51 protein-coding genes (2 of these 51 cut by a window edge) are annotated in these 57,671 nt (G+C 63.8%); 9 read left to right on the top strand and 42 right to left on the bottom strand.

Features of this window, described 5'->3' with window-relative positions; all coding sequences use genetic code 11:
- The 21 genes from OJJ21_RS20050 to OJJ21_RS19950 all read right to left on the bottom strand — a co-directional run.
- Positions 1–673 carry the 5' portion of an FAD-dependent oxidoreductase gene (locus OJJ21_RS20050; protein ID WP_297689184.1) on the bottom strand. It extends 632 nt beyond the left edge of the window, so 673 of the gene's 1,305 nt are visible here — the first part of the coding sequence; its start codon is at positions 671–673; its stop codon lies off the left edge, out of view.
- 10 nt (positions 674–683) lie between these two features.
- The gene (locus OJJ21_RS20045) at positions 684–1,478 is read right to left on the bottom strand and encodes an ABC transporter permease (protein ID WP_297689182.1); all 795 of its coding nucleotides are present in this window, start codon (positions 1,476–1,478) and stop codon (positions 684–686) included.
- Positions 1,471–2,244: an ABC transporter ATP-binding protein gene (locus tag OJJ21_RS20040; RefSeq protein ID WP_297689180.1), complete on the bottom strand. Its 774-nt coding sequence runs from the start codon at positions 2,242–2,244 to the stop codon at positions 1,471–1,473. Before OJJ21_RS20040 ends, OJJ21_RS20045 begins: the two co-directional genes overlap by 8 nt.
- A 24-nt stretch (positions 2,245–2,268) precedes the next feature.
- Positions 2,269–3,300 (bottom strand): ABC transporter substrate-binding protein, encoded by a 1,032-nt coding sequence (locus OJJ21_RS20035; RefSeq protein ID WP_297689178.1) that lies wholly within the window; start codon positions 3,298–3,300, stop codon positions 2,269–2,271.
- Between the two features lie 98 nt (positions 3,301–3,398).
- Positions 3,399–3,689 carry a hypothetical protein gene (locus OJJ21_RS20030; RefSeq protein WP_297689176.1) on the bottom strand — a complete coding sequence of 97 codons (291 nt, stop codon included), beginning with the start codon at positions 3,687–3,689 and terminating at the stop codon, positions 3,399–3,401.
- A 125-nt stretch (positions 3,690–3,814) separates the two neighbouring features.
- The gene (gene ccmI / locus OJJ21_RS20025; RefSeq protein ID WP_297689174.1) at positions 3,815–5,212 is read right to left on the bottom strand and encodes a c-type cytochrome biogenesis protein CcmI; all 1,398 of its coding nucleotides are present in this window, start codon (positions 5,210–5,212) and stop codon (positions 3,815–3,817) included.
- On the bottom strand, positions 5,209–5,700 hold the full coding sequence (locus tag OJJ21_RS20020) for a cytochrome c-type biogenesis protein (protein ID WP_297689172.1): 492 nt from the start codon (positions 5,698–5,700) through the stop codon (positions 5,209–5,211). Before OJJ21_RS20020 ends, ccmI begins: the two co-directional genes overlap by 4 nt.
- Positions 5,694–6,248 (bottom strand): DsbE family thiol:disulfide interchange protein, encoded by a 555-nt coding sequence (locus OJJ21_RS20015; protein ID WP_297689171.1) that lies wholly within the window; start codon positions 6,246–6,248, stop codon positions 5,694–5,696. The genes OJJ21_RS20020 and OJJ21_RS20015 overlap by 7 nt, the downstream gene beginning before the upstream one ends.
- A 5-nt stretch (positions 6,249–6,253) precedes the next feature.
- Positions 6,254–8,236 (bottom strand): heme lyase CcmF/NrfE family subunit, encoded by a 1,983-nt coding sequence (locus OJJ21_RS20010; RefSeq protein ID WP_297689169.1) that lies wholly within the window; start codon positions 8,234–8,236, stop codon positions 6,254–6,256.
- Positions 8,233–8,700: a cytochrome c maturation protein CcmE gene (gene ccmE / locus OJJ21_RS20005; RefSeq protein ID WP_297689167.1), complete on the bottom strand. Its 468-nt coding sequence runs from the start codon at positions 8,698–8,700 to the stop codon at positions 8,233–8,235. Before ccmE ends, OJJ21_RS20010 begins: the two co-directional genes overlap by 4 nt.
- A complete protein-coding gene (gene ccmD / locus OJJ21_RS20000; RefSeq protein ID WP_297689164.1) occupies positions 8,697–8,897 on the bottom strand; it encodes a heme exporter protein CcmD in 201 nt (66 codons plus the stop codon). The genes ccmE and ccmD overlap by 4 nt, the downstream gene beginning before the upstream one ends.
- A gap of 72 nt (positions 8,898–8,969) precedes the next feature.
- Positions 8,970–9,704, bottom strand: a complete 735-nt coding sequence (locus OJJ21_RS19995) for a heme ABC transporter permease (RefSeq protein WP_297689163.1) — start codon at positions 9,702–9,704, stop codon at positions 8,970–8,972.
- A gap of 23 nt (positions 9,705–9,727) precedes the next feature.
- The gene (gene ccmB, locus OJJ21_RS19990) at positions 9,728–10,393 is read right to left on the bottom strand and encodes a heme exporter protein CcmB (protein ID WP_297689161.1); all 666 of its coding nucleotides are present in this window, start codon (positions 10,391–10,393) and stop codon (positions 9,728–9,730) included.
- Entirely contained in the window at positions 10,390–11,022 is a 633-nt protein-coding gene (gene ccmA / locus OJJ21_RS19985; protein WP_297689159.1) for a heme ABC exporter ATP-binding protein CcmA, read from the bottom strand. The genes ccmB and ccmA overlap by 4 nt, the downstream gene beginning before the upstream one ends.
- 30 nt (positions 11,023–11,052) lie before the next feature.
- Positions 11,053–12,378, bottom strand: coding sequence for an AMP-binding protein (locus OJJ21_RS19980; protein ID WP_366093423.1), 1,326 nt, complete (start codon positions 12,376–12,378; stop codon positions 11,053–11,055).
- Positions 12,379–12,399: 21 nt separating this feature from the next.
- Positions 12,400–13,263, bottom strand: a complete 864-nt coding sequence (locus tag OJJ21_RS19975; RefSeq protein ID WP_297689157.1) for an ABC transporter ATP-binding protein — start codon at positions 13,261–13,263, stop codon at positions 12,400–12,402.
- A gap of 63 nt (positions 13,264–13,326) precedes the next feature.
- Positions 13,327–14,637 (bottom strand): ABC transporter substrate-binding protein, encoded by a 1,311-nt coding sequence (locus tag OJJ21_RS19970; RefSeq protein ID WP_297689154.1) that lies wholly within the window; start codon positions 14,635–14,637, stop codon positions 13,327–13,329.
- A gap of 127 nt (positions 14,638–14,764) precedes the next feature.
- On the bottom strand, positions 14,765–15,829 hold the full coding sequence (locus tag OJJ21_RS19965) for a branched-chain amino acid ABC transporter permease (RefSeq protein ID WP_297689152.1): 1,065 nt from the start codon (positions 15,827–15,829) through the stop codon (positions 14,765–14,767).
- 22 nt (positions 15,830–15,851) lie between these two features.
- The gene (locus OJJ21_RS19960) at positions 15,852–16,736 is read right to left on the bottom strand and encodes a branched-chain amino acid ABC transporter permease (RefSeq protein ID WP_297689150.1); all 885 of its coding nucleotides are present in this window, start codon (positions 16,734–16,736) and stop codon (positions 15,852–15,854) included.
- A gap of 13 nt (positions 16,737–16,749) precedes the next feature.
- Entirely contained in the window at positions 16,750–17,541 is a 792-nt protein-coding gene (locus OJJ21_RS19955; protein WP_297689148.1) for an ABC transporter ATP-binding protein, read from the bottom strand.
- A 5-nt stretch (positions 17,542–17,546) separates the two neighbouring features.
- On the bottom strand, positions 17,547–19,526 hold the full coding sequence (locus tag OJJ21_RS19950) for an AMP-binding protein (protein ID WP_297689146.1): 1,980 nt from the start codon (positions 19,524–19,526) through the stop codon (positions 17,547–17,549).
- Between the two features lie 643 nt (positions 19,527–20,169).
- On the opposite strand from OJJ21_RS19950, the gene acnA reads away from it, so the two are divergent.
- Positions 20,170–22,866, top strand: a complete 2,697-nt coding sequence (acnA, locus tag OJJ21_RS19945; protein WP_297689211.1) for an aconitate hydratase AcnA — start codon at positions 20,170–20,172, stop codon at positions 22,864–22,866.
- Positions 22,867–22,954: 88 nt separating this feature from the next.
- On the opposite strand, the gene OJJ21_RS19940 is transcribed toward acnA, so the two are convergent.
- From OJJ21_RS19940 to OJJ21_RS19920, 5 genes are all read right to left on the bottom strand, one after another.
- Complete coding sequence (locus OJJ21_RS19940) at positions 22,955–23,398, bottom strand: FKBP-type peptidyl-prolyl cis-trans isomerase (RefSeq protein WP_297689144.1); 444 nt, start codon at positions 23,396–23,398, stop codon at positions 22,955–22,957.
- Between the two features lie 113 nt (positions 23,399–23,511).
- The gene (locus tag OJJ21_RS19935) at positions 23,512–23,925 is read right to left on the bottom strand and encodes an FKBP-type peptidyl-prolyl cis-trans isomerase (RefSeq protein WP_297689143.1); all 414 of its coding nucleotides are present in this window, start codon (positions 23,923–23,925) and stop codon (positions 23,512–23,514) included.
- A 130-nt stretch (positions 23,926–24,055) separates the two neighbouring features.
- Positions 24,056–24,901: a UDP-2,3-diacylglucosamine diphosphatase gene (locus OJJ21_RS19930; RefSeq protein ID WP_297689141.1), complete on the bottom strand. Its 846-nt coding sequence runs from the start codon at positions 24,899–24,901 to the stop codon at positions 24,056–24,058.
- A gap of 202 nt (positions 24,902–25,103) precedes the next feature.
- Positions 25,104–25,409: an HU family DNA-binding protein gene (locus tag OJJ21_RS19925; RefSeq protein WP_297689139.1), complete on the bottom strand. Its 306-nt coding sequence runs from the start codon at positions 25,407–25,409 to the stop codon at positions 25,104–25,106.
- A 208-nt stretch (positions 25,410–25,617) separates the two neighbouring features.
- Complete coding sequence (locus tag OJJ21_RS19920) at positions 25,618–26,820, bottom strand: multidrug effflux MFS transporter (protein ID WP_297689138.1); 1,203 nt, start codon at positions 26,818–26,820, stop codon at positions 25,618–25,620.
- A 162-nt stretch (positions 26,821–26,982) separates the two neighbouring features.
- Here OJJ21_RS19920 and OJJ21_RS19915 point away from each other — a divergent pair, with 162 nt between their 5' ends.
- Positions 26,983–27,759 (top strand): FkbM family methyltransferase, encoded by a 777-nt coding sequence (locus OJJ21_RS19915; protein ID WP_297689136.1) that lies wholly within the window; start codon positions 26,983–26,985, stop codon positions 27,757–27,759.
- A 10-nt stretch (positions 27,760–27,769) separates the two neighbouring features.
- Here OJJ21_RS19915 and OJJ21_RS19910 read toward each other — a convergent pair whose 3' ends face one another.
- On the bottom strand, positions 27,770–28,993 hold the full coding sequence (locus OJJ21_RS19910; protein WP_297689135.1) for a hypothetical protein: 1,224 nt from the start codon (positions 28,991–28,993) through the stop codon (positions 27,770–27,772).
- 253 nt (positions 28,994–29,246) lie between these two features.
- Between OJJ21_RS19910 and OJJ21_RS19905 the strand changes: the two genes are divergently transcribed.
- From OJJ21_RS19905 to OJJ21_RS19890, 4 genes are read left to right on the top strand one after another with little or no spacing between them, the layout of a single operon-like run.
- Positions 29,247–30,413, top strand: coding sequence for a glycosyltransferase family 4 protein (locus tag OJJ21_RS19905; protein WP_297689133.1), 1,167 nt, complete (start codon positions 29,247–29,249; stop codon positions 30,411–30,413).
- A gap of 44 nt (positions 30,414–30,457) precedes the next feature.
- Positions 30,458–31,534 carry a GDP-mannose 4,6-dehydratase gene (gmd, locus tag OJJ21_RS19900; protein WP_297689132.1) on the top strand — a complete coding sequence of 359 codons (1,077 nt, stop codon included), beginning with the start codon at positions 30,458–30,460 and terminating at the stop codon, positions 31,532–31,534.
- The gene (locus tag OJJ21_RS19895; protein WP_297689130.1) at positions 31,527–32,495 is read left to right on the top strand and encodes a GDP-L-fucose synthase; all 969 of its coding nucleotides are present in this window, start codon (positions 31,527–31,529) and stop codon (positions 32,493–32,495) included. The genes gmd and OJJ21_RS19895 overlap by 8 nt, the downstream gene beginning before the upstream one ends.
- Positions 32,492–34,027: a lipopolysaccharide biosynthesis protein gene (locus tag OJJ21_RS19890; protein ID WP_297689128.1), complete on the top strand. Its 1,536-nt coding sequence runs from the start codon at positions 32,492–32,494 to the stop codon at positions 34,025–34,027. The genes OJJ21_RS19895 and OJJ21_RS19890 overlap by 4 nt, the downstream gene beginning before the upstream one ends.
- 3 nt (positions 34,028–34,030) lie before the next feature.
- On the opposite strand, the gene OJJ21_RS19885 is transcribed toward OJJ21_RS19890, so the two are convergent.
- The 13 genes from OJJ21_RS19885 to OJJ21_RS19825 all read right to left on the bottom strand — a co-directional run bounded on the left by OJJ21_RS19885 (position 34,031) and on the right by OJJ21_RS19825 (position 51,817).
- Positions 34,031–35,284 (bottom strand): glycosyl hydrolase family 28-related protein, encoded by a 1,254-nt coding sequence (locus OJJ21_RS19885; protein ID WP_297689126.1) that lies wholly within the window; start codon positions 35,282–35,284, stop codon positions 34,031–34,033.
- A 2-nt stretch (positions 35,285–35,286) separates the two neighbouring features.
- Positions 35,287–36,627 carry a hypothetical protein gene (locus OJJ21_RS19880; RefSeq protein WP_297689124.1) on the bottom strand — a complete coding sequence of 447 codons (1,341 nt, stop codon included), beginning with the start codon at positions 36,625–36,627 and terminating at the stop codon, positions 35,287–35,289.
- Positions 36,628–36,638: 11 nt separating this feature from the next.
- A complete protein-coding gene (locus tag OJJ21_RS19875) occupies positions 36,639–37,832 on the bottom strand; it encodes a glycosyltransferase (protein WP_297689122.1) in 1,194 nt (397 codons plus the stop codon).
- Between the two features lie 19 nt (positions 37,833–37,851).
- Positions 37,852–39,333 (bottom strand): undecaprenyl-phosphate glucose phosphotransferase, encoded by a 1,482-nt coding sequence (locus OJJ21_RS19870; RefSeq protein WP_297689120.1) that lies wholly within the window; start codon positions 39,331–39,333, stop codon positions 37,852–37,854.
- Positions 39,334–39,570: 237 nt separating this feature from the next.
- Positions 39,571–42,027, bottom strand: coding sequence for a glycosyltransferase (locus tag OJJ21_RS19865; protein WP_297689118.1), 2,457 nt, complete (start codon positions 42,025–42,027; stop codon positions 39,571–39,573).
- A 5-nt stretch (positions 42,028–42,032) separates the two neighbouring features.
- Positions 42,033–44,315, bottom strand: a complete 2,283-nt coding sequence (locus tag OJJ21_RS19860; RefSeq protein WP_297689117.1) for a polysaccharide biosynthesis tyrosine autokinase — start codon at positions 44,313–44,315, stop codon at positions 42,033–42,035.
- The gene (locus OJJ21_RS19855) at positions 44,315–44,986 is read right to left on the bottom strand and encodes a polysaccharide biosynthesis/export family protein (protein WP_297689115.1); all 672 of its coding nucleotides are present in this window, start codon (positions 44,984–44,986) and stop codon (positions 44,315–44,317) included. The genes OJJ21_RS19860 and OJJ21_RS19855 overlap by 1 nt, the downstream gene beginning before the upstream one ends.
- A 143-nt stretch (positions 44,987–45,129) precedes the next feature.
- Positions 45,130–46,425: an outer membrane beta-barrel protein gene (locus tag OJJ21_RS19850; RefSeq protein WP_297689113.1), complete on the bottom strand. Its 1,296-nt coding sequence runs from the start codon at positions 46,423–46,425 to the stop codon at positions 45,130–45,132.
- Between the two features lie 38 nt (positions 46,426–46,463).
- Positions 46,464–47,474: a UDP-glucose 4-epimerase GalE gene (gene galE / locus OJJ21_RS19845; protein WP_297689111.1), complete on the bottom strand. Its 1,011-nt coding sequence runs from the start codon at positions 47,472–47,474 to the stop codon at positions 46,464–46,466.
- Positions 47,461–48,924, bottom strand: a complete 1,464-nt coding sequence (locus OJJ21_RS19840) for a mannose-1-phosphate guanylyltransferase/mannose-6-phosphate isomerase (protein WP_297689109.1) — start codon at positions 48,922–48,924, stop codon at positions 47,461–47,463. Before OJJ21_RS19840 ends, galE begins: the two co-directional genes overlap by 14 nt.
- 101 nt (positions 48,925–49,025) lie before the next feature.
- Positions 49,026–50,462 (bottom strand): HAMP domain-containing sensor histidine kinase, encoded by a 1,437-nt coding sequence (locus tag OJJ21_RS19835; protein ID WP_297689107.1) that lies wholly within the window; start codon positions 50,460–50,462, stop codon positions 49,026–49,028.
- A gap of 76 nt (positions 50,463–50,538) precedes the next feature.
- Positions 50,539–51,351, bottom strand: coding sequence for a response regulator transcription factor (locus tag OJJ21_RS19830; RefSeq protein WP_297689105.1), 813 nt, complete (start codon positions 51,349–51,351; stop codon positions 50,539–50,541).
- Positions 51,284–51,817: a hypothetical protein gene (locus OJJ21_RS19825; RefSeq protein WP_297689103.1), complete on the bottom strand. Its 534-nt coding sequence runs from the start codon at positions 51,815–51,817 to the stop codon at positions 51,284–51,286. Before OJJ21_RS19825 ends, OJJ21_RS19830 begins: the two co-directional genes overlap by 68 nt.
- Positions 51,818–52,290: 473 nt before the next feature.
- Here OJJ21_RS19825 and pgmG point away from each other — a divergent pair, with 473 nt between their 5' ends.
- On the top strand, positions 52,291–53,703 hold the full coding sequence (gene pgmG / locus OJJ21_RS19820; RefSeq protein WP_297689101.1) for a phosphoglucomutase/phosphomannomutase PgmG: 1,413 nt from the start codon (positions 52,291–52,293) through the stop codon (positions 53,701–53,703).
- Here the strand turns inward: pgmG and OJJ21_RS19815 are convergent, their stop codons facing one another.
- Entirely contained in the window at positions 53,704–54,600 is an 897-nt protein-coding gene (locus tag OJJ21_RS19815) for a LysR family transcriptional regulator (protein ID WP_297689099.1), read from the bottom strand.
- 181 nt (positions 54,601–54,781) lie between these two features.
- On the opposite strand from OJJ21_RS19815, the gene OJJ21_RS19810 reads away from it, so the two are divergent.
- On the top strand, positions 54,782–55,954 hold the full coding sequence (locus OJJ21_RS19810) for a fumarylacetoacetate hydrolase family protein (protein WP_297689097.1): 1,173 nt from the start codon (positions 54,782–54,784) through the stop codon (positions 55,952–55,954).
- Positions 55,955–55,982: 28 nt separating this feature from the next.
- Positions 55,983–57,515, top strand: a complete 1,533-nt coding sequence (locus tag OJJ21_RS19805; protein ID WP_297689095.1) for an altronate dehydratase family protein — start codon at positions 55,983–55,985, stop codon at positions 57,513–57,515.
- 6 nt (positions 57,516–57,521) lie between these two features.
- Here the strand turns inward: OJJ21_RS19805 and OJJ21_RS19800 are convergent, their stop codons facing one another.
- Positions 57,522–57,671: the final stretch of a hypothetical protein gene (locus OJJ21_RS19800; RefSeq protein ID WP_297689094.1), read on the bottom strand. 549 nt of this gene lie beyond the right edge of the window; only the last 150 of its 699 coding nucleotides appear in the window; its start codon lies beyond the right edge, outside the window; it ends in the stop codon at positions 57,522–57,524.

The raw sequence follows: 57,671 nt of genomic DNA, 5'->3' as shown, positions 1-57,671 counted from the left end.
CGGTTTCCGCGAGACGCTTCTGCACCGCCCAGCGGTCGAGCTGCAGGGCGGCGGCTTCGTCGAAACCCTCCAGGGTGAACATCAGCGTGCCCATGATCGGGCTGACCGGTTCGCGGCAGTCGAAGCCGGCGAGATAGCTCAGAGCCGCGTCCCCCGAGGCATCGACGAAGCCCTCGGCATGCACCTCCACCGGGCCGAAACGGGTGGCAATATCGAGCGCCACGATCCGGCCGCCGTCGCGACGAGCCTGCAGCAGGGTGGCGCCGAGCAGAACCTGAATGCCGGCCGCATGCACCGCCTGTTCGATCCAGCGCACCAGCGCCTGTTCCTGATAGAGCGGGATGTAACTGTTGCGGCCGCGCCGCAGATGGAAGGCATCGGCCTTCTTCAGATGGGCGAACATCGCGTCGACAATGCCGTAAACGACGCGATAAGGCTCCGGTCCGTTGGAATAGAAGCCGCAGAAGGTGCCGAGCATCGAACCGGTCGACTGACCGCCAAGCTGCTGGCCGGCATCGATCAGCGCAACGCGGCGACCGAGTCTGGCCGCCTCCAGCGCCGCCGAAATGCCGCTGATACCGGCGCCGACCACGGCGATATCCACCTCGATGATCTGCGCCCGGGAGGGCTGGTGGCGCACGGTACGGGTGGGTGGAACCGGGTAATCGCTCATCGGGGGACCCTCACCGCCAGCGCAGGACAATCTTCTCGGTCACGCTGAGCAGCGCACTGACCGTAAGGCCGAGCAGCGACAGCAGCACGACGCCGGCGATCAGCTGGTCGATCTGCATCAGGTTGCCGGCCGCCAGCACGAAGGCGCCGATGCCGGTATCGGCGCCGATCATTTCGGCCGCCACCACCAGGATCAGCGCGATCGAGGTGGAAATACGGAAACCGGCCAGGATGCCCGGCATGGCGCCGGGCAGGATGACTTTGAACACGATCATGCGCGTGCTGAGACCGAAACTCTGCGCCATGCGGATCAGGTTGCGCGGCACGTTGTCGACCGCCGAGAAGGCACTGACCACGGTGGGGAAGAACACGCCAAGCGCGATGGTGGCGACCTTCGACGGCTCGCCGATACCGAACCACAGGATGAACAGCGGCAGCAGCGCGATCTTCGGAATCGGGAACAGTGCCGAAACCACCGGCAGGCCGACCGACCGCGCCAGCACGAAAATCCCCATCAGGAAGCCGAGGGTGACGCCGGCGATGCTGCCCAGAATCCAGCCTGAAACAATCCGTTTCAGCGAAGCGCCGATATGCACCAGCAGCTTGCCGTCGACCAGCAATGCATGCAGCGCGTTCATCACCTCGCTCGGTGCCGGCATGAACAGCGAAGGCAGCCAGCCGAGCCGCGATGCCGATTCCCAGCAGGCGATGATCAGGGCAAATGCCAGCCAGGGCGCCCAGCGTCGGGTGCCAGGCACGAAACCGGCGCCGCGGAAGCTCACCGGAGTTTTTGCCGGATCAGACATGCTGCATCTCGCGATCGGCGACCTGCGCCTCGGCCTTGATCAGGCTCCAGAGTTCATCGTGAAGCTGTTGCAGCAGGCCGATATGCTCGGGCTTCTGCCGCTCATTCACTGGCACCGGCACGGAGACGATCCGTTTGATCCGGCCGGGCCGGCGCGACAGCACCACCACCTTGTCGGCCAGCCGGACCGCTTCGCTCAGGTTATGCGTCACATACAGCGTGGTGGTGCGTTCGCGCGCCCAGATGGCGATCAGGTCTTCCATCAGCAGTTCGCGGGTCTGCGCATCCAGCGCCGAAAGCGGCTCGTCCATCAGCATGACGGCGGGTTTGACGGCAATGGCGCGGGCGATGCCGACGCGCTGGCGCATGCCGCCGGACAGCTGCTTGGGCAGGGCATCGGCGAAATCGGTGAGACCGCAGAGCTGCAACACCGATGCAATGCGAGCCTCCTGCTCGGCCCTGCCAAGAGGATGGTGCTCAAGCGCCAGCGCCACATTGCCGGCCACGCTGCGCCAGGGCAGCAGGGCGAAATCCTGGAATACGAAGGTGAGTGGATTGAGGCAGCCGGCCGGCACCGTGCCCATCGTGGCGATACGACCGCCCTGCTGTTCGAGCAGCCCGCCGACGAGATTGAGCAAGGTGGACTTGCCACAGCCCGACGGGCCGATCAGCGCCGCCGTCTCACCCTCGCCGACGGTAAAACTCACCCCGTCGAGGACCGGCAGATCACCATAGGCGTAGCCGACATCCTCCAGAACCACCTGCATGGAACGCTACTCACTACGGACGCATCATTTCGGAACGTCGCGATGACCCTTCACGAAGCTGAGATCGATGAAGTCCACGGCCTTCACCGATTTGTCGACCAGACCCTGTGCCTGATACCAGGCGAGCTGGTCGTAGATATTCTTCACCAGCAGACGGCCCTGCGGATCCATGTAATTGGCCGCCACCTTCACGGTGTCGATACTCGGCTTGGGCTGCACCCACTTTTCCAGCACCGGCATCAGGGCCAGAGCCTTCTCGCCGATCATGCGGTTGCCCTGGCTGTCCTTGGCCAGGAAGGCGGCGGCGTAATCAGCCAGGCCCTTCTGGTAGGCACGCACGAAGCGCTCGACCAGCGGGCGCTTCTCCTTGACGATCTTGGACGAAGCGAACAGCACGCCGAGCTGCCAGAGCGTATGTTCATGCACCCAGCCGATGATCTTGCCGGAGCCATCCGATTCCAGCTTGAGCGCATTGTTGGCCGGCAGGATGGTGGCATCGACCTGGCCGCCGGCCAGCGCCGCCATCATGTTGGGAATCGACTGCACCGGCTTCATCTGGACGCTGTCGAGCTTGAACTTGTACTTATCGGCCAGCATGCCGAGATTGTAATGGAAGCTGGACCCGACCGTGGTGATCGCCACGCTCTTGCCTGCAAAATCCTTCGGTGAGCGGAAGCCGGCATCGTAGGCCTTCTTCGAGGCCACATAGGCGACGAAGTTATAGCCCGGTTCCTCGCGGCTCTGCGCCGCGATCACCTTGAGCGCGCCCTTGCCGGCCAGATTGAAGAAACCGCCGGTGAAGGCCGTGATGCCGAAATCGGCATCGTTGGAGGCCACCGCCACGGCGACGGCCTGGGCCGCATTGAAGATCTTGATATCGAGGTCGATGCCCTCGGCATCGAAATAGCCGCGTTCCTTGGCGATGAAGATCGGCGCGGTGGAAATGAACGGCAGAGCCGAGATCGTCACCTTCTCCTTTGGCTGAGCCAGCACGAGGCCGGGCCAGAGCAGGGCAACAGCAAACAGAACCGCGAGACGCGGATAGCGCTTCAACATGACGTTTCCCCAGATCGTTCGTATGCGACGTTGGGGTCAAGCTAATCGGCAAGGCCTGCCGCGTCAATCAGACCGGAGAATCGTCCGTAATACGGATTTCAGACGAGGATATTGACGTGCTGGCCGAGATAGCCGCCACGGGTCGGAATCGGCCGCGACTGCTGCTGGCTCTGCACGGGGGCCGGCGTCGCCGGGCGCTGATCCGCAACCTGAATACCGGTGCTGATGCTGCCGAGCTGGGCGGCAAAGCTGGTCTGCCGGGTGGCACTGGTGGCAGCAGCGCCGGTGCCGGTGGAAGCCGGCTGTGTGCGCTGCGGCGCGGCGGCCGGACGCGGACCCTGCAGCTGCGAAAGCGCCGACAGGAGATTACTGCTTGGTGCGACTGCCATGACCCGACCATCAAACCGGAGGCCGGAATGGCCCCTCAACCCGGCCCGATTACGCGCAGGACTCCCTTAAACAGGCGTTAACGCCAGAGGCGATCCGGGGGCAGTCTGACGAAGGTTATTGGGCTTTAACGCGACAGGCTGGCAAGGCGCTCGGACAGCTCCTTCGCCTCGGGCGAGCCGGGCGGCAGCTGCGCCAGCAGGCGGTTCCAGGCCACCGCGGCCGCGGCCTTGTCGCCTGCCTCATAGGCACCGCGACCGACGAACCAGAGTGCCTGCGGATGCGAGGGCGCCTGCTCCAGAACCTTGCCGAATTCCGCCACCGCCTCGGCCGGCAGGGAATCGCGGCTGGTCACCGTCGGACCGGCCAGGTTGAAGGCCAGCGCCAGCCGCGCATCGACCCGTTCGGGCGCCACCGCCACCGCCCGGCGCAGGGCCTCGCGGACCGCATCGGTCTCGCCCAGCACCTCGCGGGCCCGGGCCAGCCGCAGCCAGCCCTCGGCATCGTTCGGATTCTCCTTCAGCCGCTCGGCCAGCCGATCGACCATGCCGCGCACCATCGCATTGCGGTCTTCGGCCGACATCTGCTGGGCGGCATCCACCTGCTCACGGCTCGGGCCCGAAGCATCCCGGGTGGCGGCTTCGACAGCCGGCTTCGGCGCCGGCACAGCCTGGGCCAGGCCGATGCCAAGCCGCGGCGCCAGTTCGCGCAGGCGGCTGTGCACCAGATCGAGCCAGGGGGCATCGGCCGGCGAGTCGGCCGCCAGCGCGTACCAGTCGTCATAGGCCCCGCGGGTATCGCCTTCCTGCAGGCGGGCGAGACCGAGATAGTAACGGGCACCGGGATGCTGCGGCTCGCGTTCCAGCACGGCAAGGAAATCGCGCTGCGCCGCCTGCGTCACCGAACCGTCGGCGACCATCGTCTGCGCCTCGGCGCGCAGGGCATAGCCCTCCACTCCATCAGGCTGCAGCGCGATGGCCCGATCCAGTGCCGCGACAGCCTCGGCCGGGCGATCGGTGGCCAGCAGCGAACGGCCGAGCAGCAGCCAACCATCGGTGCGATTCGGATCGGCGGCCAGACGTTCGCGCAGCTGCACGATCAGCCGTTCGGTTTCGGCACGCAGTTTCGCGTCCTGCGCCGCGCTTGCCTGCGTCTGGGCCAGATCGAGCTGTGCCGCATCGGGGCGACCGAGCGCCAGATACAGCCCGCCGCCCAGCACCGGCACCAGCAGCAGGACGGCGATGAAACCGGAAATCACGCTACGATCGGATGCCGCAGTTCTGGCGCCTTCGCTGGCTGCATCGGCGCGCAGCAGGCGACGCTGGATTTCCAGCCGCGCTGCATGGGCTTCGGACTCGCTCAGGGCACCGCGTGCCAGTTCCTCGCCGATCTCGTTCAGCTGCGCCTTGTAGACGGTGATGTCATGCGCCTTGCGTCCCGCGCCCTGTCGATGCGTCCGCAACAAGGGCCAGAGCAGAAAGGCCAGTGCCAGCAGGGCCAGCAGCACGAAACCGAGCCAGATCATGGCCGCGGCTCCGGCCTGTCTTCATCCAGCAGGGCGGCGAGCCGGCGCTGTTCCCCGGCATCCAGGGCCCGCGCAGCCGGCGCCGGCGCAAGACGCTGGCGGCGATAGAGCGCGAAGATGATGCCACCCCCAAGCAGCAGGAGCAGGAGCGGCCCGATCCAGAGCAGCAGGTTCTGCAGATTGAAACGCGGCTTGAGCAGAACCCACTCGCCATAGCGCGCAACCAGGTAATTCAGCACCGTCTGATCACTTTCGCCGAGCGCGACGCGTTCGCGCACGATGCGGCGCAGGTCGCGCGCCAGCGGCGCATTGGAATCCTCGATCGACTGGTTCTGGCAGACCAGGCAGCGCAGCTCGCGGGAAATCTCGCGCGCGCGGGCTTCCTGCGCCGGATCGGCCAGGCGATCCTCCAGATGCTGGGCCAGCGCCGGACCAGGCAGGGCAGGGCCGGCGAGCAGCAGCAGCGCGAACAGCAGCGACCTCAGCATTTGACCTGGCTCTGCCGGCCGGCCGCGAGATCGCGCAGCAGGGGACGAATCTTATTGTCGATATCCCATTGCATCAGCGGGCCGACATGCTTGCACACGATCTGGCCGGCGCCATCGACGATAAAGGTTTCCGGCACGCCATAGACACCCCAGTCGATGCCGACCCGGCCATTGCGGTCGGCGCCGGTACGGGTGAAGGGATCGCCGAGCTGATCCAGCCATTTCGCCACATCGGCTGGATCATCCTTGTAGTTCAGGCCGTGGATCGGCGCGAGATTGTCGCGCCGGAGCGCCATCAGCAGCGGATGCTCGACGCGGCAGGGCACGCACCAGGAGGCAAAGACATTCACCACGCTCGGCTGGCCACTCTTGAGATCGGTAGCCGCGAGGCCGAGCTCACGACCCTGTACCGGCGGCAGGGCGAAGTCCGGCACCGGCTTGCCGATCAGCGCAGACGGAATCTCGCGCGGATTGAGCGTGAGTCCGACCGCGAGGCCGAGGCCGATCAAAACGAACAGCGCGAGCGGAATCAGATAGGACAGGCGCATGCTGCCTACTCCGCCGCTGCCGGCGCCGACGCATGACGGCGGCCGGACGGCGCGCCGACGCGCAGCCGGCGATCGCTGAGCGACAGGAAACCGCCCAGGGCCATGATCAGGGCACCGAGCCAGATCCAGGACACCAGCGGTTTCCAGTACAGCCGCACGGCCCAGCCGCGTTCGGCATCGCCCTCACCCACCACGGCATAAAGATCGGCCAGCGGCGAGGAGCGGATTGCCGCCTCGGTGGTTTCCATCGGCGGCTGCTGATAGCGGCGCTGCGCTGGCCGTAATTCGCGCACCACAGCGCCATCCTCGATGATCTCGAAACGGCCCTGCATCGCCGTATAGTTCGGGCCCTTGATCGGCACCACACCCTGGAAGCGATACAATATTGGGCCGACCTGCACGCTCTCGCCCGGCTTCATCACCTGCTGCACTTCGACCTGCCAGGTCTCCGACACCGTGATGCCGAGCACCAGCAAGGCAACGCCGAGATGAGCCACCGTCATGCCCCAGGCAGCGCGCGGCAGGAAGCGCGCGCGCTGCAGCGTCTCGGCCATGGGCGCGGCAAACAGCTTCACACGCAGGGCCAGTTCGCAAAGCGCACCGATGCCGAGCCAGGCCGCGAGACCCAGGCCCAGCAGCGCCATGAAGCCGCGCTCGTTGTGCAGCCAGAGGCCGATGGCCAGCGCAACGATGACGGCAACGGCTGCCGGCAGCAGACGACGCAAGGCCGCCGCCAGATCGCCGCGTTTCCAGGCCAGCAGCGGGCCGATCGCCACCGCGGCGACAAGAGGCGTCATCAGGGGCACGAAGACGGAGTTGAAATATTGCGGCCCGACAGAAACCTTGGCACCACTGATCGCATCCAGCGCCAGCGGATAGAGCGTGCCGAGCAGCACGGCGGCGCAGGCGACCGCGAGCAGCAGGTTGTTGAGGATGAGCGCGCCCTCGCGGCTCAGCGGTGCGAAAACACCGACGCCCTGCAGCGCCGGGGCGCGGAAGGCATAGAGCGCCAGACTGCCGCCGACCACGACGGCGAGGAAGAGCAGAATGAAGACGCCACGCGTGGGATCGGTGGCGAAGGCATGCACTGAATTGATCACACCAGAGCGCACTAGGAAGGTGCCGAGCAGGCTGAGCGAAAAGGTCAGGATGGCGAGCAGCACGGTCCAGCTTTTCAGCGTGTCGCGCTTTTCCACAACGATGGCGGAATGCAGCAATGCCGTGCCGGCGAGCCAGGGCATGAAGGAGGCATTCTCGACCGGGTCCCAGAACCACCAGCCGCCCCAGCCAAGTTCGTAATAGGCCCACCAGGAACCGAGCGCGATGCCGATGGTGAGAAAGCACCAGGCGGCGAGCGTCCAGGGCCGCACCCAGCGCGCCCAGGCCGGATCGACGCGGCCTTCGATCAGCGCCGCGACGGCAAAGGAAAATGCCACCGAAAAACCGACATAGCCGAGATAGAGAAACGGCGGATGGAAGGCCAGGCCGGGATCCTGCAGCAGTGGATTGAGGCCGCGGCCTTCCAGCGGTGCCGGCAGCAGGCGCGCGAAGGGATTGGAGGTGAAGAGAATGAAACTGAGGAAGCCGACACCAATCAGGCCCTGGATGGCGAGCACGCGGGCCTTCAGCGTGGCCGGCAGGTTATTGCCGAAAATCGCAACAGCGGCACCGAAGACCACGAGGATCAGAATCCACAGCAGCAGCGAGCCTTCGTGATTGCCCCAGACGCCGCTGATCTTGTAGAGCATCGGCTTCAGCGTGTGCGAATTCTCGGCCACGTTCAGCACCGAGAAATCCGAGGTTACATAGGCATAGGTCATGCAGCCGAAGGCGAAAGCGACCAGCACGGCCTGGCCCAGGGCCGCCTGCGGTGCCACCGCGATCCAGCCGGGAATGCCGCGCGCGGCGCCGACCAGCGGCAGCAGGCCCTGCACCAGCGCCAGACAGAGCGCCAGGATCAGCGCGATATGGCCCAGTTCGGGGATCATGAGCCGGGCTTGACCAGCTTGTTGTGGTCGCCGCTCTTTTCGTGCCACTGGCCGGATTTCTTCAGCGCCTCGGCCACTTCGGGCGGCATGTAGTTCTCGTCATGCTTGGCCAGCACTTCGGAAGCGATGAAGCGCCCCTGCGCATCCAGTCTGCCATTGGCGACCACGCCCTGCCCTTCGCGGAACAGGTCGGGCAGCATGCCGGTATAGCGGACCGGAATGCTGTTCCGCAGATCGGTGACGATGAAATCGGTGTTGAGGCCGTCTTTCTTCACGCTGCCCTGCTCGACCAGGCCGCCGAGGCGGAAGCGGCGATCGGCCGGCAACTGCTTCTCCGCCACATCCGATGGCGAATGGAAAAAGACGAGGTTGTCGTTGAAGGCGCTGAGCACCAGCGCGGCAGCCACGGCGAGGCCGCCGACCAGGCCGAGCACCGCGAGCAGGCGTTTGCGTTTGCGGGTCACGGCCGAACCTCGTCGGGGGTGCCATCACGGCCGGCTTCGCGGCGTGCCTCGGCATGCTCGCGTTCGGCGGTTTTCAGGCGAATGCGGCTGAGCAAGGCGAGGCCAAGCAGCACCGCCAGCGCGATGGCAAAGGCCGGCCAGATATAGGCGGCATGGCCGCCCATGGCCAGGAAATCGCCCAGCGATGCCCAATACACGCAATAACCCTTTGTTTCCCTTGGCCCCTGCGGCCACGGCAGGTGGAAAATATAGCCTTCGGGTCTTTGCTGCTAGTCGGCGCGGCGATCCGTCGCGGCGGCAAAGCGCAGGATGCGGGCCTGGCGACTGAGGATTTCCGCCCGCACCCGGAGCGTCAGCAACCAGACATAGTAGCCTTTGGCGCCCAGCGCGGTGATCAGCAGCGGCCAGAGAATGTCGGGGTGAATCTTCGGCCCCGCCAGGGTCAGCACGCTGGCCGGCTGGTGCATGGTGTTCCACCAGTCGACGGAAAACTTGATAATCGGCAGGTTTACGGCGCCCACCAGCGCCAGAATGGCGGCGGCGCGGCCGGCGCGGGCCGGATCGTCGAAGGCTTCCCACAGCGCCATATAGCCGAGATAGATGAAAAACAGGATCAGCATCGAGGTGAGCCGGGCATCCCAGACCCACCAGGCGCCCCACATCGGCTTGCCCCAGAGGGCGCCGGTGAGCAAACAAATCAGCGTGAACACGGCGCCGACCGGGGCCGAGGCCTTGGCCACCAGTTCGGCCACCGGATGACGCCAGATCAGCGCCGTGGCCGAGGCCACCGCCATGGCGGCATAGATGAACATGCCCATCCAGGCGGCCGGCACATGGATATACATGATACGCACCGTCTCGCCCTGCTGGTAATCCGGCGGCGAATACAACAGGCCCCAGCCCAGACCGGCCGCAAGGCCGACGATGGCAACGCCTGCCGCCCATGGACGGATCACCGCCATCAGGCGCAGGAAACGGGCAGGATTGGCAAGCGCGTGGAACATGGGCAGAGTATATAGGCTGCGGATTATTCGAGGGCCAGCTTGATGGCACCGGCGATGGCAAACGGACTGAGCGCCAGGGCACCGGCCAGGAAGGCCCCCAGCAGCAGCAGATGCGGGCCGGCGGTGAGGCCGTAGCTGGCGGCCTCGACGGCGCCGACACCGAAGATCAGAACCGGGATCACCAGCGGCAGGGTGAGCAGTGGCACCAGCACGGCGCCGCGTTTTGCGCCCAGCGTGAGCGCCGCGCCGATGGCGCCGATCAGGCTGAGCGATGGCGTGCCGAGCAGCAGCGCCGCCAGCAGCACCGGGATCGCCGCGCCATCCATCTGCAGCAGGATGGCCAGCAGCGGCGCGATCAGACTGAGCGGCAAGCCCGTCGTGAGCCAGTGCGCCAGTGTTTTGGCCAGCGCGACGAGACCGAGCGGCAGCGGCGCCTGCGCCAGCAGGTCGAGCGTGCCATCTTCCTGGTCGGTCTGAAACAGGCGATCGAGCGACAGCATAGCGGCCAGCAGTGCCGCGACCCAGATCACGCCGGCGGCGATGCGCGCCAGAATCTGCGGTTCCGGCCCGACGCCGAGCGGAAACAGGCTGACCGCCAGCACGAAGAACAGCAGCGTGGTGAGCATGGCGCCCTGGGCGCCGAACCCCAGGCGCAGGTCGCGGCCGACGATGGCGAGAAAGGCGCTCATGCCAGCCGGCCCTCGGGGAGATTCAACTGCCTCGCATCGGCCAGCGGCACGGCGACATGGCTGGCCAGGATCACCAGCCCGCCATGGGCGCGGTGATTGCCGAGCAGCTCGCCAAGCCAGGCGACTGCCGCGGTGTCCAGCGCATTGGTCGGTTCATCCAGCAGCCAGAGACTGGCCGGTTTGAGCAGCAGGCGCGCGAGCGCCAGGCGGCGTTTCTGGCCGGCCGAGAGATAACGGCCCGGCAGGCGACGCTGGCGTTGCAGCCCGGCGGCAGACAGCGCCGACGTCACCGCCTGCCCGGCTTCGGCGACCGGCAGGCCATAGAGCTGCGCCCAGAAGGTGAGATTGTCTTCGGCGCTGAGCTGAGACTTCACCGCATCCTGATGTCCGAGGTAGTGCAGCCGGTCACGATGCGCATCGGCATCGTCGGTGACCGGTGCCGCATCCCACAGCACGCGGCCGGCCGCCGGCGGCAGGAAGCCGGCCAGCAGACGCAGCAGGCTGGATTTGCCGCTGCCATTGGGACCATGCAGCAGGAGCGCCTCGCCGGCAGCGAGACGGAATGTCAGATCGCAAAAAAGCTGGCGCTCGCCGCGGATGCAGGCGAGCCCTTCGACCGCCAACGCCATGATGCGGCGGAGTTTAGCCGGTTCAATGATTTACTGGTAGGTGCGGAGATCGGCAATCACCTTGCCGTCGTTCGGCAGACTGCCTCTGGCCACCACTTCGACATGGCCGCGCAGCTTGCAGACCGCCTGCAGGCTCTCGGCCACGGCCCTGGCCAGCGCGACCGGATCGCCGGATGTCTTGCTTTCGACCTTCAGCACCATGGCATCGAGATTGTTTTCCGACGTCACTTCAAGGCGCGCTCTGGCGATTTCCGGATGGCGGGCGGCGACCTGGGCGACCTGGCCCGGGGTGACAAACATGCCCTTCACCTTGGTGGTCTGGTCGGCGCGGCCCATCCACCCCCGGATACGCGTGTTGGTGCGGCCGCAGGGGCTGAGGCCCGGCAGCACGGCCGAGAGATCGCCGGTGGCAAAGCGGATCATCGGGTAGACCGGGTTGGACAGTACGGTGACCACCACCTCGCCCACTTCGCCCGGCGCCACCGGATCGCCGGTGCCGGGCCGCACGATCTCGACGATGACGTCCTCGTCCAGGATCATGCCTTCCATCGCCGAGGATTCGTAGGCGATCAGGCCGAGTTCCGCCGTGCCGTAAGATTGCAGCACATCGACGCCGAGGTTTTTCAGTTCGGCACGCAGGCTGGGCGGCAGGGCTTCGCCGCCGACCAGGCCCTTTTTCAGCGAAGTGGTTGGCTTGCCGAGTTCCCTGCCCTTCTCCAGCAGAATCTTGAGGAAGGACGGTGTGCCCGTATAGACACGCGGCTGCAGCTGGGCGATGGCATCGAGCTGCAGCTCGGTATTGCCCACGCCGGCGGGAAAGACCGGACAGCCGAGCGCATGAGCCGAACCTTCGGTGAGACGGCCGGCCGGCGTGAGGTGGTAGGAAAAGGTATTGTGCACCAGATTGCCCGGCCGGCAGCCGGCGGCCCAGATGGCGCGGGAGAAGCGGAACGGGTCCTTCGCCTTCGCGGTCGGATGCGGATAGGCCTCGTACAGCGGCCCGGGCGACTGGAAATAATGTGCGATTTCCGACGGCCTGGCGGCTTCAAGCCCGCCAAGCGGTGGCCTTGCCTTCTGGCGCGGCGCGAGATCGGACTTGCGCGTCACCGGCAGCTTCGCCAGCGCCTCCAGCGAGGTGAGCTTCGCCGGCTTCACGTCCTTCAGGATATCGCGGTAATACGGACTCGCCTTCTTGGCGTGGGCGACCAGGGCCTGCAGGGCCGCAATCTGCGCCTTCAGGCGCGCCGCAGGCTTGCGGGTTTCGCGCTTGTCCAGGTATTCGTCAGCCTTGACGCGTACCTTCGTGGCTTTCGGGGCCGCCTTGCGGGCAGCCTTCTTCACACTCTTCTTCGCCACGGAACTCTCCTTAAAAGCGGATCAGGTCAGCCAGCGTTTGCGGCGGCGGTAATGCTTGGTATCGCGGAAGCTCATGCGGCCGCCCGAGCCGAGGCCGAGATAGAATTCCTTCACGTCGGAATTCTCGCGCAGCTTCTCGGCAGGGCCGTCCATGACGATGCGGCCATTTTCCAGGATATAGCCGTAATCGGCATAGCGCAGGGCCATGTTGGTATTCTGCTCGGCGATCAGGAAACTGACGCCGGTTTCCTTGTTGAGCTTGTGGACGATCTCGAAAATCTCCTCCACCAGCTGCGGCGCCAGACCCATCGAGGGTTCGTCCAGCAGAATGGTGTCGGGCTTGCTCATCAGCGCGCGGCCGATCGCCGTCATCTGCTGCTCGCCGCCCGAGGTATAGCCGGCCTGGGATTTCCGCCGCACCTTCAGGCGCGGAAAATAGGAATAGACCATTTCCAGATGCTGCTCGATCGCCTTGTTGCCGTCGCTGCGCGTATAGGCGCCGGTGAGCAGGTTTTCCTCGATGGTGAGGTGGGCGAAGCAATGCCGGCCTTCCATCACCTGGATGAGGCCCTTCTTGACCAGGGCCGAGGGGTTGAGCTGGTCGACCCGCTCGCCGTGATAATCGATATGGCCCTTGGTGATGTCGCCGCGCTCGGCGCGCAGCAGATTGGAAATCGCTTTCAGCGTGGTGGTCTTGCCGGCTCCGTTGGCGCCCAGCAGCGCCACGATGCCGCCCTTGGGCAGCTGCAGCGACACGCCCTTCAGCACGAGGATGACGTGATTGTAGATCACCTCGATATTGTTGACGGAAAGCAGCGGCGCGGTGGCGCTGGCATCAACAGAGGTGGCAAGGGCTGTCTGGGCGGTGGCTGTCTGGGCGGTCATGCGGTTATCCGGAAAAGACGAAGAAAAACCCCCGCCGGTTGCGCCGGCGGGGGCATTCAGCGGTTACGACCGCGCGCAGGTCCGTGACGCGATGTTCTTCTCACGCGCGTAGGAATCGGCGTCCTTGAGGTACAGCGGCCAGAGCTTCTGGTTTTCCGGCAGAATCCAGTCGCTGACCGGCTTCCACTGGTCGCCCTGCCACTGCACGACAAGGATCTTGCCGTCGCCCAGATGGTTGTCGCAGGCCAGCTTCAGCGGCTGCAGGAAGCCCTTCAGACCGAGCTTTTCGATGCTGGCATCGGTGAGGTTGATCGCCTCGAAGCCGTCACGCGACTGCTCGCCGTTCATCACCTTGCCCTTGCCGTGCTTTTCCTGGGCGGCACGCAGAGCCTCGACGGTGAACATCGCATTCGCGGCGCCACGCAGATAGCCGATCTCGCCGAAATGCTTGCCGTTCTGCGACGCCTTGCCCTTGTCGACCAGGAACTTCTTCATGTCCTTGAGAACCTGGAGGTCCTTCGAGGCGCCATGGAAGCTGAGGCCCTTGTAGCCCTTCGCCGCCGGACCGGCCGCCTGCACGTCGCTGTCCTGGCTCGACCACCAGATGCCGACCATTTTCTCACGCGCGAAACCAACCGCAGCCGCTTCCTTCAGCGACACGGCATTCATCGCGCCCCAGCCCTGCAGGTAGACATAATCCGGGCGCATCTGGCGGATCTGCAGCCAGATCGACTTCTGCTCCAGGCCCGGCGCCGGCACCGGCACCAGCTCGAGCTGGAAGCCGAGTTCCTGCGCGTAGTTCTGGAAGACCGGGATCGGCTCCTTGCCGTAGGCAATGTCGATATAGACATAGGCAATCTTCTTGCCCTTCAGCTTGTCCTTGCCGCCCATTTCCTTGGCGATGTACTGGATGCCGGCGCTGGCACCGCCCCAGTAGGTGGCCGGCGCGGTGAACACCCAGGGAAAGATGTTGCCGACGGTGGCCGAGGCGCGGCCGTAGCCCATCGAGAAGATCACCGACTTGTCGGTCGGCGCACGATCGATCAGCGCGTAAGTGATACCGGTGGAATACGGGCTGAAGATGGTGCCGCCCAGCGCCTTCAGACGCTCGTAGCATTCGACGCCGCGCTCGGTGTTGTACTGGGTCTCGCATTCCTCGACGCGGAGCTTCACGCCATTCAGGCCGCCATCGCGTTCGTTCATCAGGTTAATGTAATCGGAGAAGCCATCGGCGACCGGAATGCCGCTCGGCGCATACGGGCCGGTGCGGTAGACCATCGACGGAATCACCTGCTCCTGCGCCAGTGCAGCAAACGCGCTGCCGGCCAGAGCCGCGCCCACGACAAGGGACGCAATCCATTTGGATGCTTTCATTTTATCCTCCCGGTTACACCCGCCTTATCCGGCGGGAATTGGTGTTAGCCTAGCATGCCAAAAACACAGTACAAACTCGGTTTTTCAGATGCCCGCGCAGGTATCGGCGGCATCGGGAAAAGGTAGATCAGTAAGGGAACGGCCAGACCCGCAGCTTCTCCTTGGTGATCTGCCACAGCCGGGCCAGGCCATGCGGCTCGACGATCAGGAAGAATACGATCAGGGCGCCGAAGACCATGAATTCCAGATGCGAGACCAGGGCGGTGGACAGGTCGAAACCCAGCATCGGCGGTACACGGGTCAGGAAGATCGGCAGCAGCAGGATGAAGAAAGCGCCGAGGAAGCTGCCCAGGATCGACCCCAGGCCGCCGATAATGATCATGAACAGCGCCTGGAAGGACAGGTTGATGCCGAAACCGTCCGGTTCGGCCGAGCCGAGATAGACGAACAGGTACAGCGCGCCGGCCACGCCGATATAGAAGGACGACACCGCAAAGGCAGTCAGCTTGGCCACCACCGGGCGGATGCCGATGATCTCGGCCGCGATATCCATGTCGCGGATTGCCATCCACTGCCGCCCCGGATTGCTGCGGATCATGTTCTTCGCGCCGAGCGCCAGGATCGCGACGACGCCGAGGGCGAACAGATATTTCTCCATCGGCGTGTCGATGCTCCAGCCCAGCAGGGTGAGCGGCGGCACGGTGATCACACCTGAGGCGGCATGGTTGGTGAGCCAGCCCCATTTGACGAACAGCCAGGGCAGGAAGAACTGCGCCGCCAGCGTGGCGACCGCCAGATAGAAGCCCTTGATGCGCAGGCTGGGCAGACCGAAAAACATGCCGACCGCAGCGGTGACCAGGCCGGCGAGGATGAAGATCACCACCAGATTGAGGTCGGGTACCCGGGTGGCCAGGTTCCAGGCCGCCACGGCGCCGACACCCATGAAGGCGCCGGTGCCGAGCGACAGCTGGCCGCAATAGCCGGTCAGGATGTTGAGGCCGAGGGCCGCCAGCGAGAGGCAGAGGAAGGGGATCAGCAGGGCGGTATAGACATAGTTGGTTGCCACCAGCGGAATGCCGACAAAGGCAACCAGCATCAGCAGGGCGAAAAAAACCCGGTCCTGCGGGATGGTGAAGATCGCCTGATCTGCGCCGTAGGTGGTCTTGTACTGGCCGGATTCGCGGTAGAGCATGTGTGAAATCCTTTGCTGGCCGCTACACGCGTTCGATCAGTTTTTCGCCGAACAGGCCCTGCGGCCGGATCAGCAGGAAGCCCAGGGCCAGCACATAGGCGAACCAGTTCTCGATACCGCCGCCGAACAGCGGCCCGATATAGACTTCGGCCAGCTTTTCGCCGGCACCGATGATCAGGCCGCCGAGGATGGCGCCGGGAATGGAGGTGAAGCCACCCAGGATCAGCACCGGCAGCGCCTTCAGTGCCAGACTGACGATGGCGGGCTGCACGCCGAGCTTGGAACCCCACATGACGCCGGCGACCAGGGCAACGAGGCCGGCAATGGCCCAGACGATGATCCAGATCACGTTGAGCGGGATGCCGACCGACTGCGCCGCCTGGTGGTCGTCGGCTACCGCGCGCAGCGCCCGGCCGGTGCGGGTTTTCTGGAACACCACCAGGGCGGCCAGCAGCGTGCCGGCGACCAGGGCAGCCCAGAGATCGAAAGACTGGATCAGGATCTCGCCATCCATCAGGAAGATCGGATCAGTCGGGATGCCGATATCGAGCTGGCGCACGTTGCTGCCCCAGATCAGCTGGCCGAATCCATCAAGGAAGAAGGACACGCCGATGGTGGCCATGAACAGGATGATACCCTCCTGGTTGACCAGATGGCGCAGCACCAGCCGCTCGATCACGCCGGCCAGCAGCACCATCACACCGACGGTCAGCAGCAGGGCCAGCCACATCGGCACGCCGAGTTCGGTGAAACCGACAAAGAACAGCCCGGCAAACAGCACCATGGCGCCCTGGGCGAAATTGAACACGCCCGAGGCCTTGAAGATCAGCACGAAGCCAAGCGCGACCAGCGAATACATCACGCCGGCCATCAGGCCGCCGATCAGGACTTCCAGGAAAAATGCCATTGCCCGCCCGCCCCTAGTGCTGCACGCCGAGATAGGCGTCGATAACCGCCTGGTTGTTCTTGACCTCGGCCGGCACGCCATCGCCGATCTTGCGGCCGTAATCGAGCACGACAACGCGGTCCGAGATATCCATCACCACGCCCATATCGTGCTCGATCAGGCAGATGGTGGTGCCGAACTCGTCGTTGACGTCGAGGATGAAGCGACACATATCCTGCTTCTCCTCCAGATTCATGCCGGCCATCGGCTCGTCCAGCAGCAGCAGCGTCGGCTCGGCCGCCAGCGCGCGGGCCAGTTCGACGCGCTTCTGCAGGCCATAGGGCAGCCGCCCGACCGGCACCTTGCGGATCGCCTGGATTTCCAGGAAGTCGATGATGCGCTCGCAGAATTCGCGGTGCACGATCTGCTCGCGTTCGGCCGGCCCCTTGTAGAAAGCCGAAGCGATCAGACCGGCCTTCATCTTGAGCAGGCGGCCGGTCATGATGTTGTCCAGCGTCGACATGCCCTTGAACAGCGCGATATTCTGGAAGGTACGCGCAATGCCGTGACTGGCGGCCTCGTGCGGCTTCATCTGTTTACGCTTCTCGCCGCGGTAGGTGATGGTGCCCTGTTGCGGATGATAGAAGCCGTTGATGCAGTTCAGCATCGACGACTTGCCGGCACCGTTCGGCCCGATGATGGCCAACACTTCATGCTCGCGGATTTCGAAGCTGATGTCCGAGAGCGCCTTCACGCCGCCAAACGACAGGCTGATATTCTCGACCTTGAGCAGGACGTCACCGATTTTCTTGTCTGCCACGCTCATACCGGTCAACCCGCCTTGCGCATCGTCGAATAGGAAGCGGCCTCGGCAATCGGCAGGTTGGCCTTGAAACTGCCGGTGCGGCCATCCTCGAAGGTGATCCTGGATTCCACCGCAACCGACGGCTGGCCGGAATACAACGCCTCGATCAGCGTGCCGTAGCGCTCGGCAATGGTGCTGCGGCGTACCTTGCGGGTGCGGGTCAGCTCGCCGTCATCGGCATCCAGCTCCTTGTGCAGAATCAGGAAGCGCCGGATCTGGCTGGCCGTCATGCTGCTGTCCGACGACAGGTCGCGGTTGACCTGCTCGATGCAGCCCTTGATCAGGTCATAAACCTCGGGCCGGCCGGCCAGATCGGCGTAAGAGGTATAGGCGATGCCGTTGCGCTCGGCCCAGGAGCCGACCGCTGCCAGATCGATATTGATGAAGACGGCCGCATAGTCGCGGCCATGGCCGAAAGCCACGGCTTCCTTGATGTGAGAGAAGAATTTCAGCTTGTTTTCGATATATTTCGGCGCAAACAGCGAACCGTCATTGAGACGGCCGACATCCTTGGCGCGGTCGATGATGCGCAGATGGCCGGCATCGGTGAACACCCCGGCATCGCCGGTATGGACCCAGCCATCAGCGGTCTTGGTCTCCGCCGTCGCCGCATCGTTCTTGTAGTAGCCGACGAAGACGCCGGGGCTGCGATACAGCACCTCGCCGGTGGCCTCGTCGATTTTCAGCTCCACGCCGGGCGCCGGCGGACCGACGGTATCCGGATTCACATCGGTATCAGTATGCATGCACAGATACACCGTGCATTCGGTCTGGCCATAGAGCTGCTTGAGGTTGATGCCGAGGGCACGGAAGAAATCGAAGATATCGGGCCCGATCGCCTCGCCGGCGGTATAGGCCAGCCGCAGCCGCGACATCCCCAGCACATTCTTGAGCGGGCCGTAGACCAGCAGGTCGCCCAGCGCATAGAGCAGCCGGTCGGTCAGCGAGACCGGTTTGCGTTCCAGGATCGCACAGCCGGCGCGTTTCGCCACGCCGATGAAATAATGGAACATACGCCGCTTAATGGCGCTGGCATCTTCCATGCGGATCATCACGGTGGTGAGCAGGTTTTCGAAGATGCGCGGCGGCGCGAAGAAATAGGTCGGCCCCACTTCGCGCAGATCCTGCAGCACCGTATCGGCCGATTCCGGGCAATTCACGCAGAAGCCGGCAATGGCCGCCTCGGCATAGGAGATGAAGTTGTCGCCTACCCAGGCAATCGGCAGATAGGCCAGGATTTCGTCGGTTTCGCTGATCTTGTCGAAATTGATCGCCAGCGTGGCCGAGCGCACGACATTGTCGTGACTGAGCATCACGCCCTTGGGCCGGCCGGTGGTGCCCGAGGTGTAGCAGATCAGCGAGATATCGCTGCCTTTGCCCTTGGCCATCTCCTCGTCATAGAAACCGGGATGGGCGCGGTCATGCGCCTCGCCCTTGGCCATCACCGCCTCCAGATCGTGCAGGAAGGCATGATCGTAATGCCGCATGCCGCGCGGGTCGCTGAAGATGATTGTCTCCAGTTTCGGCAGGCGATCCTTGATCGAGATCAGTTTGTCGACCTGTTCCTGATTTTCTGCGATGGCGAAGCGGACCTCGGCATGGTCGATGACATACTGGATTTCGTCGGCAACGCTGTCCTGATAGATCGGCACCGGCACGCCGCCCAGTGCCTGCGCGGCAGCAACCGACCAGTAGAGTTCCGGCCGGTTGTCGCCGACGATGGCGAGCTTGTCATCGCGGCGGAAGCCAAGCACGGCCAGGCCGCAGGCCAGATGCCGCACCTTGCCGGCCGCCTCGCCCCAGGTCCAGGTCTGCCAGATACCGAGATCCTTCTCCCGGATGGAGGGACGGTCGCGGCGATGCCGGGCGTTATAGGCGAAGAATTTCGGAATGGTGTCGCGCCCCAACGGGTCGCGCCCATCGGGTTTACCCGATGTCTCGGACATTGTGTTTCGCCTCCTCATACGCGACGCAGCCGTAGCCGACGCCGTCGTTATGGCTCGTTGATAAAGGTCCGGCCCTTTCCCCGTCAAGGGGCGGTGAAATTGGTCGCCTTATATCCCCCTGGTATTGCCTAAATTTCGACCCCCATTGAACTTTCCTCCAGCCGAAACTGCTTGGCAAAAGCCCGGTTTTGCGTCACCTATTTGCGGCATCCGACGCGGGCCGGCGCCCGCGAGACCAGCCAGACAGTTTTAGTTTCCGCTACGAAAGGATTGCCCCGTGAAAGCCGCCAAGAAGACCAAGCGCAAGGCCGCGAAGGCGAAGGGCCCGGCGAAAGCCAAGGGCGCCAAGAAAGCCGTGAAAGCCAAAAAGGTCGCCAAGCCGGCCAGGAAGACGGTCAAGACCAAGAAAGCGGTGAAGGCCAAAAAGGCCGTCAAGAAAGCCGTCAAGAAGGCCGTGAAGGTGAAGAAAGCGGTGAAGGCGGCCAAGAAGGCTGTTGCCCGCAAGGCCGTGAAAAAGGCCGCCAAGCAGCAGGTCCTGCGCAGCGCCGCCAAAAAGACCGCTCCCCGCAAGGTTGCTGCAGTCGCTAGGAAGGCGCCGGCCGTCAAATCCCAGGCTGTTAAATCGTCTGGCGCTGCCCGTGCCGTGGCGATCGTGGTCGGTCAGGATACCCTGAAGACGCGTCGCACTCTCAAAGTCGGCAATAAGTCTTACGCCTATTACAGCATCAAGGCCGCCGAAAAGGCCGGCCTGGGCGACCTGTCCCGCCTGCCCTATTCGCTGAAAGTGCTGCTGGAAAACCTGCTGCGCTACGAAGATGGCCGCAGCGTCACGGTCGACGACCTGAAAGCCGTGGCCCTGTGGCTGAAGGACAAGCGCTCGGACCGCGAGATCGCCTATCGTCCGGCCCGCGTCCTGATGCAGGACTTCACCGGCGTTCCCGCCGTGGTCGATCTGGCCGCCATGCGCGATGCGATGACGGCGCTCGGTCGCGATACCAGCAAGATCAATCCGCTGTCGCCGGTCGATCTGGTGATCGACCATTCGGTGATGGTGGACTATTCGGCGGCCAAAAGCGCCTTCCAGAAGAACGTCGATCTGGAATACGAACGCAATGGCGAGCGTTACGCCTTCCTGCGCTGGGGCCAGACCGCCTTCGACAACTTCCGCGTCGTGCCGCCGGGCACCGGCATCTGCCACCAGGTCAACGTCGAATACCTGGCGCAGACCGTGTGGACCGGCATGGATGGCAAGACTGAAGTCGCCTACCCCGATACCCTTGTCGGCACCGACAGCCACACCACGATGGTGAACGGCCTGGCCGTGCTGGGCTGGGGCGTCGGCGGCATCGAGGCCGAAGCGGCCATGCTGGGCCAGCCGATCTCCATGCTGCTGCCGGAAGTCGTCGGCTTCCGCCTCTCGGGCAAGCCGAAGGAAGGCACCACGGCAACCGATCTGGTGCTGACCGTGACGCAGATGCTGCGCAAGAAGGGCGTGGTCAACAAGTTCGTCGAATTCTACGGCCCCGGCCTGGACGAACTGTCGATCGCCGACCGTTGCACCGTAGCCAACATGGCGCCGGAATACGGCGCCACCTGCGGCTTCTTCCCGGTCGATGGCGAGACCATTGCCTATCTCAAGGCCAGTGGACGCGATCCGGATCGCGTCAAGCTGGTGGAAGCCTATGCCAAGGCGCAGGGTTTCTGGCGCGGTCCAAAGGCTGTTGACCCGGTCTTCACCGACACGCTGGAACTCGATCTCTCGACCGTCGAACCCTCGCTGGCCGGTCCGACCCGTCCGGAAGGCCGCGTGCCGCTGAGCCGCGCCGGCGCCGAGTTCAAGGACGCGATGACCAATTTCTACGGCAAGAAGACCGCCGTGGACTTCCGCGCCAAGGTCGAGGGCGCCAATTTCGACCTCGGCCATGGCGACGTGGTGATCGCCGCCATCACATCGTGCACCAACACCTCGAACCCCAGCGTGCTGCTGGGTGCCGGCCTGCTGGCGCGCAACGCACTGAAGAAAGGCCTGACCACCAAGCCCTGGGTCAAGACCTCACTCGCACCGGGCAGCCAGGTGGTCACCGACTATCTGGCCCAGTCGGGCGTGCAGAAGGATCTCGATGCCCTGGGCTTCCAGGTTGTCGGCTATGGCTGCACCACCTGCATCGGCAACTCCGGCCCGCTGCCGGACAACATCTCGAAGGCGATCACCGACAACGACTTCGTCGTCGGCGCCGTGCTGTCGGGCAACCGCAACTTCGAAGGCCGCGTCCATCCGCTGACCAAGGCGAACTACCTCGCCTCGCCGATGCTGGTGGTGGCCTATGCGCTGGCCGGCAACCTGAACATGGATGTCGCCAACGAACCGATCGGCCATGACAAGAAGGGCAAGCCGGTCTACCTGAAGGACATCTGGCCCTCGAACAAGGAAATCGCCGCCACCGTGCGCAAGTACGTGACGCCGGCGATGTTCAAGAAGCGCTATGCCGATGTGTTCAAGGGCGATGTGAACTGGCGCAAGATCAAGGTCGATGGCGGCCAGACCTACAAGTGGGACAACAGCTCGACCTATGTGCAGCATCCGCCATATTTCGAGGGCATGCCAACCACGCCGTCGGCGATCACTGACGTCAAGGGCGCCCGTCTGCTGGCCATCCTGGGCGACAAGATCACCACCGACCACATCTCGCCCGCCGGCTCGATCAAGAAGGACGGCCCGGCCGGCAAATACCTGACCGACCACAAGGTGGCCTATGCCGACTTCAACTCCTATGGTGCCCGTCGCGGCAACCACGAGATCATGATGCGCGGCACCTTTGCCAATATCCGCATCAAGAATGAGATGGTGCCGGGCACCGAAGGCGGCATCACCAAGCACATGCCGGCTGGCGATGTGATGTCGATCTATGACGCGGCGATGAAGTACAAGACAGCGGCCACGCCGCTGGTGATCGTGGCCGGCAAGGAATACGGCAACGGCTCCTCGCGCGACTGGGCAGCCAAGGGCACCATCCTGCTGGGTGTGAAGGCCGTGATCGCCGAAAGCTATGAGCGCATCCATCGCTCGAACCTGGTGGGCATGGGCGTGCTGCCGCTGCAGTTCCTCAACGGCACCACACGCTTCGATCTCAAGCTCGACGGTTCGGAGAAGTTCGACATCTCCGGCATCGCCGTGGGCCTGAAGCCGCGCATGAAGCTGCCGGTGACCATCACCCGCGCCGACGGCTCGACCCAGACCATCGAGGTGCTGTGCCGCATCGATACGCTGGACGAGATCGACTACTACAAGAACGGCGGCATCCTGCATTACGTGCTGCGCAACCTCGCCAAGGCCGCGTAAGCGCAACACTGCAGAGCGCAGAAACGAAAACGGCCGGGCCCAGGATGATTTCTGGCCCGGCCGTTTTTTATTGCCCGAATGGCGAAATCTATTTCACGTCGAGCAGTTCGACATCGAAAATCAGCGTGGCGTTCGGCGGAATGACACCGCCGCCGGTGCCCTGGGCGCCATAGCCGAGCTGCGGCGGGATGATCAGGGTACGCTGGCCGCCGACCTTCATGCCGGCAACGCCTTCATCCCAGCCCTTGATGACGCGGCCGCCGCCCAGCGGAAAGCTGAAGGGCTGGCCGCGGGTACGCGAGGAGTCGAACTGGCGACCCTTTTCGCCGGCGATATAGAGCCAGCCGGTATAATGCACCGTGGCGGTCTGCCCGGCCTGGGCGGTGGCGCCATTGCCAAGCTTGGTGTCGGTATAGCGCAGGCCGGAGGCGGTGGTCTTTTCCTGGGCCAAAGCCTCGTTCTGGACCGGCAGGGCGGCGAACAGGCCGACCGCAAGGGCGGCACCGGCGAAAGCACGACGGGACAACGACATCGAAACGAACTCCATGTTACGGATGACAAGACAGGATGTAGCGGGGACGCTGCCGCCGCAATGCGGCAAGAGCATGGCACAGGCTTGCCATTTGGCCGGCGGCGGACGATCCGTCAGCGGACGTTGACCAGCTCGATTTCGAAAAACAGCGTCGCGTTCGGCGGAATGATGCGGCCGTTGCCGCGGGCGCCATAAGCCAGATAGGACGGGATCAACAGGGCCCGCTTACCGCCGACCTTCATATAGGCGACGCCTTCGTCCCAGCCCTTGATGACCTTGCCCTGGCCGAGCGCGAACTCAAAGGGCTGTCCGCGTTTGTAGGAACTGTCAAACATGCGGCCGGGTTTGTTATTTTCCCAGATCCAGCCGGCGTAATGCACGGACACGGTCTTGCCCGGCTCGGCCTTCGTGCCCGTGCCGGCAAGGATTTCCCCCACGCGCATACCAGATGGCGTTTGACGCAGGTTTACGGCTTCCTGCTTGCCGCCGAGGCCGATGGCCCCCAGTAGTGAATCCAGCACTCCCATGTTTTGAGAATATCAAGCAAATTTGCCCCTGCCCAGAGTTGTCGAAGGGCTATCCGAGGGCGACTCGGGAGGGAATCGGAGGCCTGGCCAGGTCCTGACGCAGTCGTGATCTCCGTATGCTGAGCGAGACTTAGCCCGGCTCGGCAGCAGCGACTGATGTATACTCCGTATCAAGATTAATTCCAGGCGACGGCAGAAAACGGCCCAGATCCTCGCGCAGGCTGGCCCAGTGCAGGATTTCCAGTCTCCCGTCGGCATGCTCGACCAGCGCCGTGCAGCTCTCCACCCAGTCACCGTCGTTGCAATACAGGATGCCGTCGATATCGCGGATTTCGGCATGGTGGATATGGCCGCAGACCACACCATCGACATGGCGGCGGCGCGCCTCTTCGGCGATGGCCTGCTCGTATTCGGAGATGAAGGCCACCGCGTTCTTGACCTTGTGCTTGAGATAGGCCGAGAGCGACCAGTAGGGCAGGCCCATGCGACGGCGAAGGTGGTTGAACCAGGTATTCAGGCTGAGCGCAAAGCCGTAGGCGGCATCGCCCAGCAGGGCCAGCCATTTGGCACAGGTGACGATGCCGTCGAAATGGTCGCCATGGGTGACCAGCAGGCGGCGGCCATCGGCGGTTTCGTGAATGGCCTCCATCTGCACGGTGATGCCGCCGAAGGCCAGGCCGGCGCCTTCGATGAAATCGCGCAGGGCTTCGTCGTGGTTGCCCGGCACATAGATCACGTCGGTGCCCTTGCGGGCCTTGCGCAGCAGCTTCTGCACCACATCGTTGTGGCTCTGGTTCCAGTACCAGGAGCGCTTGAGCCGCCAGCCATCGACGATGTCACCGACCAGGTACAGCCGGTCGGATTCGGTATGTTTAAGGAATTCCAGCAGCAGATCGGCCTTACAGCCACGGGTTCCGAGGTGGATGTCGGAAATCCAGATCGTGCGGTAGCGGGCCGGCATCAGGGCCATGTTCATCGGTCACCTGCTCAACGAATCGCGGGGAAGATGCAAATCGTTGGGCGGGAAGATGAATCGCCAGACTCCGCCTGTCCCGTGAATTTTCCATGACCGGCATGACAGATCGGTTACAGCCACCTTCCGGAGCCGGAATGTCCGGGCAAAGAAAAAGGGCCTGCCGTGCGGCAGGCCCTGAATCCGGTCACCCTTGCGGGTAGGATCAGACCGCTTCCTTCAGCACCTTGGAGGCGCGGAAAGCGACCTTCTTGGAAGCCTTGATCTTGATCGGCTCGCCGGTCTGCGGGTTGCGGCCCATACGGGCGGCGCGCTTGCGAACCTGGAGGATGCCGATATCGCCCATGCGGACGCGCTCGCCCTTCTTCAGCGACTTCGTGATGGCCGCGAAGAAATCGTCGAACAGTGCGATGGTCGACTTCTTCTGCAGCTCATTCTTCTCGGCCAGCATCGTGGCAATCTGCTTCGCAGTGACGGTAACCGTTTTAGCGGCGGCGGCGGCCTTAGCCATGGTCTCTCTCCTCAGAAAAGATGCATCGGATGTTGTTTTTCAACGAATCGGGGGTTGATTCCCGAATCCTGCATAGCACCGCCTCCGGGTTTTGCCCATCGGGCAATGCATAAAAATCCGCTAGACATGCGGATTTTCGACTGTCCGGGCGAATCGGAACCGCAAACCATGCGGGTTTCTTGCATCAGGGCCCGGACAGACTCTCGATTCAGGGGCGACTGGCGCGGAATTTTGCCGCCCCGACAAAGCTGAGCACGGCGAGAATCCCGCAGCCCAGCATGGTCCAGATCATCGGATACTGGCTCGGATCGTGGTCCTGGCCGTAGCCGACCAGCACGGCGGCGATGGCGCCGGTCAGCATCTGCAGAGCCCCGGACAGGCCCGCTGCCGCGCCGGCGGCGCGCGGATTCACCGAGATGGCACCGGCGATTCCGTTCGGCAACGTCAGGCCGTTCGACATCGCCACCACGGCCATCGGCAGGAAAATGCCTGGCAGGTTCAAGGGCCCCAGCCAACTGGCCAGAGCCAGGGCCGAAATGCCAACCAGCTGGGCCACCGCGCCATAGGCGATCATGCGGTCAACGCCGAGGCGCACGGCAAACCGGCCGGTCAAAAAGTTGCCCGCCAGATAGCCGATCGAGACAACGATGAACCACAGACCGTAAGCCGAGGCCGGCAGGCCCATCACCGTCACCACCACAAAGGGCGCTCCGGCAATGAAGGCAAAGAAGACGCCCGAGGTGAAAGCCGTCTGCAGCACATAACCGCAGAAAGCCGGCGAACGCAGCAGCGCGCCATAGCCGCGCAAAAGGGCCGCGGCCCCCACGCCCAGGCCGCGCTGGGCCAGGGTTTCCGGCAGGGTGAAAATCACCCAGACATAGACGGCCAGGCCGGCCAGACTGCAGAAGGCGAAACTGGCGCGCCAGCCGAACAGGGTATCGAGATACCCGCCCAGCGCCGGCGACAGCATCGGCGCCAGCGACATGGCCATGGTGACATAGCCAATCATCGCCGCCGAGCGGTCACGATCATAGAGGTCGCGGATGATGGCGCGGCCCAGCACCAGACCGGCGCAGCCGCCAAGCGCCTGCAGGACACGCCCCAGCATGAGCCAGACAATCGACGGCGCCAGCGCGCAGGCAATACTGCCGATGCAGTAAATTCCCAGCCCCCAGAGCAGCACCGGACGACGGCCCCAGCGGTCGCTGATCGGGCCGTAAACCAGCTGGGCTGCGCCCAGGCCGATCAGATAGAAGGTGAGCGTGAGCTGCACAAAGCCGTATTCGACATCGAAATCCTTCGCCAGGCCCGGCATCGACGGCATGAAGATATTGAGCGCCAGCGGCCCGAGTGCCGTCATGGCAACCAGAATGAAAACCGAAGGCAGGCGGCGGATAGGCGGGACAGACATCGACTGGACTGCAAACGAGGCGGAGGACGGCGGCTAATGCGCCAGCCCCATATACCCCCAATCACGATAACGACCAACGGTCGGACGGCCACGCAATAGTCACTTCACACCCCGGGCGGCCCGCGCCAAGCTGCAGCCCCGCCATTCAGCCCCCGTGTCAATATGATGCTTCGTCCACTGAAAACCTGGATTCGCAATACTTCACGCGCGCTGGGCTACGACATCGTGCCGCTGCGCGACGTGAAAGAGCGCGACTTCGCCATCCATCTGGGACAGCTGTTCCGCTTTCTGCAGATCGACTGCGTGTTCGATGTCGGCGCCAATGTCGGCCAGTATCGCGACTTCCTGCGGGAGAAAGTCGGCTATACCGGAACGATCGTCTCTTTCGAGCCGGTCAGCCGCAATGTGGCGACACTGCAGCAGCGCAGCGCGGAAGATCCACGCTGGGAGATCGTCGGCCATGCCCTGGGCAGCAGCCGCAGCAGCCTGCCCATCCATGTGATGAAATCCGACCAGTTCAGCTCGTTTCTGGCGCCGGACAATTCCAGCGTGCCGGAATTCAACGGCCTGAACGAAACCGCGCATGTCGAAACCGTCGCCGTTTACCCGCTCGATGAAGTCTTTCCGGTGCTGCAGCGTCGCCTGGGCTTCCGCCGTCCCTATCTGAAGCTCGACACCCAGGGCTTCGATCTCGAAGTCGTGCAGGGTGCCGCAGCCACGCTGCAAAGCGTCGTCGCCCTGCAGACCGAGGCTTCGATCATCAATATCTATGAAGGCATGCCCGGCTATATGGATACCATCCGTTTCCTGAACGATCGGGGTTTCGATATTTCCGGGCTTTACCCGATCAGCCGGGATCCCGGCATGCGGCTGATCGAATTCGACTGCGTGATGGTGAACCGCACCGTCGCCGAAACCTTCGCACCCGCTCGCCACTGATGCCGCAGCGTCAGGCCTGCCGGGACCTTTCGGCATAATCGATCAGCTCGATCAGCTCGCTGGTATCCTCGCCGGCCACGAAATCGCTTTCCGGCAGCGCCAGCAGGCGGCGGCGGGTTTCGTCATATTCGGTCTCGGTCAGGCTGAGGAAGAATTTGACCAGTTCGTCTTCGTATGGCTCGCTGAAATTCCAGCCGATCAGTCGTTCCCCCACCATGCGGCCAACCTCGAAACCGCCCGCCGTCAGGCAGGGAATGCCGAAATAACCCGCCTCGTAAAACCGGCAGGGCAGCAGCCAGCGTGAATTATGGCTGCGATGCTCCAGGTCGATCGCCCAGGCGAAATCCAGATCGCCGTAGATTGCCGCCAGATCGCGCGGATTCACATAATCGCCTTCATAAACCAGATTATCGAGCCGGGTGGTCGCCGCCGTGAAGGCCTTGGGATCGACCGTGGTCAGGATGCCGTGGAACTTGAACAGGACGAGGCCCTGCAGCCGCTCGGCCAGCCTGACAATCAGGTCGAGTGTGGCCTGCCCCCGGATCAGGCCGCAGTAACCGACCACCCAACGATAGTTGTGCCGGCGTGCCTGCGCCCGTCCGCTCTCCCGCGCCGCGCCGGCGATGGCGGGAAAATTCGCGGGCAGCTTGTTTTCCAGCAGAAACCACGATTTGCGATAATCCTGCAACGGCAGAAAGTAGTGCCGCAGGAAGCCCGGCGATGACACCACCAGAAGATCGGTGCGGCGCAGGGCAAAGCGCTCCACGCCCCGCAGCAGCCGGGCCTGCCAGGTCGAGCCGACGAAGGCCGGCTGGATATCGAGAACTTCGTAAACGATGCGTGCCGACCTGCGACCGATCAGCCGCGCCAATAGTGCCAGCAGCAGTTGATCGATATTGCGGGCATAAATGAACGCCGCCCGGCGCAGGGCGGTTCGCTTGGCGAAAACGCGAGGGATCGCGGCCAGCAGCGCTGCCAGACGGCGGCCATACCGCCGATCCTGCGTTCGTCCCAGCGGTGTATAAGGCCAGGACGGTTCGAAATCGCGATTGTAATTGTCACGTCGGAAACCGAAGACGAGAAGCTGATAGCCATGCGCCAGAAAGGTCTCGGCGCGCTTGATCGTGCTGACATCGCTGATATCGGGTGCAAAGAAAACCGCAGTTCGCTTTTGTCTGGCCGGATTATGCATGCTGTTCCACGCGATGAAACATGGCGAACATGTGGCCGCCATACCGGGCAAATGCTAAAGGCGCGCGGCTGCAGCCGGGTGTGATCAATCTGTGCCGCGACCGCTCGCCGGGACCGCGCCAAAGCGCTGAGAAAATACGTATTTACCGGACTGTTGCGACGCAAAAGCCGATCACAGGTTGATCACTGGAGATTGGCATCTCAGTCCGCTTCCATACTTCTCATCCGCCTCTTACGAATCAGGATTCACCGTGACTGCGATTGCTGCTCAGGCCCGACCCCATGCGCCGGCTTCCATGGCGCTCCCCGCTGCTCACATGCAGGCTCATGCTCATGGCATGATGCCCGGCAAGCGCTTTGAGCGCGTTGCCGTCAGCAGCATCTTCGGCGACCCGATGGATCGCCACACATGGTCCGCGGCGCCCTGCAATGTCGCGCTTTGCCTGCAGAAACTCGGCATCGCGGTGGAAGGCATTCACTCAGGCGGTACGCGCGGCGAACGCAGCCTGCTGGCCCTGCATTACATGATGACCGGTTACGGGCGACCGCATAGCAGCGAGGCGGTGCTTCGCCTGGCGTCGGCGCGACGGAAAGCCGCAGAGCGGCTGGCCGAAACCGCGCGGCGCCGCCGCATCCGTCATATCCTGCATACCGGCACACTGGATTTGCCGCCGGTCGATATCGCAGATGGGGTGAAGCATTACCTGTATTGCGACCACAGCTGGGCGCTGTCACTGCAGCATCGCACCGATCTGTCGGATTACAGCCGGCGGGCCATCGACAGTTTCGAGGACAGCGAGCGGGCAGCGCTGGAAAGCGTGGAGCATGTTTTCACCTTCGGTGCCTATGTCCGCGACCATCTGATCGGGCATTACGGTCTCGCGCCCGGGAAAGTCACCGCGGTCGGCTCCGGCATGGGGCAGATCGAACCCTATGATCAGCCGAAGGACTACACCCGCCCGCACCTGCTCTTCGTCGCCAAGCATCTGTTCGGAGCCAAGGGCGGCAACCTGCTGGTGGACGCCTTCCGCATCGCCCAGCGCGAACGGCCTGATCTGGCGCTGAACATCGTCGGCGATCCGGCGAGTGCCAGCCATGCATCGGCCCATCCCGGCATCCATTTCCACGCCCATCTGCCGTGGCGGGAACTGCAGCGCCTGTATCGTATTTCCAGCCTGCTGGTGCAACCGATGCTGAACGACCCCTGGGGCCAAGTCTATCTGGAAGCCATGCTGTCGCGCACCCCGGTGGTCGGCCTGCGCCGTAACGGCTTGCCCGAAATCACTGAGGGCGGCCAGCACGGCTTTCTGGTCGACGAAGCCGATCCCCATGCCCTGGCTGCCACCATCCTGAATGCACTGTCCGATCCGCAGCGGCTGGAGACCATGGGATGGTACGGCCAGCAGCATGTGCTGCAATCCTATTCCTGGGATGCGGTGGCCAACCGCATCGCCTTCGGCTGATTTCCCTGCACTCCCCCGACTGAACAAGACAAAAGGAACCAACCATGGCCAACAAGACAGCCTTGATTACCGGTGCCACCGGACAGGACGGCGCCTATCTTGCCGAGCTGCTGCTCGCCAAGGGCTACACCGTGCATGGCATCAAGCGACGCTCGTCGTCGATCAACACGCGCCGCGTCGACCACCTGTATCGCGACCGCCACGAGGAAGATGTGCGCTTCTTCCTGCATTACGGAGACATGACGGATTCATCCAATCTGATACGCCTGATCCAGGAAACTCAGCCCGACGAAATCTACAATCTGGCCGCCCAGAGTCATGTGCAGGTCAGCTTCGAAACGCCGGAATACACCGCCAACACCGATGCACTCGGCACCCTGCGGCTTCTGGAAGCAATCCGCATCCTGAAGATGGAGGAAAAGGTCCGTTTCTATCAGGCCTCGACTTCGGAACTGTTCGGCAAGGTGCAGGAGATTCCGCAACGCGAGACCACGCCTTTCTATCCGCGCAGCCCCTATGCTGCAGCGAAGCTCTATGCCTACTGGATCACGGTGAACTACCGCGAGGCCTATAATATGCATGCCTCGAACGGCATCCTGTTCAACCATGAAAGCCCGATCCGCGGCGAGACTTTCGTCACCCGAAAGATCGCTCGCGCCGTCGCGGCCATCGAACATGGCCTGCAGAAGCGCCTGTATCTCGGCAATATCGATGCGAAGCGCGACTGGGGCCATGCCCGCGACTATGTCGAAGGCATGTGGATGATCCTGCAACAGGAGCAGCCCGACGACTATGTGCTGGCAACCGGCGAGGTGCACAGCGTGCGCGAATTCGTCGAACTGGCTTTCCGCCGCATCGACCGCCAGATCCAGTGGGACGGCAAGGGTGTCGATGAAAAGGGCTATTGCGGCAAGACCGGCGACATCCTGGTCGCCGTCGACCCGGAATACTACCGCCCCACCGAAGTGGATTTCCTGCATGGCAGTCCGGACAAGGCGTGGCGCAAGATCGGCTGGCAGCACAAGACCAGCTTCGAGCAACTGGTGACAGAAATGGTTGATGCCGATCGTGTCGCCCTGAAGCAGAATCATGACGGCGCCGGAGTGCTGACCTATGCCTAATACCGCCCTCTACTCACTGGCCGGTAAACGGGTCTGGGTTGCCGGCCATCGCGGTCTGGTCGGATCGGCCCTGGTGCGGCGACTGCAATACGAGAATTGCACGATTCTCACGGCGCCGCGCCAGCAGCTCGACCTGCGCCAACCCGAGCAGGTCAGCCTCTGGCTGCGCGAAACGCATCCGCAGGCCGTCATCGTGGCGGCGGCCAAAGTCGGCGGCATTCATGCCAATGACAGCCGACCGGCGGAATTCCTGTACGACAACCTGATGATCGAAGCCAATATCGTCGAGGCGGCGCACCAGCATCGCGTCGAGAAGCTGGTCTTTCTCGGCTCATCCTGCATCTACCCCCGTCTCGCACCGCAGCCGCTCCGGGAATCCGCATTGCTGACCGGGCCGCTGGAGTCCACCAATGAATGGTATGCGATCGCCAAGATCGCCGGCATCAAGCTGTGCCAGGCCTATCGTCGACAATACGACTGCGACTTCATCTCCGTGATGCCGACCAATCTGTACGGACCTGGCGACAATTTCGACACCATGCAGGGCCATGTCATTCCGGCCCTGATGGCAAAGATCCACCAGGCCAAGGTGAGCGGGGCCGAAACCGTGGATGTATGGGGCAGCGGCCGCGCCCTGCGCGAATTCCTCTATGTCGACGATGCCGCCGACGGGATCGTGCATATCCTGAAACACTATTCCGCTGCCGAGCATGTCAACCTGGGCACGTCGGAGGAGATATCCATCCGCGATCTGGCCGGATTGCTGGCGCGCGTGATCGGCTATCGCGGCAAACTGACCTTCGATACCAGCAAACCTGACGGCACGCCGCGCAAGGTGGTGGATACCACGCGGCTGCACGGACTGGGCTGGCAGGCCGCTACTGCGCTGCAGCCGGGCCTGGAGCAGACCTATCGCTGGTATGTAAACCACCATCTGGCCGAGCAGCGGGCGATCGCTTGAGCACACACCGCTACGATCCGCTGGCGACCGAACATCTGCAGCAGGATCTGGTTCAGCGCAGCCTGCGCGGCGGCCTGGTTGCCTTCGGCAGCCAGGCCGTTCGATTTGTGGCGCAGTTCGGCGGCACGATCCTGCTCGCCCGTCTGCTGACACCGCATGCCTTCGGCCTGGTGGCGATGACGGCGGCTTTACTGGTGCTGCTCGACCTGATCAAGGAGCTCGGTCTTTCGGCGGCGACGATCCAGCGGCCGGTCATCAGCCAGCAGCAGGTCTCGACCCTGTTCTGGATCAATGCCGGCTTCGGCTGCCTGCTGGCCATCATTCTGCTGCTGGCGGCGCCGGCGATCGCGCTGTTTTACGGCGAACCGGACCTGGCGCCGATCACGCGATGGCTCGCGCTGGGCTTCCTGCTCAGCGGTCTGACCATCCAGCATTGGGCCCTGCTGCGCCGACAGATGCGCTTCACTGCCATTGCCATCATTGAAACCGGTGCGGAACTGGCGGCGCTCGTGCTGGCCGCCAGCCTCGCCCTGAATGGTGCCGGTTACTGGGCCCTGGTCGCCCAGCGCATCGCCGGCCCGGCGCTGACTCTGGCAGCCACATGGCTGCTTTGCCCGTGGCGGCCCGGCCCGCCCGCCCGCCATACCGGTATCGGCGATATGCTGCGTTTCGGCGGCTCGGTCACCGGTTTCAATCTTCTGTCTGCCGCTGCCCGCAGTCTCGACCAGATTCTGATCGGCTGGCTCTGGGGCCCGGTCGCGCTCGGCTTCTATGAACGCGCCGCCAAGCTGGTACTGGTGCCGGTGAACAATCTCAATGCGCCGCTTTATGCCGTCGCCATGCCGGCGCTCAGCCGCCTGGAGAGTCAGCCCGAGCGCTATCGCCGCACCTTTCTGCTGGTTTTCGAGAAATTCGCCATGATCACGATGCCGCCGGCCGCATTGGCCGCCGTCACTGCCGACTGGGTGGTCGGCCTGCTGTTCGGGGCGCAATGGCAGGCAGCCACGCCTTACGTCGCCTGCTTCGCGGTTGCCGCCATGACGCTGCCGGTCACACTGTCGGTCGGGCTGTTGTATCAGAGCCAGAACCGTCCCGCCGATCTGCTGCGCGCCGCCGTGCTGGATGCGGCGGCGGTGGCGGCGGCGATCCTGGCCGGCGTCACTTACGGTCCGCTTGGCATTGCCGTTGCCTATGCGGCGGCCGGCCTGCTGCTGCGCCTGCCAACGGCACTCTGGCTGGGCGGTCGCCGCGGGCCGGTCAGCAGTCGCGACCTGACCGCAGCGATTCTGCCGTCTCTGGCCGCTGCGGCTGTCGGCGGCGGCGGTGTCGTGTTACTCCGGTGGAGCGACATGATGGGCACGATCGCTCCCCTGCCCGGCCTAGCGCTCAGCAGCTTGGTTGCCCTGGCGCTCGCAGCGCTGGTCTTCCTTGCCATTCCGCGCAGCCGCCGGGTGCTCGGCATCCTGCGGCGCCTGCCGCAGATGCTGCGGCATAACCCGACGACATCCTCGGTCAGCGAAGCGGGGGAATAAGATTCAGGCAACGCCAACCAGGCTGCCGTCATCGTCGCGCTGCGGGCGTCCCTTCTTGATGCGCAGCCGGCCCCGGCGATCGACCCAGAGACGGTAGTCGCCCAACTGGGCCAGCGTGCGGCTCTGCCAGTCTCCACCGCACCGCAGGCCGCCATCGCCGCTGCCGATCTCAACCGCCTCGAAGCCACCTTCGTTTTTCAGGCTGCCATTGCAGCCGATCAGGGTGGCGCTGCTGCGCGGATCGCCGCGCAGGACGGCAAGACCGGCCCCGGCCGCCCTGGCATCGCCACTGCCGCTGCAACCGACCATGGCGAGCCGGCCGGTGAGGGTGGCCCGCAGCAGATGCGTCTGCCTGAACATGGAATAGGCGGTGCAGCCAACCAAGGTGGCGAAACCCTGCAGCCAGATGCCGGCATCGCCGCGCGAGAAATCATCGGCGCCTTCGTGGTTGTTTTCGAAGCCACAGCTCGACAGCAGGGTGCAGCCGTTTTCCGCCACCAGGCCGAACCGCTTGTTCAGCAGGAAATAGCTGCCGTGGTAACTGACGTCATAACAGCCATCCAGCATGGCAGCGCCATGGATGCCATTCTCGCCGAACACGCCGCCGATCACCCGCACGGCAGACAGGATGCCCTTGCCGGCGGGATCGTGGTGGAAGCTGGCGCCATGACCGTGATTGTTGCGGAAATAGCAGTTGGCGATCTGCCCCTCGAAAACATTGCCGATCAGCTGACAGCCATTCTTGCCGCAGCCCTGGATAACGAGATCGCGCAGGCAGAAATTATAGAGGAAATTCCGGTTGCCCGGACAGGACAGCCGGATACCGTGGCCATCCTTGCCGCTGCCATGAATGTCGAGGCCCTGGATCAGCAGGAAGCGGAAGGTCGACCGGCTGGATATGTCCAGGATGTCGCTGCCATCGGTAATCGCCGAGAGGATGCGCGCCCCGATGCCGAGAATGCCGGATTGCCGCGTGATATTCGCTTTCGGCGCGATGCGGAGAGTCGCCGTGATGCGATAGCGGCCGGACGGGATCAGCAGCAGGCCGCCATCCTCGCCGGCATAGGCGGCATCCAGGGCAGCCTGCAGGGCGACCGTGTCGTCGGTACGCCCGTCCCCCGTCGCGCCGAAGTCGCTGGCGGAAATCAGGCGGCCGAACGGCGCCTGATGCGGTGCGGCCTGTGCCGCCGGCATCCCACTGAGCGCGGAGCCTGCCAGCGCCGCCCCGCCAAGGGCCAGGAGATCGCGGCGCTGCACGCTCAGGCCTGCGGCGCCAGCCGCACAGGACGTCGCAGACGCGGCGGTCGCCCGAATGGCATGGACTGCACGGGTGTCGCCGGAACCGCAACGCGCTGGTGCAGGATGGTCAATGCTGCCGCCAGCAACAGCACAACCCAGGTCTTGGGGGCCACATAGGCGCCCGAGGCCTGGCCGAAGACCGCCCAGGTGATCCAGCAGAACAGGATGGCCGGAACGCCCAGCAGGCGCAGCCAGACCGTCAATCCGGCCAGAATGAGGCAGCCCCAGACCAGGCCGAGATAGATCCAGTGCAGCCAGAAATAATTTGTCAGCACTTCGGAAATCTTGTTGATGCGCCAGCCGGCCGAGAAGTGCGACGACTGCACGAAGACATTCAGCACCAGGTCGGCGATCGAGGCCTCGCCGGTCAGACCGGCACCCGCCCAGGGGTAATGCTGCATCACCTCGATCCCGACGAGGCCCGGTCCGATCACGCGATAGAAGAAGCTGGGATCGTTGCCATTCATGATCTGGCCGAGGCGTTCGGCATAAACGGTGGCACCGACGACGGCAAAGATCACCAGCAGAATGCTGCCGAAAACGATGATCGCCATGCGATAGCCCGCACCGAACTGACCGATCGGCGGCGTCTGCGGCAACACGAAGAAGTAATAAGGCGGCAACAGCAACAGCGACAGCAGCAGTGTTGGACCCGGCATGGCGATGATGCCTGCGGCCAGCAGGGCGAGAAACGGCATCAGCTTGTTGCGGCGCGGCGTCACCATGAACCAGGCAAAGGTGAACAGCGTATAACCGAAGGTGACGGCGGAGGGTTCCGAGGTGAACAGTTTGGGGCGGACCTTGCCATATAGAATCTGGTCACGCAGGTCCGAGTCATAGATTCCGGAATCGTAGATGTTGTTGCGCACGGCATCGCTGACGACATTCAGCCCGGCGTAGCTTTCCAGCAGGCTGCCGATCAGGATGAACAGGCTGAAACCGAGAAACAGATTGGCGAGTTGCCTGCGGCTGGCCTGCAGCAGGGTGAGAAACATCGCATAGCCGATGACCAGCGAGTACGTCAGCTGCACCAGGCCGGTAAAGCGTTTGGGCAGGGTACCGATATCCGAGGTCGAAAAACTGGCGCCCAGATACAGGACGATGACGCCGAACAGGCCGGCCAGATGTGCGGGGACGATACTGTCGCGCCGTCGCCATAAAAGCACCAGTCCGGCAATACCGGCCGGCGCGGCAGGAAAGGGAATCGTCGACGTGATCTGCACCATAACGCCGAGATAGATGCCGGCGAAAAAGATCACCAGCAGCAGCATGTCGAAACTGCCGAGGCGGGACTCCGTCACGATATTGAGTTTCATAGCGCCGCCATGGCGGACAGCAGCCGCTCACCACGGCTCGACCAGTCGAACTGATCCTGGCATGCCGCATAGGCGCGGTCCTGCAGACTGTTCAGCCGGTCGCAATCGTCGATCACCTGCAAAACGCCGCGCGCCAGCGATTCGTAATCTTCATAGAGCAGGATGCTGTCATCATGCCGCAGTGGCACGCCAGCGACCGAGCCGGAAAGCGCCAGGATCGGCATGCGGTTGAAGATGTAGTCCAGGACCTTGAGCTTGAAGCCGCCGCCATGACGTTCGGCCACCAGGGCAATCCGTGCCTCGCGCATGAAGTCGAGCACGCCATCAACTGGCCCGGTAAACTGCGTGGCGGCTGCCTTGCGGCGCATGCGGCTGAGAAAGGCTTCCTCAGCGCTGCCGATCACCTGCAATTCAGCGCCATGGGCGGCAAAGAGCGGGTCGGCCACCGCGACGAACTGCTCCAGATTCATCCGCTTGGCGATCCAGTCGAAACTTCCGACGATGACGGCGCGGCGCGGCGTCGCCGCGGTGATGCGCCGGCGGCTTTCATGGCTGCCGGCATAGCCGGGCGTCAAGACCTCGACGCGGCGATCCGGCCGGCGGGCCAGATACTGCTCCGCATCTTCGGAGGTGATCGCGGTGACCAGCGCGGCGGCATCGACCAGCCGGTGTTCGAGCCAGGCTGCCTTCAGCGCATCGTAGCGCAACACCTGCCGCTTGATGAAATTCTCATGGTTGCGCGCCACCTCGCGGCGCAGGCTGGCCTCATGGTTATGCGAGACATAAACGAGATTCGGCCGGCCATGCCGGCGGGGGAAATGATCAAGCACCTGATCCAGCGCCCAGCCGGCAGAGATACCGTCGAAAACGATGGTATCCCATTTTCCTTCGCGCAGGCGGGCATCCAGCGCCTGACGCAAGCCGGGCGTCCAGCTGCGATCGGCAATATGCGGCAGGGGCGACACCAGGCTCTGCAGGCTGGAACGCGGATGATGATCCGATAACCACCAGCGGATGCCGTCGGCACCCGGCACACCATTCATGCGTTTGGGCGAATCCGGGCGTGCCAGGCCCAGCACATGCATCTGCGCTCCGCCCTGCCCCATCGCATCGATAAGGCCGCCAGAATAGAGATACTGCCCGTTATGGCGCGGTTCGGGATCAGCCAGTGTCAGCCAGAGGCATCGCATAGGGAATGGTCACCATGTTTCAATAGGCCTTGCTGCCGGTAAAGCCGCCAAAGATGGTTTTGACGATGATCTTAACGTCCAGGAGCAGGGACCAGTTCTCGATATAATAAATGTCGTGCTCAACGCGTTTCCGGATCTGCTCGACCGTCACGGTCTCGCCGCGCCAGCCATTGATCTGGGCCCAGCCGGTGATGCCCGGCTTGATGCGGTGACGCCAGTCATAGTTCCGCACCGCGTCCTGATAGAGAAGACCGCCAGCCGTGCAGAGCAGCGCATGCGGTCGCGGGCCGACCACCGACATCTCGCCGCGCAACACATTCAGGAACTGCGGCAGTTCATCGAGACTGGTGCGCCGCAGGAAGGCGCCGACCCTGGTCACGCGGGGATCGTTGCGGGTGGCCAGTTTTGTGGCATTCGGATCGGTGGCATGAGCGTACATGCTGCGGAACTTGAAAATCTCGATAAGCTGATTGTTCCGGCCATATCGCTTCTGACGGAAGATCACCGGCCCGGGACTGTCGAGCTTGATGGCGAGTGCAATAACGGCCAGCACCGGTGCGATCAGCACCAGAATGGTGGCGGCGAACAGGCGATCTTCCAGTTCCTTGACCACCCCGCTCCAATCACGCAGCGGCCGCCGCTCAACCACCATCAGCGGCACATCGCCGATCATCTCGATGCCATCCAGTGCCGGAAAGGCATAATTGGCATCCGGACAGAAACAGATATCGACGGCCACGCAGCGCAACTGGGCCAGCATCGCCTCGACGCCGGGATCATCCGGCGCAGCCGCAACAACCACCATGTCGACGCGCTGGCGGCGAATATCCTCCAGCAGATCGTTGCAGTTTCCGCGCACCGCGTGACCGCGCCAACCGGCGGGCGGCGGGCCGGAGCGATCGTCATACAGGCCAATGATCGCCACCTCGGCATCGTGACGGTTACCGAGACGGCGCAACAGCATCTGACCACCCGGGCCGGCGCCGAGAATGGCCAGACGCCGGCGCAGACGGCCTGCCTTGCGCCAGTAGTCCATCCGGAGTGTCAGCACGCCGCGCGCCAGCACCGGCAGAAACAGGCCCAGAATGAACCACAGCACCAGCCAGGTCCAATTCTGCTCCAGTGCGGCACCACTGGCGACGACGGCGACCGCGGTGATCAGGGCTGCGGCACCCCAGGCAGCCAGCAGGCGGATCCAGCCGACCTGGATCTGCCGCAGGGTTTCGATACGATAGGCGCCGGCCAGATGCAGCGCATTGCCTGCCACGACCGCGCCGAAGAAGGACAGGGCAACATAATACGAACCATCCATCGGCAGATCCGGAGCGGCCAGCAGCAGAGCCGTAAGGCCGGCAATGAGGATTGCAATGGCATCCCAGCCGCGCAGCAGGCCGCTGACGATCGGCAGCGAAACCGGCTGCGCCAAAGATTTTTCAACACGGCGCGCGGATCCCCGGGTCTTGCTGTTGTCGTTGCTGCGCCAGGCAGCGGGACGCGCCATGGTGCTGGCCTGGGGCTGCGCCGGGTTTGGCCGTACCGCGTGGCGACGGGGTGAAGTCGAGCCTTGATGGATGTCGAAGGACATTCAGCTGCTCCGTTCCGGCTGTGCATCGCAAACATGGGCAGAGAAGACTCCGCCCTGGAGTGTCTGCCTGATGTGGCACAGGCTTTCTGCAACGGCTTGTGACCATGCCGGGATCGCTCTACTGCGGCGCAACAGAACGATCACATTCACTGGTCAGGACTGGCGCAGGCTTGCAAAGACCCGGTTTGCAAACGTCTCCGGCGTGCGCTGCGCCACGAAATCCGCAGCCGTCGTGACATTCATAAGACTATGCGGACCCTGCTTGATCATGCGGGCGATTCCATCGGCCAGCGCACGCGGATCGGTGGTATCGACTGCCAGACCAAGCGCGTGATCGCGGACCAACCGTCCGAGCAGGCCGTAATCCTGAGTCAGCAGCGGCTTGCCGGCGCGAGCCGCCCAGAGCAGAACGCCGCTGGAACCGACAAAGCGCTGGTAAGGTGCGAGCACCACATCACAGCGTTGCACCAGCGCAGCGATCTCCGGGCTGCCGAGCCAGCGATTCTCCACCAGCAGCCAGAGGTCCGGCCGTTCGCGCCGCAGCCTCCCTGCCTTGATATCAACTTCGCGTTGGATATCCGGCGCGACCTTGCCGGCAATCACCACGGCGATTTTCCCGGCAATACCAAGCGGAAGCAGTTGCAGGGCGTCGAGGAGATGCAGCACGCCCTTGCGCTCGGTGAGCGCGCCAAACAGCAGCAGCATATGGCGATCCTGCGGCACATTCATCGGCAGACGGTCGTCATTCGCCGGAATGGCAGCGGCAGGAAAGGCCGGATCTGGCACCACGCCTACCTTCTCGCCGCCGGGATAATGTTCGGCGGCAAACTCGGCAAAGAACGGATCGAGCGTCAGCACCGTATCAACGGCCCGGTTGCGCAGCATGCCGCGATACAGCGCCGCCTTGCGCCGGTCGCGCAAGCGCTCTCCCAGACCGGGCCGGTAATCGCCGATCGTGTGGTAATGAACCGAGGGCCGGAACAAAATACCACTCAACCGGCGGGTTCCCGCACTCAGACCAAGACCCAGCGGCAGCGACAGATGGTCCAGTGAGAGGAAATAACCGATCTCGGCGCCGGTACGGATCAGATAGCGCCGCATCACCCACCAGCGCGCCATGCCGCTGATCGCCAGCCGGCGATGCGTGCAATAGTGCAGCTCGGTTGGTGTCAGCGCCAGAAGCCCGATGCGGTGACGCAGATGTACCGGCAGATGGTTGCTCAGGCGCTGGCGCAAAGCCTCCGGCACCGCAATCCAGATTCGCTCGACCTCGCTCTGGCCGCCCAGATGGATCAGCAGATGGCGCAACCATTCCTCGGCATGCCCGTCGCCGTCAGGCTCCAGCACCAGCAGGTCGCGCGGGCGCCCGGGCAGGCTGCCTTCCCGACATAATGCCACCAACCAGCCATCGATCCGGGCCAGCAGGGCATCGCGCGTATGGTGACGTTCCACATAGGCGCGACCGCGTCCTGCCATGACCTGACGACCGGCCGGATCGTCCAGCAGCGCCGCCACGGCATCAGCCAGGGCCGCCGTATCCTCCGGCGGCACGCAGAGGAAGGCTTCGGTCTGCGCCTGCAGCGACCACAAGGCGCTGCCCGGCAGGGCAGTGGTCACGAAGCAGCGGCCGGCTGCCATGATATTGTAGATTTTAGAGGGCACGGCAAAATCCGCGCCATCGGGCTTCTGTGGCACCAGATGCAATGTGCCCACCGCCAGTGCCTGGGCGAGTTGCTCGCGCGGCACCAGATCCTCGAACCTGACATTGCCCAGTCCACGGGCAGCAATTGCTGCCGCGACGCTTTCCCGCTCGCCGCCGGAACCGCGCAGCAGCAGGCGCACATCGGGGCGTCGTTCCGCCAGCGCCACGGCCAGTGCCACCAGCTGGTCCAGGCCCTGCTTGCGGCCGAAATTGCCGCTGTAAAGCACTGTTGGCGGCTGGTCAGCCGGTATCGGGCATGGCCGGATCGCTTCGGCGTCGACCCAGATCGGCAGGATTTCGATCGGGCTTGCCACGCCGATGCCGCGCAATGCGGCCGCCATTTCGTTCGACAGGACCAGGATGAGATCGACGCGATTGAGGATCAGCCGCTCGGCCAGACGCATCAGGCGCACCAGCAGGCTCAGACGGACAATGCCCAGACCCTGCGCCAGGCCGGACTGGATGTCATGCACCATGGCGACATGGCGGCCGCCACGTGTAGTGGCCAGCAGCCCCAGCAGCACTGCAAAAATCGATGGGCACAGCGATATCACTACGTCATGCCGTCGCACGCGGCGGCGCAACAACGCCCCGATACCACTCAGCAGGAACATCAATTCGCCGGCCACACGCAGCAACGCCGAGCGGCGTTTGGGCAACCAGCTGTGCAGACGCTCGACCATCACGCCGGCGATTTTCTGCCGCACGGGCGGATCGTCGGTGAAGACGGAGAATTCTGCCGGATCCGGATAATGCGGCAGGCCGGTCAAAACCGTGACAGGACGCCCGCGTCGCACCAGCCCTTCAGCCAGATCGGTGCAGTAAGGCGCCGATCCGATCATCTCCGGGCTGTAATGCTGCGTCACGAAAAGCACCGGGTCGCGCGGATCCTCCGGCTGCTGGCCCACGGCCCTCAGCTCCAGTCCATCGGCTTGGCCAGAACCGGCCGGTCGTATTCGTAATTGAGCTGGCCATAGGAATACTTGCGATAGCCCTTGGAATCGACGCGGGTCATCACCAGGCCGGCGATGTCGGCCTGCACCTCGACCAGATCCTTCAGCGCCTCCATCACCGCATCGCGCTTGGTGTCGCCCCAGCGCACCACGAAAGCCACTTTGTCAACCATGCGCGACAGGGTCAGCACCTCGGCGCCGACCAGAACCGGAGCCGTATCCAGCATGATCATGTCGTAGCGCGGCGCCAAAGCCTGCAGGATCAGCTTCATGCGATCCGTCGTGAGATAGCGCATGGCCTGCGGCGAGAAGATACCGGCCGGAATGATGTCTGCTCCGGACAGCGTATCGGTGAAGATACAGTCATCGATGCTTTCCGGCTGGTCGCACAGCAGTTCCGCCAGGCCATTGCGATTCTGGCACTGGAACAACTTGTGCAGGCGCGGATTGCGCCAGTCGCAGTCGATCATCAGGATACGACGGCCATGGCTGGCCAGCATGCGACCGAGAGACGCCACCAGCACCGACTTGCCTTCGCCCGGCACCGCAGACCCGAACAGCACCGTCTTCGGCGATTGCGCGGCTTCGGAAAGCTCGATCCCGATATGCAGCTTGCGCAAGGCCTCGCTGTAGGGGGAAACCGGTTTGCGCAGCACATGGGCGATCGGCGTCATGCCACCTCGCAGCATTGGCACCATCGCCAGCACCGGCAGGCCGGTCAGCGATTCGAGCTGGTCGCTGCGCCGAAAGGTGCGGTCGACGCCTTCGCGCAGCAGCGCATAGGCCATACCGACCAGCGCACCGGCCACAGCACCCAGGAAAACGATCAGGGTCTTTGGCGGGAAGCCCGGCTTGGTGGGCGGTGCGGCTGCCGAGATCAGCTTGGCATTCGGTTTCTGCAGCTGCTCCTGGCCGATGGTTTCCTTGGCGCGGCCCATCATCTGCTCAAGCAGATTACGGTTGACGGTCGCCTCGCGCTCCAGCGCATTCAGGCGGATCGACTTTTCATTCACGCCGCCAGCCTGTCCTTGCAGGCGCTCGAAGTTCTTGCGCAAAGCCTCGTAGCGCGCCGTGGTGGTGCGGGCTTCATGCTGCAGGCTGCCGATGATGCGTCCAACCTCGGCATTGATCTTGCCGCGAATGTCGTTGATCTCCGCCTTGGCGCTGACCACGCGCGGATGCTGCGGCCCGAGACTTCCGGACAGGTCGGCAAGACGCCGGTCGGCTTCCGCCTGCTGTGCCTTGAGCTGCTGCACCACCGGAGACTGCAGCACCTGCGGCACGCTCTGGCTGTCGACACCGCTGCGGCGCAGCGCCTGCGCCTCGCCCAGCCGCGAATCCGCTTCGGCCTTGGCGGTCTGGGCCACGATCAGCTGGGTGTTGAGTTCGGTAAGCTGCTGCGCTGTCATGCCGGCGCTGGCACCCTGATAGAGGTTGTTCTGCCGGCGATACATCTCGACCGCCTGGTCCGATTTCTCCACCTGCTCGCGCAGGGTGGCGATGCGGTCGGCGAGGAATTTCTCCACCTCTTCGCTGGCCGCGACCTTGTCGCTGCGCTGACGCGCCAGATAGGCCTCGCTGAAACCGTTGGCTACCGCGGCTGCGGTATCCGGCGCGATGGATCGGGCTTCGATGTTCAACACATGCGACCGGCCGAGCGTGGTGACCTCGACCTTGGCCAGCAGCGTGTCGATCATCGCATTCATTTCCCGCTCGGCACGCTGTTGCGGCGAGATATCCTCCTGCTGCACCGGCGCCTTCTGACCTGGCATGTAGGCCCGGACCGCTTCCGGCAGATAACGCATCGGATCGAGATGGCTCAGCCAGCCCGGCGTGGGGCGCAGGGCCGGATTGAATTCCGCATTGTCCTTCAGGTTGAGCTTGTCGACCACCTGCCGCGCCACATCGCGCGACTGGATCACATAAGCCTCGTTCTGGATGCGCTCCGCATCCGGGCTGATATCGGCGATAATCGCCTCGATATTCAGCGCCCGCGCCGCCGGCACGCCAACCAGAATCCTGGCATCGGCGATGTAATGCGACGGAATCTGGCGCGCCGTCAGCACGGCGATGGCCGTGAAGATGAAAGTGCTGACAAGGATCGTGCCGCGATGACGCCAGATTCTGCGCAGGGTGTCGGTAAAATCGGCATCCTTGCCCTGCGCAGGAACGTAGACCGGAGGAGCGGCATAGATCACGGGCGGCTGGGCCGCCTGCGGGTGAATGCGATCGGGAAGAGCCATCAGAAATACCGTTCTCGGACGGTGATGATATCGCCCGGCAGGATGGTTGCATCGGCACCGGTGTCGAGTTTGGTTTTTGAGCCATCCTCTGCGGTGCGGGTGACGTAGAAGGAACTCTCGCGTGCGCGGTAGGTGAAACCGCCCGCCAGCGCCACGGCATTCAATACGGTCATACCGCTGACGAAGGGGTAGCTGCCCGGCGTGCGAACCTCGCCCACGATATAGAAAGGCCGGTAGGTCAGCACTTCGACGCTGACGCTCGGGTTTTTCAGGTAGTCAGGCGACAGCTTTCCGATGAGTGCCTTTTCAAGCTCGGCGGCTGTCAGACCGCCGGCGCGCAGCTGCCCGATCAGCGGGTAGGACATCTGCCCGCCGCCATCAACAGCGAATTCGCCGGTCAGTTCCGGCTGGCCGAAGACGGTCACACGCACTCGGTCGCCGGAGCCGAGCCGATAGCCTTCCGCCGCCGTCGACGGTAACACAACACCCTGGGATGGCGGCGCCCGGTTCGCTCCTGCGGCAGCCTGCTGCATCACCGGTTGGGACGCCGGCGATTGCGCGGCCTGCTGGGCTGCCGCCTGCCCACAGAGCAGAGCAGCCGTCAGCAAAGCGGAGGCGATGGCGAAAAGCTTAATCGCGCCCGAGGCGCGGAATTGCGAGAGGATTTGCATGGCGGCACGTCTGGTTGTTGCAGCGTGCACGGCGCCATACCGGCGCGAGACCGGGATCGGCCGTGCAGCTTTACGCTAGCAACGGCCGGCCGGAATCGGTGTGACCAAACGGAGGTTTCGAACCGGCAAAAATGCCGGTTCTCTCAGAGATGGCTGCTGAGCCGCAGCATCACCACATTCTCGTCAAAATCGCTGCCTGCGACATTGGATTCGCGGCTGCGATAACCGTAACCGCCGGACAGCGTGAAGTTGCGATTCAGCAGGTACTTGGCGCCAAGGCCGGCGAGATAATAATCGTCGTCCCGCGTAATGCCCTGGAAATCGTCGTTCTGATAGCCCAGCGATGCGGTGAGGATCAGGTTGCGCAGCAGTTCGTGATCGGCGCGCAGCTCGGCGCGCGTCTGGAAATAACCCGGCGAATTCGACAGGGTGGTTTCCTCGATATCGCGATCCAGCGTGCCGGTAATCGTGGTCAGCCGCGTGACATTCCACGTCACCTTGATGCCGCTGGCCCAGCCATCGATTTCACCCAGGCGGGCATCGCTGTAATCCTGACGGCGATAGCCGGCATAGGCATCGAGGAAAATCAGGCCGGTGAGATCGTACTGTGCGCCGGCACCCACCAGATAGCCGTCCGAATCGCGATCGAAACCACCCGTCAGCTTGTCGTATTCGCGCGTGTTATAGCTGGTGAGCAGATAGACCCGGCGCAGCGGCGCAATTTCGTAGCCGGCCTTCAGGCCGACTTCATACTGGTCGCGATCGCGGCCGCTCTGATCGAGCACCGTGCCCGCGGAATTACGCACATTGTCATATTCATACTGCTCCGCCTTGCCATCGAGGCGGAAGGACAGACGATTGAATTCCTTTTCGGCACCGAGATTGGCACTCGATACGCTGTATTCGGTCGGCTCGGTGCCGCCCTGGTTATCAGGCGAGGAGCGCGGCTCGTGGCGAATCTGGTAGCCGGCACCGCCGAACAGGCGGAAATCGCGCAGCACATCGACCCGGCCATCGGCCGACAGCGTATAGTCGTTAAAATTCTCGTCGTCGTAATCCATATACCGCACGACGCGGGAATCGGCATGCAGGTTCAGTGCATGGTTATTCCAGTTCGACCGCAGATCCAGGCTCGGCTCGATGGAAGTGATGAAGTCGCTTTTCTCGTTGGCGGCAGTGGCGAAGATATTGCTGTTGTAACTCTCCTGCAGCCCGAGATCCGGATAAAGCACAAAACCGCCCATGCGGACTCCGACCGGATCATAGTCAGGCCGCCGCCGCCCCATGACGGTCTCGCCCCGCTCGACATCGGCCGGGGTCTGTACATCCTGCGAGGTTCTTGGCGGGGTCTGTGCCTGCACCGGCACGGGAGCGGAAATGGAAACTGCGGTCAGCGCCGCGGCAAACATCGCGGCTGTTCCCCCGATCAACTGTCGCATAGGCCGAGCCTCACCGAATCTGCTGGAATCCTCGGCGCTTATACCATGATCTGCTGCGGGACGGGAACCCGCTGATGCCAGTCCCAGGCAGAGGAGACCATCTGCTCCAGACCCGACTGAGTGGGCTGCCAGCCCAGCAGCCGGCGGGCCCGCGACGGGTCGGCCAGCAGGATAGCCGGGTCGCCCGGCCTCGGCGGCTCGATCCGCACAGGGATCGTGCCGCCGGTGATGCGCCGCGCCACATCGATCACCTCGCGGACCGTGGTTCCGGCGCCATTCCCGAGGTTGAAGGCATGCGCCCCCACTGAATTGTCGAGATAGCGCAGGGCGAGGACATGCGCCTCGGCCAGATCGGAGACATGGATATAGTCGCGGATACAGGTGCCATCTCTGGTGGGATAATCGTCACCATAAATCGCGACAGAATGGCGCTTCCCCGCCGCCGCTTCCAAAACCAGCGGGATCAGATGGGTTTCGACCGGATGGGCCTCGCCGATCTCGCCGCTGGCATCCGCGCCGGCGGCATTGAAATACCGCAGGGAAACGGAATGCAGGTTATAGGCACGGGCATAGTCCTGCAGCACACGCTCGATCATCAGCTTGCTGGTGCCATAAGGATTCAACGGCTGCTGCGGGTGCGTTTCCGGCATCGGCGTGATCTCCGGCTCGCCATAGACCGCCGCGCTGGAGGAAAAGACGATCCGCTCGACACCGTTGCGCCGCATCGCATCGAGCAGCCCGATGCTGCCATTCACATTGTTCAGATAATATTGCGCCGGATCCTTCACCGACTCGCTGACCACGATCAGTCCGGCCAGATGGATCACCGCTGCCGGCTTGTATTGGCGCATTACTTCATCGAGCCGGCCTGCATCGATCAGGTCCCCGCCCTCCAGCGGCCCCCAGCGCACCGCCCAGGCATGGCCGGCGCAGAGATTGTCGTAGGTCACCGGTATGTAGCCCGCCCTGGCGACGGCTTTGCAGACATGGCTGCCGATATAGCCGGCGCCGCCGGTAACCAGGATCGTTGGGCGGTCAGCAGCGGCCATAACTGTCCACCAGGCGAACGATATCGTCTTCGCCAAGATAGGAACCGGACTGCACCTCGATCAGGTGCAGTGGCAGCTTGCCCGGATTCTCCAGCCGGTGCGCCGCGCCGATCGGGATATAGACCGACTCATTCTCGCGCAGCAGCAGACTTTCGTCGTCGCGCTGTACCAGCGCCGTACCATGCACCACAACCCAGTGCTCGGCACGATGATAGTGCTTCTGCAGGCTCAGCTTGGCGCCGGGCTTCACCGTCAGGCGTTTGACCTGGAAACGGTCGCCGGTATCGACCGAGCGATAGCTGCCCCATGGCCGATAGCAGGTGCTGTGCGACACCGGCTCCGAGCGGTTGCGCTGCTTCAGCTGGTCGACCACGCGGGATACCTCATCCACCCGATCGGCCCTGGCGACCAGAACCGCATCATCGGTGGAGATTACAACCACATCGTCGAGGCCGATCACCGCCAGCAGCTTGTCTTCCGTGCGCAGATAGGAATTGTGCGCATCCCGCACCACGACATCGCCACAGATCACGTTGCCATCGCGATCGGCAGGATTGGCTTCGCGCATCGCCTTCCACGACCCCAGGTCGCTCCAGGCCATGTCGACCGGCACCACTGCAGCCTGGCGGGTATGCTCCATCACGGCATGATCGATCGAAAGCGCCGCTGCCGAGCCGAAGGCATCGGCATCCAGCCGGAAGAAGCCAAGATCCTCCTTCCCCTCGTAGACCGCGCGCGCGCAGGCCTCGTGAAGCTCGGGATGCAGCCGCTGCAGCTCCTCGAGATAGCGCCGCGCCGACAGCAGGAAGATGCCGCTGTTCCAGCAATAGCTGCCGCTCTCGACATACTGCGCCGCCGTTGTCGCATCGGGCTTCTCGACGAAGCGATCGACCTGGCGGACATGATCGGACTGCTCCATCAGCGGCCCCACCTTGATGTAGCCGTAACCCGGCTCCGGGCGGTCCGGGCGGATACCGAAGGTCACCAGATGTCCCGCCGCAGCCGCCGTCAGTCCGGCCTGGATGGCGCGATGCAGTTCGTCCGGTGCGCCGATCGCATGATCGGCCGGCTGCACCAGCATGATGGCATCGGGATCGCGCTCCAGCAGCCAGAAAGCGACGGCTGCCAGCGCCGGGGCCGTGTTGCGCGCCACCGGCTCAAGCAGAATCTGCTGCGGCTCGATGCCGAGTTCGCGCAGCTGATCGTCGATCAGGAAACGATGCTCGTCATTGCAGATCAGGATCGGCGCCGCAAATCCCAGATCGGCGCCGTTCCGTTGCACGGTTTCCTGCAGCAGGCTGCGCTCCGAAACCAGCGACAACAGCTGCTTGGGAAAAGCCGAGCGCGAGAGCGGCCACAGGCGCGTGCCGGAGCCGCCGGCGAGGATTACAGGATGAATGCGGAATGCACCCTGTTCGAGAGTATGACGCGACTCGATAACGGCGTTCATGGTCGACCTCGTGGCTACAGAAACTGCAACCGACTATGTCGATGGCCCGTTACGCGGGCCAGTGATCAAACTGTGTTTGCCTGCGCGGAAAATGCCCGCAATCAGCGTGCATATGGCAGAACAATGCGAATGCTCAAACCGCCGCCGATCCGGTTGACCGCGCTGATGCTGCCGCCGATGGCTTCGATATTGCGCCGGACGATCCACAGGCCAAGACCGGCATGATTGGCGCTCTGCTGAGCGCCCGCAACGATCTGGCGGCTGCCTTTGGGTCGCTGCGAGAAATAGCGATCGAAGATATGTTCGATCTTGCGCGGATCGATGCCGGGACCTTCGTCGTCGACATGCAGGTGGATACGATCCGCTTCGCGGAACAAATAGACGGCGATGGTCCCGCCCGGCGAGGAGAAGCTGATGGCATTGTCGAGGATATTCTCGAAAACGATATCGACCACGCCGTGCGCGGCGCGAATGGTGGCGTCTTCCTCCAGCATGCGGATCAGCCGGATATTCCGCTCGGTCATGATCTCGCGATAGCGCAGCAGCACATCGGCGACCAGGCGGGTGAGGTCGATCTGCAGGCGCGGGGCGTCGATCATATCGGCCGTGTTGAAATCGAGACGTTGCGTGGAATTGACCAGCATGTTCAGACGACTGAGGGATGCCTCGATCAGGCCGACTGCGCGATTGGCGCGGGGATTATCCTCCGGCAGGATTCGCCTGATCGGTTCCAGCGAGGCCTGAATGGTACTGAGCGGACCCTTGAAGGAATGCGCGTTGTCCTCCGCAGTCTGGCGAATATCCTGCGCGATATTGCGCAGGTCGCGCACCAGGTGATCGAAGTCGGTCGCGACGCTGGTCAGCTCCGGCACGATATTGCGGTCGGTGAAAGAATACTCCGTCATGCGACCCTGGCGGATTTCGCGCGCCACCTTGCGAAAGTGATGCAGGCTGCGCCAGACGCTGAGCGCGATCAGGATCGCCAGCAGGGCGAAGGCGAAATAAATCGCCGCCGCAATGCGGATTTCACGGGTCTGCCAGTAGGATCGCCCGATCGAGATATTGAGAAATTCGGTGGTCGGATGCGCCGAGATCAGCACCCAGCAGCCCCAGCGCGACTGAATCGGCAACACCGAGGTCATAATCTCTTCATGCCCGTCCGGCTGTCGATAGCGAATGTCGATCGGCCGGTCCCAGGCGCAACTCTCCGAGAGCTGACGCAGAATGCCCCGATCCGCCAGCCCCTCCAGTTCGGCACCGATCTGGTCGAGCCGCGATTCCGGCGCCGAGGCGATGTAATAGAAATTTCCGCTGCTCGGCGAATTGCCAGGCCGGAACATCAGCTTCAGCAGGGTGCGTTCGTCGTTGAAGCGCTGCAGTTCGGCATTCAGCGACTTATGCGGGGGTCCCTCGGGTCGATTAAGAATCGGCGCCAGGGCCTGCGCGATCAGCCAGCTGCGCTGCTGGATGCCGCGGCTGACCAGTTCGCGCCGTTGCGTATCCGCAGCTTCGAATTGCCCATAGAGGACAATCGGCAAAGCAACAAATACCGCGATCAGGGCGACGAGCTTGATCGTCAGAGAGGCACCGAGACGGCGTACCCGCCAGACTACGTCATTCCGCGCTGACCGGGGCTCCGCGCCAGCGGTATCCGAAGGCGAGGAAGTTCTCGATTTCACCGAAGCCGTCATCGACGGTCCGGAATTTGTTGCGGATGCGCTTGATTGAGGATCGTACATTGGTGCGATATCCATCTTCGCCTGCTCCCGCGATGAACCCGACATGGTGCACGCAGTCGTAAATCGCGCGGTAGGTCACATACTCACCGGCATTGCGCACCAGAAGGTGAACGATGTTGAACTCCACCACGGTCAGATTCACGTCAGCGCCATGCCAGAAAGCACGGCTGATCTGCGGACGCAGTTGCAGCGCACCGCATTCGATCAGCTCGTCCTGCTGTTGTTCCGGCGGCCGTTTGCCGGACTTCACGATCAGGTTCAGCCGCTTGGCCAGAATGGTCGCCCCGCGCGATTTGTTGACGAAGTCGAGCGCTCCGCCATCCAGCGCGGCGTTTTCATAGGATGCCGCCAGCATGCCGGTGAGAAACACCACCGGCACCATGATGCCGCGGCGGCGTGCCTGGCCGAGCAGGTCGAGCCCGGAAGCACCGGGCATCCGCCAGTCCAGCAGGATCACGTCGCTGCTGCCGCCATCCGCGAAATAGTCGAACATGGCGCCGCCATCGGACAGGCTGATCACCTCAAAGCCAAGGTCGGTCAATTCACCGCCGACGGCCTCGCGATAATCCTCGTCGTCATCGACCAGGACGACCTTGATACCATCGCCGCGCGCCGCTGCGTCATCGGGGGCGGAGGCCGGAGCGTAGGCCGGCGATACAGTCGCGTCTTCCCTGTTCAGTACCGTCATTGCCTTTTACCTCATAGTTCAGGACACGGAATTCATGCGTCTGGACATCGGGATAAAACGCGACGTCCAGGCTGCATTGCGGTGTGCGGTAGCGCCAGATTTTGGCGGGCGAGCGATTTTCTTCCTCTCTCGGCGGCCCCAGCATTGCCCTGGTCTGCTCGCTGTCCAGGCCGATCAGGGCGGCATCCGTTGTTGCTGGCACGGAGTCAACGGCCGATGCGACGAGAGGATTTCCCGAAGTATTTCCCGTAGCGTTTGCCGGCGCCGGAGCGGCAGCCGCAGGTCTTGCCGGTTTCTGCCGTGACGGCACGGAATCGGCGGTCCACCGATGGGCGGTCTGACGTGCCGGCGGCCATGGCGACTGGTAATCCGCCAGCGGCCATTTTGTCGCGTCGCAGGCCGTCAGCATACCGCCAAGAACCAGCAGGCATGGACTGAGCCTGAACCAGGCAGCAGTGGCCTTCATATGGCGCCCCGGTCGTGCATTTTGCTCACACATAGCCTCCCGGCATGCGACCTGACCGCCATGATTGGCTGCCTGGCTGCATCCGTTAAAAATTCTCTGCGCCAGGCTCCAGCCTGTCGCTTCACCTTCTCGAGTTTCCCCTCAGCGAACCCGGGCCGTGGTTCCGGCCGGGCAATACCTGTCAGTCCGCTCCTAACGATGCTGCACAGGATCGGTTCACCAGCCGCATGCGCGAAACCGGTGAACAGGAGGCGGTTCATTCTATGAGCACATTGACGCGCTTCAAGTTCCCCGCGTCAGCCCTGTGGCCGAACCACAGAAAAGTCACACCGCGCTGCCAATTCATCGCAGGCGGCGCAAGGCCACGCTTTTACCACACACAAACCGGCCGGGCTTTTCCATCATCCATCCCATATCGACTGCAGCGCTCCGCCAGTTCCGGCGCGGCAAGGCACAAGGAGATTATAACGACGATGGCCAAGCAAAAGTTCGATCCCGGAATTCTGCGTGAATACGATATTCGCGGTATCGTCGGCAAAACTCTCCATCTCGACACCGCCCATGCACTCGGCCAGGCTTTCGGCACCCTGGTCCGCCGCAATGGTGGACGCAGTGTGGCGCTCTGCCGCGATGGCCGGCTCAGCTCGCCGCAGATCAGCCGCGCGTTTTCCAAGGGATTGCGGCAGGCCGGCATGGACGTGCAGGCGGTCGGGCTCGGCCCCACCCCGATGCTGTATTTTGCCGAACGCCATCTGCAGGCCGATGCCGGTGCGATGATCACCGGCTCGCATAACCCGCCCGATTACAACGGATTCAAACTGACCATCGGCGGCAAAACCATCTATGGCGACGAAATCCAGAAACTGGGCGCCATCATCCGGGACGGCAACTTTAGCAGCGGTGCCGGCAAGGTGCTGCGGCGCTCGGTCGCCGGCGGCTATGCCATGCGCATCCTGCAGGATGCCGATCTGGCCCGGCCGCTCTCGGTGGCCTGGGATCCCGGCAACGGCGCCGCCTGTCCGATCGTCGAACGCCTGACCAGGCGGCTGCCCGGTCGCCATGTCGTGCTGAACGGCGAGGTCGACGGCACCTTCCCCAATCACCATCCCGATCCGACACTGCCGGAAACCCTGGAACAACTGCGCAGGGCCGTGCTGAGCGAGAAGCTGGATCTCGGCATCGCCTTCGATGGCGATGGCGACCGCCTCGGCGTGATCGACAACAAGGGCCGCGTGCTGTGGGGCGACCAGCTGATGATGCTGTGGTCGGAAGAAATCCTGCGCCGCCAGCCCGGCGCCACCATCATCGCCGATGTCAAAACCAGCCAGACCCTGTTCGATGCGGTGGAGCGTCTGGGCGGCAAGCCGATCATGTGGCGCACCGGCCATTCGCTGATCAAGGCCAAGATGCGCGAAACCGGCGCCCAGCTGGCCGGCGAGATGAGCGGTCATATTTTCTTTGCCGACCGTTATTTCGGTTTCGACGATGCGCTCTATGCGGCCATCCGTCTGCTCAACATCGTCGCGCGCTCGCCACGCAGTCTGGCCGATTTGCGCGACCGCCTGCCCGAGACCGTGAATACGCCGGAGCTGCGTATCGAATGCAGCGAAGAAGATAAATTCCCGATCGTGGCTTCCGTGAAATCCCGGCTGCAGGCGGCCGGCGCCGCCGTCAACGATATCGATGGCGTGCGGGTGCAGACGGCGGATGGCTGGTGGCTGCTGCGCGCGTCCAACACCCAGAATGTGCTGGTGGCGCGCTGCGAAGCCAACGACCAGGCCGGCCTGGCGCGGCTGAAAAATGCCCTGGGCGAACAGCTGAGCGCCAGTGGCGTCGAAGCGGATGTCATATCCTCGGCACTCGGTGAAGAGCGCACGGCTGCGTGATCAACTGGCTGTGCCGGCCGCGGCCAGCAGCTTGGCCTCGGCCACCAGCGCCGCCGTCAGCGGCGTCATCGGTTCGCGGTTCGGCACGATCAGGCCGATCGAATGCACCGCATCGGGCTCTATGATCGGGATGGAGCGCAACCGTTCGGTCAGCCCCAGCGTATCGGCCAGCTTTTCCGGCATCACTGTCGCCCAGCGGCCGGTGCGCACATGCGAGAACAGCACGATCATCGAATTCGATTCCAGCGTCGGTTCCGGCTCCGCACCGGCCTCGCGCAGCAGCCGGTTGATGATGCGGCGGTTCTGCATGTCGGGCGTCAGCAGGCAGAGCGGTATCCTGCCGACCTCGGCCCAGGTCACCGTGTCGCGGTCCCCCAGCGGACTGTCTGCCGAGGTCAGCAGCCGGTATTGCTCGGCATAGAGCGGTACCGACCGGACCTTGCCGAGCGGTTCGTTGTCGATATAGCTCAGGCCGGCATCGACCTCGAGATTCTCCAACATCGCCAGCACTTCAACCGAGGTGCGCGACAGGATGGTGAAACGCACTTCCGGGTGCTTGGCGCGATAGGGCGTGGTCAGCGCCGACACCATCGCCAGCGCCGTCGGGATCGCGGCAATCTTCAGATGCCCGACGAGACCGCGCCTGAGCGCCTGCACCTCCTGCCGCATGGCGCGTGCATCGCCGACGATGCGTCGCGCCCAGTCGAGCACCCGCTCGCCTTCGGCGGTCAGGCCGAGGAACCGCGAACTGCGCTGCACCAGCATGACACCCAGCGAATCTTCCAGCTGCTTGATGCCGGCCGACAGCGTCGGCTGGCTGACGCCGCACTGTTCCGCGGCCTTGCCGAAGTTTTTCTCGCGCGCCAGCGCCAGCAGGAATTCCAGCTTGTCGATCATCCGCGTCCGGCTGCCTCCGAATACCCCAAGCGACTATCCCGCATTCCGGTCCTCGGGCCAATAAAACACCATAAAACAGCATCTTGTGCAGTGCCACATGCCGCAAGCGGCTCGCCTCGCCGCAACGACAATGTTTAGATGACCGGCGAATCGATACCCGCTTCAGCCCGGATTCCGCACCATGCTCGACACCCTGCTCGCCGCCTGCCTGCCCGAAGACCATGATCGCGCCACCCTGGTGGGGCGTGTCTGGCTCGTCGGTCAACCTGGCGGGCCCACCATTGTCGCCCTGCACGGCGAGAATCTGGTGGATATCAGCACTCTGGCCGCCACCATGAGCGACTTGCTCGACAGGACGGATGCTGCCGCTGCCGTACAGTCTGCCGTCAAGACTGCTCCCGCCATCGGCAGGGTGATGGATGTGCTGGCGAACACGCCAACGATGAAAGCGCCTTATCTTCTGGCGCCCTGCGACCTGCAGGCCGTGAAGGCCGCTGGCGTCACCTTCGCCGACAGCCTGATCGAACGCGTGATCGAGGAGCAGATCCGCGGCGATGCCAGCCGCGCCGAAGCGGTGCGCGCCGAGATCGCCACGGCACTGGGCGGCGAGATTTCCCGCATCAGGCCCGGCTCGCCGGAAGCCCTGCGGCTGCGCGAGACGCTGATGAAGCGCGGCGCCTGGTCGCAGTATCTGGAAGTTGGCATCGGCCCGGATGCCGAAGTCTTCACCAAATGCCAGCCGATGGCCTCGGTCGGCACCGGTGCGAGCGTCGGCATCCATCCGGACTCGACCTGGAACAATCCGGAGCCCGAAGTGGTTCTGGCACTCGACAGCCGCGGGCAGATCGTCGGCGCCGCGCTCGGCAACGACGTCAATCTGCGCGACGTGGAAGGCCGCAGCGCCCTGCTGCTCGGCCGCGCCAAGGACAACAACGCCTCCAGCGCCATCGGGCCTTTCATCCGGCTGTTCGACGCGCATTTCACGCTGGACGACCTGCGCAAGGCCGAGGTCAGCCTGGTGATCGCCGGTCAGGATAATTTCCGCCTCGAAGCCAGCTCGCAGATGTCGCGGATCAGCCGCGACCCGCTCGATCTGGCCGCCCAGACGTTTGGCAGTTCGCACCAGTATCCCGACGGCGCCATGCTGTTCACCGGCACGATGTTCGCGCCGATCCAGGATCGCGGCGCGCCGGGCATGGGCTTCACCCACAAGCCGGGCGATATCGTCACCATCCGCTCGCCCCGGCTGGGCGGGCTGGTGAACAAGGTCGATTTCTGCGATCGGCTGCCGCCCTGGCAGTTCGGCACCGGCGCGCTGATGCGCAATCTCGCCCAGCGCGGGCTGCTGCGCTAGATTGACGACAATCTCGAGGGAGGAACCCATGCTCGACCAGGTTTCGGCGGTGATCCGCCTCAACGAGCACGACAATGTGGTGGTGGCGCGCAGCGAACTGCAGCCCGGCATGCGCGTGGAAGGCGGCGGCAACGTCACCTGTCGCGGCACCATCCCCGCCGGCCACAAGGTGGCCACCGCGCCGATCGGCCAGGGCGAGGCGGTGCGCAAATACAACCAGATCATCGGCTTTGCCTCGGTGCCCATCGAACCCGGCGAGCATGTGCACAGTCACAATCTGGCGATGGGCGATTTCAGCCGCGACTATGCCTTCGGCGCCGACATGCGGCCGACCGCCTATATCCCCGAGGCCGAACGCGCCAGCTTCCAGGGCTTCATGCGCGAGAACGGCCGGGCCGGCACGCGTAACTATCTCGGCGTCGTCACCAGCGTGAACTGCTCGGCCACCGTGGCACGCTATATCGCCGATCATTTCAAGGGCGACGCCCTGCGTGACTATCCCAATATCGACGGCGTGGTGGCCATCGTGCATGGCACCGGCTGCGGCATGGCCGACAAGGGCGAGGGTTTCGGCAACCTGCAGCGCACGCTGTGGGGCTATGCTCAGCACGTCAACTTTGCCGGCGTGATGATGCTGGGGCTGGGCTGCGAAGTGGCGCAGATCGATTTCATGATGGAAGCGCAGGGCCTGAAACACAGCCCGCGCCTGCAGAGCATGACCATCCAGGACAGCGGCGGTACGCGCAAGACGGTCGAGCGCGGTATCGCCATGCTGAAGGAGATGCTGCCGGCGGCCAATGCGCTGCAGCGCACCACCGTGCCGGCCTCGCATCTCACGCTCTGCCTGCAATGCGGCGGTTCGGACGGCTATTCCGGCATCACCGCCAATCCGGCGCTCGGCGCCGCCGCCGATCTGCTGGTGCGCCACGGCGGCACGGCGATCCTGAGCGAGACGCCGGAAATCTACGGCGCCGAGCATCTGCTGACCCGGCGTGCCGAAAGCCGCGCCATCGGCGAGAAGCTGATCGAGCGTATCCGCTGGTGGGAAGAGTATTGCGAGCGCAACGGCGGCTCGATGGACAACAACCCCTCGCCCGGCAACAAGAAGGGCGGCCTCACCACCATCCTGGAAAAGTCGCTGGGTGCGGCGGCCAAGGGCGGCACCACCAACCTGCGCGGCGTGTTCAAATATGCCGAGCCGGTGGATACCAAGGGTTTCGTGTTCATGGACACGCCCGGCTACGACCCCTGCTCGGCCACCGGGCAGATCGCCGGCGGCGGCAACATCATCTGCTTCACCACCGGGCGCGGCTCGGTGTTCGGCGCCAAGCCGGTGCCCTCGATCAAGCTGGCCACCAACTCGGCCATGTATCGCCGCATGGAAGAGGATATGGACATCAACTGCGGCGCCATCCTGGATGAAGGCATCAGCGTGGCGCAGATGGGCGAGAAGATTTTCGACAATATCCTGACCGTGGCTTCGGGCACACCGTCGAAAAGCGAAGAACTCGGCTTCGGCGATGCCGAATTCGTGCCCTGGCAGATCGGCGCCACGATGTGAGCGGCCTCAGGCGAGCAGCTGCGCCAGCGCCGCCTGGTCGCAGATGCCGCTGATCCGCAGCAGCAGACGGCGGCGCGGCACCGGCGCCACGCCATGCGGCACTGAATCCCTGAACAGGAAGGCGGCATCCGATACCGCCTGCAGCCCGCCGTCTGC

The sequence above is a fragment of the Ferrovibrio sp. genome, from assembly GCF_025869515.1.
In the GTDB taxonomy this organism is placed as follows: Bacteria; Pseudomonadota; Alphaproteobacteria; order Ferrovibrionales; family Ferrovibrionaceae; genus Ferrovibrio.
The sequence above is the reverse complement of the archived record's forward strand: the minus strand, read 5'-3'. Positions and strand labels throughout refer to the sequence as shown.

What these genes read in the sequence shown, in the direction of transcription:
- OJJ21_RS19810 (WP_297689097.1), top strand. Translation starts at nt 54,782, where the DNA reads ATGCTCGACACCCTGCTCGCCGCCTGCCTGCCCGAAGACCATGATCGC.
- OJJ21_RS20035 (WP_297689178.1), bottom strand. Translation starts at nt 3,300, where the DNA reads ATGTTGAAGCGCTATCCGCGTCTCGCGGTTCTGTTTGCTGTTGCCCTG.
- OJJ21_RS19840 (WP_297689109.1), bottom strand. Translation starts at nt 48,924, where the DNA reads ATGAACGCCGTTATCGAGTCGCGTCATACTCTCGAACAGGGTGCATTC.
- ccmB (WP_297689161.1), bottom strand. Translation starts at nt 10,393, where the DNA reads ATGAGCGCCTTTCTCGCCATCGTCGGCCGCGACCTGCGCCTGGGGTTC.
- OJJ21_RS20010 (WP_297689169.1), bottom strand. Translation starts at nt 8,236, where the DNA reads ATGATCCCCGAACTGGGCCATATCGCGCTGATCCTGGCGCTCTGTCTG.
- OJJ21_RS19920 (WP_297689138.1), bottom strand. Translation starts at nt 26,820, where the DNA reads ATGTCTGTCCCGCCTATCCGCCGCCTGCCTTCGGTTTTCATTCTGGTT.
- OJJ21_RS19970 (WP_297689154.1), bottom strand. Translation starts at nt 14,637, where the DNA reads ATGAAAGCATCCAAATGGATTGCGTCCCTTGTCGTGGGCGCGGCTCTG.
- OJJ21_RS19930 (WP_297689141.1), bottom strand. Translation starts at nt 24,901, where the DNA reads ATGAACATGGCCCTGATGCCGGCCCGCTACCGCACGATCTGGATTTCC.
- OJJ21_RS19895 (WP_297689130.1), top strand. Translation starts at nt 31,527, where the DNA reads ATGCCTAATACCGCCCTCTACTCACTGGCCGGTAAACGGGTCTGGGTT.
- OJJ21_RS19925 (WP_297689139.1), bottom strand. Translation starts at nt 25,409, where the DNA reads ATGGCTAAGGCCGCCGCCGCCGCTAAAACGGTTACCGTCACTGCGAAG.
- OJJ21_RS19955 (WP_297689148.1), bottom strand. Translation starts at nt 17,541, where the DNA reads ATGAGCGTGGCAGACAAGAAAATCGGTGACGTCCTGCTCAAGGTCGAG.
- OJJ21_RS19950 (WP_297689146.1), bottom strand. Translation starts at nt 19,526, where the DNA reads ATGTCCGAGACATCGGGTAAACCCGATGGGCGCGACCCGTTGGGGCGC.
- ccmI (WP_297689174.1), bottom strand. Translation starts at nt 5,212, where the DNA reads ATGATCTGGCTCGGTTTCGTGCTGCTGGCCCTGCTGGCACTGGCCTTT.
- OJJ21_RS20020 (WP_297689172.1), bottom strand. Translation starts at nt 5,700, where the DNA reads ATGCTGAGGTCGCTGCTGTTCGCGCTGCTGCTGCTCGCCGGCCCTGCC.
- gmd (WP_297689132.1), top strand. Translation starts at nt 30,458, where the DNA reads ATGGCCAACAAGACAGCCTTGATTACCGGTGCCACCGGACAGGACGGC.
- OJJ21_RS19815 (WP_297689099.1), bottom strand. Translation starts at nt 54,600, where the DNA reads ATGATCGACAAGCTGGAATTCCTGCTGGCGCTGGCGCGCGAGAAAAAC.
- OJJ21_RS19975 (WP_297689157.1), bottom strand. Translation starts at nt 13,263, where the DNA reads ATGACCGCCCAGACAGCCACCGCCCAGACAGCCCTTGCCACCTCTGTT.
- ccmA (WP_297689159.1), bottom strand. Translation starts at nt 11,022, where the DNA reads ATGGCGTTGGCGGTCGAAGGGCTCGCCTGCATCCGCGGCGAGCGCCAG.
- OJJ21_RS19850 (WP_297689113.1), bottom strand. Translation starts at nt 46,425, where the DNA reads ATGCGACAGTTGATCGGGGGAACAGCCGCGATGTTTGCCGCGGCGCTG.
- OJJ21_RS20040 (WP_297689180.1), bottom strand. Translation starts at nt 2,244, where the DNA reads ATGCAGGTGGTTCTGGAGGATGTCGGCTACGCCTATGGTGATCTGCCG.
- OJJ21_RS20015 (WP_297689171.1), bottom strand. Translation starts at nt 6,248, where the DNA reads ATGCGCCTGTCCTATCTGATTCCGCTCGCGCTGTTCGTTTTGATCGGC.
- OJJ21_RS19870 (WP_297689120.1), bottom strand. Translation starts at nt 39,333, where the DNA reads ATGGCGCGTCCCGCTGCCTGGCGCAGCAACGACAACAGCAAGACCCGG.
- OJJ21_RS19855 (WP_297689115.1), bottom strand. Translation starts at nt 44,986, where the DNA reads ATGCAAATCCTCTCGCAATTCCGCGCCTCGGGCGCGATTAAGCTTTTC.
- OJJ21_RS19915 (WP_297689136.1), top strand. Translation starts at nt 26,983, where the DNA reads ATGATGCTTCGTCCACTGAAAACCTGGATTCGCAATACTTCACGCGCG.
- OJJ21_RS19940 (WP_297689144.1), bottom strand. Translation starts at nt 23,398, where the DNA reads ATGTCGTTGTCCCGTCGTGCTTTCGCCGGTGCCGCCCTTGCGGTCGGC.
- OJJ21_RS20045 (WP_297689182.1), bottom strand. Translation starts at nt 1,478, where the DNA reads ATGTCTGATCCGGCAAAAACTCCGGTGAGCTTCCGCGGCGCCGGTTTC.
- OJJ21_RS19995 (WP_297689163.1), bottom strand. Translation starts at nt 9,704, where the DNA reads ATGTTCCACGCGCTTGCCAATCCTGCCCGTTTCCTGCGCCTGATGGCG.
- OJJ21_RS19875 (WP_297689122.1), bottom strand. Translation starts at nt 37,832, where the DNA reads ATGCGATGCCTCTGGCTGACACTGGCTGATCCCGAACCGCGCCATAAC.
- pgmG (WP_297689101.1), top strand. Translation starts at nt 52,291, where the DNA reads ATGGCCAAGCAAAAGTTCGATCCCGGAATTCTGCGTGAATACGATATT.
- OJJ21_RS19805 (WP_297689095.1), top strand. Translation starts at nt 55,983, where the DNA reads ATGCTCGACCAGGTTTCGGCGGTGATCCGCCTCAACGAGCACGACAAT.
- OJJ21_RS20030 (WP_297689176.1), bottom strand. Translation starts at nt 3,689, where the DNA reads ATGGCAGTCGCACCAAGCAGTAATCTCCTGTCGGCGCTTTCGCAGCTG.
- OJJ21_RS19825 (WP_297689103.1), bottom strand. Translation starts at nt 51,817, where the DNA reads ATGAAGGCCACTGCTGCCTGGTTCAGGCTCAGTCCATGCCTGCTGGTT.
- OJJ21_RS19860 (WP_297689117.1), bottom strand. Translation starts at nt 44,315, where the DNA reads ATGGCTCTTCCCGATCGCATTCACCCGCAGGCGGCCCAGCCGCCCGTG.
- galE (WP_297689111.1), bottom strand. Translation starts at nt 47,474, where the DNA reads ATGGCCGCTGCTGACCGCCCAACGATCCTGGTTACCGGCGGCGCCGGC.
- OJJ21_RS19830 (WP_297689105.1), bottom strand. Translation starts at nt 51,351, where the DNA reads ATGACGGTACTGAACAGGGAAGACGCGACTGTATCGCCGGCCTACGCT.
- OJJ21_RS19905 (WP_297689133.1), top strand. Translation starts at nt 29,247, where the DNA reads ATGGCGCTCCCCGCTGCTCACATGCAGGCTCATGCTCATGGCATGATG.
- OJJ21_RS19935 (WP_297689143.1), bottom strand. Translation starts at nt 23,925, where the DNA reads ATGGGAGTGCTGGATTCACTACTGGGGGCCATCGGCCTCGGCGGCAAG.
- OJJ21_RS19965 (WP_297689152.1), bottom strand. Translation starts at nt 15,829, where the DNA reads ATGCTCTACCGCGAATCCGGCCAGTACAAGACCACCTACGGCGCAGAT.
- OJJ21_RS19960 (WP_297689150.1), bottom strand. Translation starts at nt 16,736, where the DNA reads ATGGCATTTTTCCTGGAAGTCCTGATCGGCGGCCTGATGGCCGGCGTG.
- OJJ21_RS19910 (WP_297689135.1), bottom strand. Translation starts at nt 28,993, where the DNA reads ATGGCGGCCACATGTTCGCCATGTTTCATCGCGTGGAACAGCATGCAT.